A 55730-nucleotide genomic window follows, 5' to 3' on the forward strand; every position below is an offset into this window, starting at 1 on the left:
TTGCAGTAACGGGCGAAGTTGGTGCCGGCTTTGATCGCCGCGCAGGAAAACTGCGGCGTGAGGAAGTTGTCCGGGTCACCGTTGTCGCCGGCCCAGCCCATGAACAGCAGGTCATGCTCGCCGGCCTTGGCGCGGCGAATCAGTTCGCCCCATTCGATCACGCGGATCTCTGCTTGAATGCCGATTTCCGCCAGGTCGGACTGAAGCAATTGCGCACCGAGGCTCGGGTTGGGGTTCAGCAGGCTGCCGGAAGGACGGGTCCAGATGGTGGTCTGAAAACCGTTCTTGAGCCCGGCCTTGGCCATTAATGCCCGGGCTTTCTCGACATCATGCGGGTAGCCCGGCAAGTTTTTGGCATAGCTCCAGGTGTTGGGTGGGTAGGGCCCATTGGCAGGCTCGGCGGTGTCTTCGAATACGGCTTTGAGGTAATTGGCCTTGTCGAACGCCAGGTTGATTGCCTGGCGCACTTCCGGCTTGTCCAGCGGCGGATGTTGGCTGTTGATGCCGACGAATGCGGTCATGAAGGCGTCAGTCTTTTCCACCTTCAGGGTCGGCTCCTGCTTCGCAGCCTGCACGTCCAGCGGTTTCGGCGACAGGGCGATCTGACACTCGTTGCGGCGCAATTTCTGCAAGCGCACGTTGGCGTCCGGGGTGATCGCGAAGATCAACGGGTCCACCGATGGCTTGCCCTGGAAGTAGTCGCGGTTGGCCTTGTAGCGAATCGAGGCATCTTTCTGGAAACGCGTGAAGATGAACGGGCCGCTACCGATCGGCTGGCTGTTGAGCTTCTCCGGAGTGCCGGCCTTCATCAGTTGCTCGGCGTACTCGGCCGAATAGATCGAGGCGAAGCCCATGGTCAGGGTCGGCAGGAACGTCGAGTCCGGGTGATCGAGGGTGAAGCGGATGGTGAGTGGGTCCAGGGCGTCGATCTTTTTGATCAGTGTCGGTAACTGCATCGATTGAGCGTGTGGGAAGCCACTCTGGGCTACTTTGTGCCACGGGTTCGCCGGGTCGAGCATGCGGTCGAAGCTGAACTTGACGTCTTCGGCGGTCAGGTCGCGCGTCGGGCTGAAGTACTCGGTGTGGTGAAATTTCACCTGCGGGTGCAATTTGAAAACGTAAGTCAGGCCGTCCGGCGTGACTTCCCAGCTGTCCGCGAGGCTGGCGACCACTTTGCCGCTGGCCGTGTCGAAGTCCACCAGGCGGTTCATCAGCACGTCGGCCGAGGCGTTGGTGGTGGTCAGCGAGTTGTATTGCACCACGTCGAACCCTTCCGGGCTGGCCTCGGTGCAGACGCTCAGGGCGGCTGCATGGGCCAGGGGGCTCAGTAGAAGCGGTGCGAGCAGCAGCGGTAGGGCAGCGAGGCGCATGGTTGGATTCCTTTACAGATGAAGGCCCATCTGCAAGTGCAGTCTGGAAAAGGCCTACCCTAGTGGGCTCTTTTGCAAATGACTATCCCCTTTTTCATTTTCAGGGGAGTATGGGCGATTGTTTTCGGTGAGTGACGGTTGAGAAAAACCCTGAATTGTCCCGTTGGCCGATTCTCTGCGACGAGCGGTCGCTATCGGGCTTAGCCTTTGCCCAAGGCGCTCGGCGCCCGAAAAAACGGGTTTTTATCAACTCAATTCACACCGGTTGTTGTTGCTCTCTGGTCTTTCTGGTATAAAGCAGCGCTCTTTTCTAGGGGCCCGGTTCCTTCGTTTGTAGGTGTAGCCGGTAAGACCCTTAAAGAAACGCGGCGCCTGGCGCCAAATGACTGAGAGATTAAGCGGCCAACCCATGCCGGGTTGGGCATGTGGTTTTAGAGGGCTGAGGCATGTCGAGAGTCTGTCAAGTTACCGGTAAGGGTCCGGTGACTGGGAATAACATTTCCCACGCAAACAACAAAACCCGTCGTCGTTTCCTGCCGAACCTGCAGCATCACCGCTTCTGGGTTGAGTCCGAGAAACGTTTTGTGCGTCTGCGCGTATCTGCCAAAGGCATGCGTATCATCGACAAGCGTGGCATTGATGTCGTGCTGGCCGAAATCCGTCGCGATGGCAAGATCTAAGGGAGCTAATCATGCGTGAATTGATTCGTTTGATTTCGAGCGCCGGTACTGGTCACTTCTACACTACCGACAAGAACAAGCGCACTACTCCGGACAAAATCGAGATCAAGAAATATGATCCGGTTGTTCGTAAGCACGTGATCTACAAAGAAGGCAAAATCAAGTAATTGATTTTTCCTCCTTACGAAAAAGGCCCGTATCGCGAGATACGGGCCTTTTTTGTTGCCTGTCGGTTCAAGCGGCACAAACCCTCAAGCCTTCTGTTCAAACACCACATAAATCTTGCGGCACGGCTCCAGCACTTCCCAGGTGCCTTTGAAACCGGCCGGAATCACGAAGCGATCGCCCACGCGCAGGGTCTTGGCGCCGCCGTTGTCATCGCGCAGCACTGACACCCCCTGAACGATTTCGCAGTATTCGTGTTCGGTGTAGTTCACCCGCCACTGACCGACTTCGCCTTCCCAGACACCTGCACTCATCTGGCCGCACGGGCTGTTGTAGTGGTTGTACACCGTTTGTTCGGGGTCGCCCTTGAGGACTTTGGCCGGGTCTGGCCGATAGCGATCGGGCTGGGTGGTGGCCTGACTGAAATCGACGATATCCTGAATGCTCATGTTGGTATTCCCACGTGATTGCGGCGCGACTGACTGGAAAGTTGAAAGTCTATGTTTATTAAAATGAACATCGCAAGGCCATTTAACGGTCCTTTGTCAAATATATTGAAACTTCACCCGTCGCTGGTTTAGGGTAACGGTTGCCTTGAGCCGAAAAGCAGGCTGGCCGGGCAGAATTCCTGACAGCACCCGCGAAGAGCGCGGGCGCTCGTATTCAATAAGAGGAGGACACTCGTATGACCACCCTGACTCGTGCCGACTGGGAACAACGGGCTCGCGATCTGAAGATCGAAGGCCGTGCCTACATCAATGGCGAATACACCGATGCAGTCTCCGGTGAAACGTTCGAGTGCATCAGCCCTGTCGATGGCCGTCTGCTGGGCAAGATTGCCAGCTGTGACGCCGCCGACGCCCAGCGCGCCGTGGAAAACGCTCGCGCCACGTTCAATTCCGGCGCCTGGTCGCGCCTGGCGCCGACCAAGCGCAAAGCCACCATGATTCGTTTTGCCGGCCTGCTGAAACAGCACGCCGAAGAGCTGGCCCTGCTCGAAACCCTGGACATGGGCAAGCCGATCAGCGATTCCCTGTACATCGACGTTCCCGGTGCGGCACAAGCCCTGAGCTGGAGTGGTGAGGCCATCGACAAGCTTTACGACGAAGTCGCCGCCACCCCGCACGATCAGCTGGGGCTGGTGACTCGCGAGCCGGTCGGTGTGGTCGGCGCGATCGTGCCGTGGAACTTCCCGTTGATGATGGCCTGCTGGAAACTCGGCCCGGCGCTGTCCACCGGTAACTCAGTGATCCTCAAGCCTTCGGAAAAATCGCCGCTGACGGCTATTCGTATTGCAGCGCTGGCAGTTGAAGCCGGCATCCCGAAAGGTGTGCTGAACGTGCTGCCGGGTTACGGTCATACCGTCGGCAAGGCCCTGGCCTTGCACAATGATGTCGACACCTTGGTGTTCACCGGTTCGACCAAGATCGCCAAGCAACTGCTGATCTACTCCGGCGAATCGAACATGAAGCGTGTCTGGCTCGAAGCCGGTGGCAAGAGCCCGAACATCGTGTTCGCCGATGCGCCGGACCTGCAAGCCGCCGCCGAGTCGGCTGCCAGCGCTATTGCCTTCAACCAGGGCGAAGTCTGCACCGCCGGTTCGCGCTTGCTGGTCGAGCGTTCGATCAAAGACAAATTCCTGCCGCTGGTAATCGAAGCCCTCAAGGCCTGGAAGCCAGGCAATCCGCTGGACCCGGCGACCAACGTCGGTGCGCTGGTGGATACCCAGCAGATGAACACCGTGCTGTCCTACATCGAATCCGGTCACACCGATGGCGCCAAACTGGTGGCTGGTGGCAAGCGTATTCTTCAGGAAACCGGGGGCACCTACGTCGAGCCGACGATTTTCGACGGTGTCAGCAACGCGATGAAAATTGCCCAGGAAGAAATCTTTGGCCCGGTGTTGTCGGTGATCACTTTCGATACCGCCGAAGAAGCCGTTGCGATTGCCAACGACACGCCGTACGGCCTCGCGGCTGCGGTATGGACCACGGACATCTCGAAGGCTCACCTCACCGCCAAGGCTTTGCGCGCCGGCAGTGTGTGGGTCAACCAGTACGACGGCGGCGATATGACTGCGCCGTTCGGTGGCTTCAAACAGTCCGGCAACGGTCGCGACAAGTCGCTGCATGCGTTCGACAAGTACACCGAGCTGAAGGCGACCTGGATCAAGTTGTAAGCCTGTGTGGAGCCCGATCGAACATCGGGCTCCCGAGCGACACAGATCCCCTGTGGGAGCGGGCTTGCTCGCGAAGGCGCCGTAACAGCCAACGATGATGTTGGATGTGATGGCCTCTTCGCGAGCAAGCCCGCTCCCACATTTACTTTGTGCGGCCAGTAAAAATAACAATCCACAGGAGCGTGGAACATGCGTTGGGCGACTTATTTCGCCGTCTTGGCGTCTGTCTTGAGTGTCGGCCTGGCCCTGGGCGTCAGCATGCCGTTAGTGTCGCTGCGCCTGGAAGGCTGGGGTTACGGCTCGTTCGCGATTGGCGTGATGGCGGCGATGCCGGCCATTGGCGTGTTGCTGGGGGCGAAGATCTCCAGCCATCTCGCGGCCCGTCTTGGCACGGCCAATCTGATGCGCCTGTGCCTGTGGGCCGGGGCGGTGTCCATCGGCTTGCTAGCGCTATGGCCGAGCTACCCGATCTGGCTGGTGCTGCGGTTGATGATCGGGGTGATCCTGACACTCGTCTTCATCCTTGGTGAAAGCTGGATCAACCAACTGGTGGTCGAGCAATGGCGCGGCCGATTGGTAGCGCTGTATGGCAGCAGTTATGCGCTGAGTCAGCTGGCCGGGCCGCTACTGTTGGGGGCGTTGGGCACCGAGCACGATTACGGTTTCTGGGTGGGCGTCGGTTTGCTGATGACGTCACCGTTCCTGCTGCTGGGTCGTAGCGGAGCACCCACCAGTGAAGCCTGCAGCGTGACCCTCAACGATTTGCTGAACTTCTGCCGTGGCCTGCCGGCAATTGCCTGGGCGGTGTCGCTGTTTGCTGCGTTCGAAGCGATGATCCTGACCTTGTTGCCGGTCTACTGCCTGCGTCAGGGCTTCACCACGGAAATCGCCCTGGCGATGGTCAGTACGGTGGTGGTGGGGGATGCCTTGCTGCAATTGCCGATTGGTGCGCTGGCTGATCGCTTGTCGCGGCGTACATTGTTTACCGGCTGCGCAATGCTCTTGCTGCTGTCGAGCCTGGCGATTCCATTGCTGATCGATACGTTGCTGATCTGGCCGCTGTGGGTGTTGTTTGGCGCCAGCGCCGGCGGTCTGTTCACCTTGTCGCTGATTCTGATCGGTGAGCGTTACCGCGACGATGCGCTGGTGCGGGCCAATGCCCATATCGCGCAGCTGTGGGGGATCGGTTGCCTGATCGGGCCGTTGGCGGCCGGTGCCGGGAGCCAGTGGGTCAGCGGGCACGCCTTGCCGTTGCTGATGGCGGCGGGCGCGTTGGGGTTGGTGATTCTGGTATCGCGGCAGGGGGCGTTTGGGGTGGTGCAGCCGGCATAGCTCCAGGTAATTCAAGCTACAGCATCCGCTCCAGGCCGACCATGCTACTGAGCCATGAATTGAAATGCTTCCACCAACTTCCCGGTTCTTTGGTCAGTGTGTGCGGCTTGTCGTCATCTTCAGTGGCCCAGACCATCTGGCCCTTTTCCAGTCGGACCTGATAGCTGAGAGGGGGCGCCATACCCTCCAGCGCCAATTCACGCACCCGTCCGGCGAGCTGTGGGTTGTCCACCAGTACTCCGACCTCGGTGTTCCACAGTACCGAGCGCGGGTCGAAATTGAATGAGCCGATGAAGGCTTTTTGTCGGTCGAAGATCATGGCCTTGCTGTGCAGGCTGGAGTCGGAGCTACGGGAGGAACTGCTCCCGCTGTGAAACAGGCTCGGTCCACTGCCGCTGCCTCCGTTGTCGCCGGGCTGGCGGCGTAATTCGAACAGCTGCACGCCATGCTCCAGCAAGGCTTTGCGATAAGGTGCGTAACCACCGTGCGTGGCCGGCACATCGGTGGCTTCCAGTGAATTGGTCAGCAAACTTATCGACACGCCGGCATCGGCGCGACCGGTCAGGTACACCAGGCCCGGTTGGGCGGGTACGATGTAGGGCGAGACCATGATCAACTCCTTGCTGACTCCATTGAGCTCGGGTGCCAACTGGGTGGACAGCTGCAAGTACGGAGCCGGCTCGCCGTCGGCCAGCACCTTGGTTGGTGCGTCCCACAGCGCCTGGTTCCAGGCCCAGATCAGCTCCTGGCGCCAGGTCTCCAGGCGAGGATGAGTGGTATAGGTCATCAACTGTTGGTAGAGCGCGTGATTCTGTTTGCGCGTTTCCTCCAGGGATTCGTCCAGTCGCGTCCGGGTATTTTCCAGGTCCTTGGGTGTCGGCCTGATCGAGAGAAACTGCTCGATCGGCTTGCTCAGAGCACTGTTCCAATACTCGTCGAAGCTATGCCCCAGCTGCTCGGCAACCGGGCCGACGCTGAGCATGTCGATGTCGGTGAAATTACGGTTGGGCTCGGCATCGAAGTACTCGTCCCCCAAGTTGCGCCCGCCAACGATTGCCACGCTATTGTCCGCCACCCACAGTTTGTTGTGCATGCGGCGATGTTGCTGCGACAGGTTGAACAGCCGGCCCATGGTACGCGTCACGACGGTGCTGCGGCCCAGGTGCAGCGGGTTGAAGACGCGGATCTGAATCTTCGGATGGACAGCGAGGGTTGCGATGATCTGGTCCAGGCCATCGCTGGTGGTGTCGTCGAGCAGAATCCGCACCCGCACGCCTCGGTCGGCGGCTTTGAGCAGCTCGCTGATCAGTATCCGTGTGCTGATGCCGTCATGGACGATGTAATACTGCAAATCGAGGCTGCTTTGGGCATTTCGAATCAGCTCGGCGCGGGCGGTGAAGGCCTCGGTGCTATCGGATAGCAAGCGGAAGCCCGACTGACCCTGGTGGGGAGCGGCCTGGGCCTGGATCGAGCGGCCGAAAGCAGAGTCGGTCGCCGGCAGGGCCTGGCTCGGTTCGCGAGGGACGTGGAGCGTCGTGCAGCCACCCAGGAACGAGGCGAGTAACAGCAGAGCAAGCAGGGGCTGTCTGATTCTCACGGCGCATATTCCGGATGGTGGCGGATAGCATATGGACGCCGTATCCCGAAGAAAGGTCAGTCGGTTTCCGCCAGCAGTTTGATTGCTGTCGCACCGACCTTGCGCACAGCTTCTTCAATCTGCGGGGTCGTTTTGGCAGCGTAGTTCATCCGCAGGCAATTACGGTATTTGCCCGAGGCGGAAAAGATACTGCCCACGGCAATCTGTACGCCCTGATCATGCAGTGCGCGATTGAGTTTCAGGGTGTCGAAGCCCTCCGGCAGCTCAACCCACAGCATGAAGCTGCCTTGCGGACGGCTGGCGCGGGTGCCGGCCGGGAAATAACGGGTGACCCAATCGATCATTGCGTCGCGATTGCGCTGGTATTGCATCCGCATCCGCCGCAAATGTGGTTCGAAGTGCCCGGCCTTGAGAAATTCGGCAATCGCAATCTGTGGTTGCGTCGCGGTGGAGCCGGTGCTGATGTACTTCATGTGCAGCACGCGCTCCAGATACCGGCCCGGCGCGACCCAGCCAATGCGCAGGCCCGGTGCCAGGGTCTTGGAAAAGGAACTGCAGAGCAGGACGCGGCCGTCTTCGTCGAAGGATTTGATCGTGCGCGGGCGGGGGTAGGTGTAGGCCAGTTCGCCATACACATCGTCCTCGATAATCGCCACGTCGAAACGCTGTGCGAGGTTCAACAGCGCACGTTTGCGTGACTCCGGCATGATGTAGCCCAGCGGGTTGTTACAGTTGGGGGTCAACTGTATGGCTTTGATCGGCCATTGCTCCAACGCCAGTTCCAACGCTTCGAGGCTGATGCCGGTGAGCGGGTCGGTGGGGATTTCCAGCGCTTTCATGCCCAGGCCCTTGAGGGTCTGCATGGCGCCGTGAAAGCTTGGCGAATCCACTGCGACGATGTCACCCGGTCCGCAGATGGCGCGGATGCTGGTCGACAGCGCTTCGTGGCAACCGGTAGTGATCACCAGATCGTTGGCGCTCAATTGGCAGCCGGAATCGAGCATCAGGCGGGCGATTTGTTCGCGCAGTTCGAGGGTGCCGCAGATGTTGTCGTAATACAGGCCTCGCATGTCCTGCTGGCGGCTGATACGTGCGAGGTTGCGCAGCAGCGGTTTCATGGTCGGCGAGGTGATGTCCGGCATACCGCGGCCCAACTGCACGACATCCTTGCGCGGCACGGCGCGGATCAGTTCCAGCACCTGATCCCACTGTGAAATATCCACCGGTCGTTGGGCTGGGCGGCCGACCACGGGTAGCTCTGGCAGTTCGCGGCTCACCGGTACGAAATAGCCGGATTTGGGTTTGGGCATCGCCAGGCCTACGTCTTCCAGCACTCGATAGGCCTGTTGCACCGTGCTCAGGCTGACCCCGTGCTCGACACTCAGCGCCCGCACCGAGGGTAGCCGGTCACCGGGGCGATAGAAGCCCTGTTCGATACGTGTGCCGAGCAACTCGGCGAGGTTGACGTAAAGGGTCATGGTGCAGTCTCGATGTGGGTGATTCGGTTAACCAATACAGATGGGGCAAAAATAAGCGATTCAGAGGCCGAAACAGAAAAACTGTATGGAATTAATACTGCTCTGTTGAATCTGTAATGCTTTTTGCCGTCCGCGCATCATGAAAGCTCTGGCTACCCAAGTAAACAGGAGCGACGAAAATGAACGGCTTGAGCGATGTGCGGCTGACGTTACACAGTCAGGAACTGGCGGCAGGGCAACAGAACGGCGCGCGCGAGGCAATTATGCGCAATGCACCGTCCTGCCTGGGGCGCTGGGGTCTGTTCTGGCATCGTCTGCACACGCGTAAGGCGTTGTTGGAGCTGACGCCGGAGCAACTCAAGGATGTCGGGTTGAGTCGGGAGCAGGCGCGGGAGGAGGGGCTTAAACCTTTCTGGCATCTGTGAGATGAACCGCGATCCCTTGCAGGTGCAGCCTTTGGCAGCTCCTGCAAGGGTTCAGGCCAGTTCTTTAAGACGATGCCAAAGCATTCCCAACGCCAACAACGGCGAGCGCAAATGTTTGCCGCCTGGAAAGGTAATGTGCGGCACCTTGGCAAACAGATCGAAACCACCACTGTGCTGGCCGCTGATGGCCTCAGCCAACAACTTGCCTGCCAGGTGCGTGGCGTTTACGCCATGACCAGAATAGGCCTGGGCGTAATACACATTCGGTTGCTCCTTGAGCCGGCCGATCTGCGGCAGGCGATTAGCCCCGATGCCGATCATCCCGCCCCACTGATAGTCGATTTTCACCCCGGCCAGTTGCGGGAACACCGCCAGCATCTTCGGACGCATGTATGCGGCGATGTCTTTCGGATCGCGTCCTGAATAATGGCAGGCGCCGCCGAACAGCAGGCGGCGGTCCGCCGAGAGTCGGTAATAATCCAGCGCTACCCGTTGATCGCAGACCGCCATGTTCTGCGGCAGCAGCGCGTGAGCCTGCTCTTCACTCAAGGGTTCGGTGGCGATGATGTAACTGCCGGCGGGCAGCACCTTGCCGCCAAGTTGCGGGTTGAGATCGTTGAGGTAGGCGTTGCAGCCCAGCACCAGGGTCTTGGCGCGGACCGAGCCCCGGGCGGTGTGGACCTTGACCTCGCGGCCATAATCGATGCGGGTTACAGCCGATTGCTCAAACAGTTTGGCGCCCAATTGCCGGGCTGCGGCCGCTTCGCCCAGTGCCAGGTTCAGTGGGTGCAGATGCCCGGAGCCCATGTCGATCAAACCACCGACATAGCGATCGGAACCCACCACGCTGTGCATTTCGTTGGCTTGCAGCAGACGGGTTTCGTAACGGTAACCGAGGCTGCGCAGCTCGCTGGCGTCTTCAGCGAAGCCTTCCAGGTCATGGGCCTTGTTGGCGAGGTCGCAGTAGCCCCAGGTCAGGTCGCAAGGGATCTGAAAGCGCTCGATTCGCTGTCGGACGATTTCCACCGCTTCCAGCCCCATCAGTTTCATCTGACGCACGCCGTCTGCACCGATCACGTTGGCGAACTGATCGAGGCCATGGCCGACGCCGCGAATCAATTGCCCGCCATTACGTCCGCTGGCGCCCCAACCGATCTTGTGCGCTTCAAGGAGCACCACGCGCAAGCCTCGTTCAGCCAGTTCCAGCGCGGTGTTCAGCCCCGAGAACCCGCCGCCCACCACGCACACGTCTGCAACCAGCTCACCTGTGAGCGCCGGAAGGTCGGGTTGCGGCAGGCTGCTGGCGGCGTAATAAGAGGCGACGTGCCGGTGGTTAGGGGCAGGTTGCTGAACGGGGGCGTTCATGGACGTCATCCTGATGCGTGTGTTTGAAAAAGTTGACGGAGCATAAGCCGCCCCTTCGGATACGGGCAACATTGGTCGGTTGGCGCTGTCTGGATTGGGGCTTTTGCGTCAGAATCCCGGTCTATTCCGCATTCGGGTCACCGCTTCGATGAGCTGCAACAGTCAGAAAATTCGCGCGCTGCGCCAGCAGATTCCCACCTTCGAGTGCGTGCCCGGCTGCCATGATTGCTGTGGGCCGGTCACTACCTCGCCCGAAGAAATGTCCCGCCTGCCGCGCAAGACCCGGGCCGAGCAGGACGCGGCGATGGACGAACTCAATTGCGTCCATCTGGGGCCCAACGGCTGCACGGTGTATGACGAGCGACCGCTGATTTGCCGTCTGTTCGGTACCACCAAGACATTGCCTTGCCCCAATGGACGGCGGCCGGTGGAGCTGATTCACCCGCGGGTCGAGAAGCAGATCCACGAATACATGGCCAGTACCCGGCAGGTGTTGGTGTAGGGCTCAATCCGGAATCGGCAGACTCAAACTCTCTTTCACTTCTTCCATCACGATATAGCTCTTGGATTCGCGCACATGCGGCAACTTGAGCAGGATGTCGCCCAGCAATTTGCGGTACGAGGCCATTTCGGAAATCCGCGCTTTCACCAGGTAATCGAAGTCCCCTGACACCAAATGGCATTCAAGTACGTGGGGCAGTTTCAGCACCGCGCGTCGGAACTCTTCGAAAGTATCGCCGGATTTGTAGTCGAGACTGATCTCGACGAACACCAACAGACTACCCTTCAAGTGCTGCGGATTCAGCCGGGCGTTGTAGCCCATGATGATCCCTTCGCGCTCCAGGCGCCGTACCCGTTCAGTGCAGGGGGTGGTGGAGAGGCCGACCTTTTCCCCCAGTTCGGTGAAGGAGATACGCCCGTCCGCTTGCAGGATCCGCAGGATGTTGCGGTCGATCTTGTCCAGCTCACGTTTGGTCTGAGTGTTGGTCCGCATAGGGGATGCGCCTCCGTGAAAAGGGTTTTTGCCGAGAATTGTCGCCAAATATAAGCACTTATATAGTGAAAAGCACTGGCTAATCTTTTTTAAACTGCCCACATCTTCGGTCTGCACAATAAACGTCAGCGGTAAGCCGCGATGAGGGATATGAAAATGCGCGTTCTGGTCTTGGGTAGCGGCGTCATCGGTACCGCCAGTGCCTATTATCTGGCACGAGCCGGCTTTGAAGTGACGGTTGTGGACCGTCAGCCAGCGCCGGCCATGGAAACCAGTTTCGCCAACGCCGGGCAGGTTTCGCCGGGTTATGCCTCACCGTGGGCCGCACCGGGCGTGCCGCTCAAAGCCATCAAGTGGCTGTTGCAGCGTCACGCGCCATTGGCGATCAAGGCCACTGCCAATATCGACCAATACCTGTGGATGGCGCAGATGCTGCGCAACTGCACCGCCAGCCGTTACGCGGTGAACAAGGAGCGCATGGTGCGTCTGTCCGAGTACAGCCGCGACTGCCTCGACGAATTGCGCGCCGAAACCGGCATTGCCTACGAAGGCCGTAGCCTGGGGACTACCCAGCTATTCCGCACCCAGGCGCAGCTCGATGGCGCCGCCAAAGACATCGCCGTGCTGAAAGAGTCCGGTGTGCCGTTCGAACTGCTCGACCGCGCCGGCATTGCCCGGGTCGAACCGGCCCTGGCCAGCGTCACCGACATCCTCGCCGGTGCCTTGCGCCTGCCGAACGACCAGACCGGCGACTGCCAGATATTCACCACCCGCCTGGCCGAAATGGCCGTGAAACTGGGTGTGGAGTTCCGTTTCGGCCAGGACATCCAGCGCCTCGACTTCGCCGGTGATCGCATCAACGGTGTGTGGATCGATGGCAAGCTGGAAACCGCCGACCGTTACGTGCTGGCCCTCGGCAGTTACTCGCCGCAGTTGCTCAAGCCGCTGGGCATCAAGGCCCCGGTGTACCCACTCAAGGGTTACTCGCTGACCGTGCCGATCACTAACCCGGCGATGGCCCCGACGTCGACCATTCTCGATGAGACCTACAAGGTCGCGATCACCCGCTTCGACAACCGCATCCGCGTCGGCGGCATGGCTGAAATCGCCGGTTTTGACCTGTCGTTGAACCCGCGCCGGCGCGAAACCCTGGAGATGATCGTCAACGACCTTTATCCTCAGGGCGGCAATCTGCCCGAAGCGAGTTTCTGGACCGGCCTGCGTCCGACCACTCCGGACGGCACGCCGATTGTCGGTGCCACACCGTTCAAAAACCTGTTCTTGAACACGGGCCACGGTACGCTCGGCTGGACCATGGCTTGTGGGTCCGGTCGTTTGCTGGCTGACCTGATGGCCAAGAGAACGCCGCAGATCAGCGCCGAAGGCCTCGATATTTCCCGTTATGGCAACACACTTAAGGAGCCTGCAAAACATGTCAATCCAGCGCCAGCTCACCAATGAGCGCATGAGCCAGATCGTTGTCCATAACGGTACTGTGTATCTGGCAGGACAGGTCGGCGACGACATGAGTGCCGGGATTGAACAGCAGACCCGTGAAGCCCTCGCCAATATCGAGCGTTTGCTGGATCTGGCCGGGACGGACAAGAACCGTCTGCTGTCGGTGACCATTTACCTGAAAGACATCGACGCGCACTTCGCAGGCATGAATTCGGTGTGGGACCAGTGGCTGCCAAAAGGCGTCGCGCCGGCCCGTGCCACGGTCGAATCGAAGCTGTGCGAACCGCAAATCCTGGTCGAGCTGTCGGTCGTTGCCGCGCTGCCATAAACGCTCTGCCATAAATCAAGTCACAAAGATCCCTCTCCCGGCGCTGTTGGTGGTTCACGCTGTCAGCCAGCGCCGGTTTTTTTCCAATGATCGCCTAGAAGTCTGCCGCCATGCGTCCTGCCCGTGCCCTGATCGACCTCCAAGCCCTGCGCCACAACTACCGGATTGCCCGTGATGTCACGGGTGCCCGTGCCCTCGCGGTGATCAAGGCCGATGCCTATGGTCATGGCGCGGTATGTTGCGCCCAGGCGCTGGAAGCCGAGGCGGACGGCTTTGCCGTGGCGTGTATCGAAGAGGCCCTGGAGCTACGTGCCGCCGGTATTCGTGCGCCGGTGTTGCTGCTGGAAGGTTTTTTCGAAGCCAATGAGTTGGCGCTGATCGTCGAGCATGACTTCTGGTGTGTGGTGCATTCGTTGTGGCAACTCGAAGCCATCGAAAAAGCCACGCTGAGCAAACCGATTACGGTGTGGCTCAAGCTCGACTCCGGCATGCATCGGGTTGGCCTGCATCCAGCGGATTACCAGGCCGCCTATCAACGGCTGCTGGCCAGCGGCAAAGTGGCGAAGATCGTGTTAATGAGTCACTTCGCCCGTGCCGATGAACTGCACTGCCACGCCAGCGTCGATCAGGTCGCGGTATTCGAAGCGGCGCGTAAGGGTTTGGCGGCCGAAATCAGCCTGCGTAACTCGCCGGCGGTGCTTGGTTGGCCGCAGATTCCGAGCGACTGGGTGCGCCCGGGCATCATGCTCTACGGCGCGACGCCGTTCGAAGAGGCCAATGCCGTGGCGTCTCGCCTGCAACCGGTGATGACCCTGGAATCGAAGGTGATTTGCGTGCGTGAACTGCCGGCCGGCGAGCCGATTGGTTACGGCGCGAAATTCGTCACCCCCAAGCCGATGCGTGTGGGTGTGGTGGCGATGGGGTATGCCGATGGTTATCCGCGTCAGGCTCCGAGCGGCACGCCGGTGCTGGTGGCCGGGCAGCGCAGTCAATTGCTTGGGCGGGTATCGATGGACATGCTCTGCGTCGACCTGACCGACGTGCCGCAAGCCGGCCTCGGTTCGCCCGTCGAGCTATGGGGTAAAAATATCCTCGCCAGTGATGTCGCGACAGCCGCCGACACGATTCCTTATCAGATCTTCTGCAACCTGCGTCGGGTTCCGCTGCTCTATTCCGGGGCCTGACAAACAGCGCTCCCGACCGAAAGTCGCTTCGCCAGGCTGGATTCAGGCGCAAGTGTTGTAAATACTGAACGCTGTCGCCATGATAACGCTCAATATTCTTGCAACCTGAATCCCTGGAGGCTCCAGCATTGGACGTCGGTGAACGACTGCAATCGATCCGTAAGCTCAAAGGTCTTTCCCAGCGTGAGCTCGCCAAACGCGCGGGTGTTACCAACAGCACCATATCGATGATCGAGAAGAACAGCGTCAGCCCCTCGATCAGTTCGCTGAGGAAGGTACTGGGCGGGATTCCCATGTCCATGGTCGAGTTCTTTTCCGAAGAAATCCTGCAGGAAAAGCCGACTCAGATCGTCTACAAGGCCCACGAGCTGATCGATATTTCCGATGGCGCAGTGACCATGAAGCTCGTCGGTCGGGCTCACCCGAGCCGGGCTATCGCGTTCCTCAACGAAATCTACCCGCCAGGCGCCGACACCGGCGAGGAGATGCTCACCCACGAGGGCGAGGAAACCGGGATCCTGGTGGAGGGTCGGCTGGAACTGGTGGTAGGGCTCGAAACATTTGTGCTCGAGGCCGGCGACAGCTACTACTTTGAAAGTACCAAGCCGCACCGTTTCCGGAATCCGTTCGATGCCCCGGCGCGACTAATCAGCGCAGCCACTCCAGCGAATTTCTAAGAGGCACGGCGTCGTGCCCGGATTGCACAGACGCCCATGCTGTATTCCCGCCTTGTGATAAGACCCCTTCGACTTTGGGGTTGTTTCAGTGTGGCGGGCTTACCGCTATACTTGCGCCCGCCTGCGAACCGTGGCCGCAGGCGTGACTAGCCACCATTGAGGGTGTACGCGTGAACCTAATTATGAAAATGCTGGCCGCACCAGCAACCGTATTGGCCCTTTGGGCAGTCAGCGCACAAGCTGCGACCAACGACGATATCGCTAAACGTCTTGAACCAGTCGGCCAAGTCTGTGTGCAGGGTAAAGAATGCAAGGGGATGGAAGTCGCTGCTTCGGTTGGCGGCGGTGCGTCGAAAACTCCTGACGAAATTATTGCCAAACACTGCAATGCTTGCCATGGCACCGGCCTGTTGGGCGCACCGAAGATCGGTGATGCCGCAGACTGGAAAAAACGTGCCGATAAAGAAGGCGGCACCGCTGCTGGCTTGGCGAAGGTAGCGTTGAGCGGGCTCAATGCGATGCCACCAAAAGGCACATGCAGTGACTGCGAACTGAAAGACCTTGAAGGCGCCATCCAGAAGATGTCTGGCCTGAAATAAGCCTGTTTTCAACGAAAAGCCGCTTGCGAGCGGCTTTTTTGTGCCTGCGATTTGCCTGAGGCTATTCTTTGCAGCAAAGACCCGGCAAGCTCGGTTCAACCCAATTCATGGGTTGGGCGGGAGGATCAGATGGTGCAGTTGTGTTCTATCGAGCAGGCGGTCGATGACGTTCTGGCACGGTTGCCGGCGCATATCCATATGGGCCTGCCGCTGGGGCTGGGCAAACCCAACCACTTCGTCAACGCGCTGTATCAACGCATTGCGCAACTGCCCGAGCGGCAGCTGACGGTCTACACCGCCCTGTGTCTCGGTCGTCCGCCCTTGGGTGATGGCTTGCAAAAGCGCTTCCTCGAACCCTTCATCGAGCGGGTGTTCGGCGATTACCCGGAACTGGATTTCCTCGCCGACCTGCATCGCGACAGCCTGCCGAACAACATCCACATTCATCAGTTTTTCATGCAACCGGGCAGCCTGCTGAACAGCGCCCCGGCCCAGCAGGATTACGTCAGCAGCAATTACAGCCACGCCGCACGGGACATCAATGCCGCCGGTTTGAATCTGGTGGCGCAACTGGTCGCCAGCCACAGCGAACATCCCGATCGCTTGAGTATGAGCTGCAACCCGGACATCACCCTCGACCTGTTGCCGATGATCGCCAAGCGCCGGGCAGCGGGGGAGACGATCCTGATGGTGGGCCAGGTGCACAACGATTTGCCGTACATGCCCGGTGACGCGGAAGTCGGCATCGACACCTTCGACCTGCTGATCGACGCCAAGGACAACACCACGTTGTTCTCCACACCGAACATGCCGGTAGGTTGCCAGGATCATTTCATCGGGCTGCACGCCAGCACGCTGGTGCGCGATGGGGGCACCTTGCAGGTCGGCATCGGCGCCATGGGCGATGCCCTGACGGCGGCGTTACTGGCGCGGCAGGCGGACAGTGACGGTTACAAGGCGTTGCTGGCGGATCTGAATCTCAGCCAGTGGGCGCAGTTGATCGAGCGCGAAGGTGGCGTCGAACCGTTTGCCAAGGGCCTTTATGGTTGCAGCGAAATGTTCGTCAACGGCTTGCTGGTGCTGGCGGACGCCGGGATCGTGCGACGCAAGGTCTACCCGGATGTGCAGACCCAGCAGCAGGCGAACGCCGGGACGCTGAATGAGTCGGCGCAAACCGATGGCATCTCGGTACATGGCGGGTTTTTCCTCGGGCCGCGCAGTTTCTACGAGCGCTTGCGCGAGTTGCCGCAGAGCAAACGGCTCGAATTCAACATGACCCGCATCAGTTACATCAACGAGCTCTACGGTCAGGAAGAGCTCAAACGCTTGCAGCGCCTTGATGCGCGCTTCATCAACACTGTGTTCACCATGACGTTGCTCGGTGCGGGCGTGGCGGATCAACTTGAAGACGGGCGGGTACTCAGCGGCGTTGGCGGGCAATACAACTTCGTGGCCCAGGGTCATGCACTGGAAGGCGCGCGCTCAATCCTGCTCCTGCGCAGTTGGCGCGAGTCGGGCGGTGAGGTCAGTTCGAACATCGTCTGGGAATACGGCCATTGCACGATCCCACGGCATCTGCGGGACATCGTCATCACCGAGTACGGCATCGCCGATTTGCGGGGCAAGACCGACGCGGCGGTGATCGAGGCGTTGCTGAACATCAGCGACTCACGCTTCCAGCCGGGGCTGATCGAACAGGCGCAGAACGCTGGCAAATTATCGAAGCATTTTCGCCTCGATCCGCGTTTCGCCGACAACAGCCCGCAGCGTTTACAGGCCATTCAGGCCCGGCATTCGAATCTGTTTCCGGAATATCCGTTGGGCTGCGATTTCACGACGCAGGAGCGGGATTTATTGCGGGCGCTGAACTGGTTGAAGAGCAAGTTCAAGCTCACGGAGATTCTGGAATTGGGCAAGGCGGCGCTGGATGCGCCGGAGCCGGCGGAGTTTCCCGAGCATCTGGAGCGGATGCAGCTGACGAAACCCGAAGGATTGAAAGAGGATTTGTTTCAGCGGTTGTTGCTCACTGGCCTCAAAGCCACCGCGCAATAACTGGCAGTCGAAATCAAATGTGGGGGCGAGCCTGCTCGCTCCCACATTGGTTATTCGGTGTAGTGGCTTTATTCGATGAAGGTTACAACGCCATCCTTCAGCGACTGCACCCGAGCCAACGATTCCACTCGATAACCCTGGGCATCCAGTTCCGCACGGCCACCCTGGAACGACTTCTCGATCACGATGCCCAGACCGGCCACGGTCGCGCCGGCCTGTTTGATGATCGAGATCAGCGCTTGCGAAGCCTTACCGTTGGCCAGGAAGTCGTCGATGATCAGCACGCGGTCGCTGCTGGTCAGGTGACGCGGGGAGATCGCCACAGTGCTTTCGGTCTGCTTGGTGAACGAGTAGACCGTCGCCGACAGCAGGTTTTCAGTCAGGGTCAGGGACTGATGCTTGCGCGCGAAAATCACCGGTACGCCGAGGTTCAGGCCGGTCATGATCGCCGGGGCGATACCCGAGGCTTCGATGGTGACGATCTTGGTAATGCCCGAATCCTTGAACAGCGAGGCGAATTCGTCGCCGATCAGCTTCATCAGGGCCGGGTCGATCTGGTGGTTCAGAAAAGCGTCGACTTTCAGGACCTGGTCGGAAAGCACGATGCCTTCTTCGCGAATTTTCTTGTGCAGTGCTTCCATGAAGCTGTCCTCTGTTGGCGTCTTTTGTGCCGAAGGTCTAAATAAAAGTGGCTAATTCTAGCGCTTTAACATCGCGCGTATATCTGCCAGCGCGCTGTTGCCGCGAACGGCTTTGACTTCGGTCGGGGTGTCGTCGTTGCCTTCCCAGGCCAGGTCGTCCGGCGGCAGTTCATCGAGGAAGCGGCTGGGCGCGCAGTCGATGATCTCGCCATATTGCTTACGCTTGGCGGCGAAAGTGAAAGCCAGCGTCTGACGCGCTCGGGTAATCCCGACGTAGGCCAGGCGGCGTTCCTCTTCGATGGTGTCGGCTTCGATGCTGGAGCGGTGCGGGAGGATTTCCTCTTCCATGCCCATGATGAACACGTAAGGGAATTCCAGGCCCTTGGAGGCGTGCAAGGTCATCATCTGCACCCCTTCGGCGCCATCTTCCTCTTCCTGCTGACGCTCCAGCATGTCGCGCAGCACGAGTTTGCCGATGGCGTCTTCGACGGTCATCTCGCCGTCTTCGTCTTTCTCCAGCGTGTTCTTCAGTGCCTCGATCAGGAACCAGACGTTACCCATGCGGTAATCGGCGGCCTTGTCACTGGAGCTGTTGGTGCGCAGCCAGTTCTCGTAGTCGATGTCCATGACCATGCTGCGCAGGGCGGAGATCGGGTCTTCGCCGGCGCACTGCTCGCGGACCTTGTCCATGAAGCGCTTGAAGCGCGACAGGCGATCGGTGAAGCGGCTGTCCAGGTGTTCGCCCAGGCCGATTTCGTCGGTGGCGGCGTACATCGAGATTTTTCGCTCGGTGGCGTAGTTGCCCAGCTTCTCCAGTGTGGTCGAACCGATCTCCCGGCGTGGGACGTTGATCACCCGCAGGAAGGCGTTGTCGTCGTCCGGGTTCACGATCAGGCGGAAGTAGGCCATCAGGTCCTTCACTTCCTGGCGTCCGAAAAAGCTGTTGCCGCCGGACAGTCGGTAAGGCACCTGGTGATGCTGCAGCTTCAGCTCGATCAGCTTGGCCTGGTAGTTGCCGCGATACAGAATCGCGAAATCGCTGTAGGGCCGGTCGGTGCGCAAGTGCAGGCTGAGGATTTCCACGGCCACGCGCTCGGCTTCGGCGTCTTCGTTGCGGCAGCGGATCACGCGGATCTCGTCGCCGTGACCCATTTCACTCCACAGCTGCTTTTCGAATTCGTGCGGGTTGTTCGAAATCAGCACGTTGGCGCAGCGCAGGATGCGGCTGGTGGAGCGGTAGTTCTGCTCCAGCATCACCACTTTCAGGGACGGGTAATCGTCCTTGAGCAGCATCAGGTTTTCCGGGCGGGCGCCGCGCCAGGCGTAGATCGATTGGTCGTCGTCGCCTACCACGGTGAACTGGTTGCGTTTGCCGATCAGCAGTTTCACCAGCAAATACTGACTGGCGTTGGTGTCCTGGTATTCGTCCACCAGCAGGTAGCGGACCTTGTTCTGCCATTTTTCCAGGATGTCGTCGTGTTCCTGGAACAGTTTTACCGGCAGCAGGATCAGGTCGTCGAAGTCCACCGCGTTGAACGCCTTGAGCGTGCGCTGGTAGTGGGTGTAGACGATGGCGGCGGTCTGTTCCTTGGGGTTGCGTGCGTTTTCCAGGGCTTCGGGCGGCAGGATCAGGTCGTTTTTCCAGGCGCCGATCATGTTCTTGATCTCGTCGACGCCGTCGTCGCCCGAGTATTCCTTCTGCATGATGTCGGTCATCAGGGCTTTGACGTCGGTCTCGTCGAAGATCGAGAAGCCCGGTTTATAGCCCAGCCGCACATGTTCCTTGCGGATGATGTTCAGGCCCAGGTTGTGAAAGGTGCACACCGTCAGGCCGCGGCCTTCTCCGCCCTTGAGCAGCGTGCCGACCCGTTCCTTCATCTCCCGCGCGGCCTTGTTGGTAAAGGTCATGGCGACGATGTACTGGGCACGGATGCCGCAGCTCTGGATCAGATGCGCAATTTTGCGGGTGATCACGCTGGTCTTGCCGGAGCCTGCGCCGGCGAGCACCAAAAGAGGGCCGCCGACGTAGCTCACGGCTTCTTGCTGCCGGGGATTGAGTCGGGACATACGAAATCAGGGAGTCGTTAGCGAAATGGGCCGGCATTTTAACAGGCTCAGAGAATTGTGCTGCTCTCTCCGACTTGTGACGCAACACGCGATCTCTATTTGCCGGTTTTGATACTTTCACGCAGGATGCGCAATGAATTCGCGTCTAATGTACGTATTCAAGACTCGAAGTCGTGTTTGATAACCGATGATATTGGGTCATTGGTTACCCGAGCGGCATAATGCGCGCCGCCTACATCTTTGCAGAGTCTAGGGAGCTAGCTTGTCTACGCCTGTCGAACCCTTGCGTTTGCTGCTACTGGCCCAAGAGCCGGCGTGGGCAGCGTTGTTGCGCGAGTGTCTGGCTCCAATGGGGAGTTCGGCAGTGCTGCTCAGCGCGCCGAGCTGGGAGTCGGTCAGCAACCTGTTCGATGACAACCGCAGCGCGGTGTTGTTGACGATTCCTGCTCTGCAGCCAGCACCCGGCCGTTGCAGCCTGCCGACGGTGTTGCTGCTCGAACACGAGCCGCTGGCGCCGCCCGACGGTGTGAGCGACTGGCTGGTGCGCAACCTGCTGGATCCCGGCATGTTGCGCCGCTGTCTGCGTCATGTGCGTGAGCGCGGGGTGCTGGAAAACACCTTGCAGCGCCTGGCCGAGCAGGATCCGCTGACCGGCATCGCCAACCGTCAGGGTTTTCAGACCTTGCTGGCGGCGCGGCTGGCGGAAAACGACGGACGTGGTCTGGCCCTCGGTCACCTCGACCTCGACAATTTTCGACACGCCAATGACGCCCTCGGGCATCAGGCCGGCGACCGGTTGATCCTGCAGGTGGTTTCGCGGCTGAAAAGCCAGCTGGAGGCCGGCGATCAACTGGCGCGGCTGGGTAGCGATGAATTCGCCCTGCTGATCGACACCCGCCGCGCCCCCCAGCGTGCCGAATGGATGGCCGAACGGATTACCGAAGCGCTGTCCGAACCCTATTGGATCGACGGCGAAAGCCTGTTGATCGGTTCCAGTCTCGGCATTGCTCACGCCCGGGCGCAGGCCGGCGCCGACCCGCTGATGTGGCATGCGCACATCGCCATGCAGCAGGCCAAGAGTACTCAAGGCTGCACCTTTCACATCTTCAACGAGCGGATCAATCGCAATGCCCGCAGCATCGCCGACCTTGAAAGCGAGCTGCGCCGGGCCTTGCGTCGCGATGAGCTGGAGTTGCATTACCAGCCACGCCTGAACCTTGCGGACGGCCAGATCGTCGGCCTCGAAGCTTTGGTGCGCTGGCGTCATGGCGAACGCGGTTTGCTGCCCCCCAGCGAGTTCGTGCCGCTGGCCGAGCAAAGCGGCTTGATCGTGCCGCTGGGTTACTGGGTGATTTCCCGAGCCCTGCGGGACATGCAGGCGTTGCGCGAACGGGGGTTGCCGGCGTTGCATATGGCGATCAACCTGTCGTTCCGGCAGTTTCAGGACAGCCAGTTGCTGGCGACCTTGAGCCGGCTGATTGCCGAGCGTGGGGTCGAGGCGCAATGGCTGGAGTTCGAACTGACCGAAACCGCGGTGATGCGTCGCAGTGACCTGGTCAAGCAGACCATGGACGCCCTCGGGCGGCTCGGTGTGCGCTTCTCGCTGGACGATTTCGGCACCGGGTTCTCATCGTTCGTGCACCTGAACAGCCTGCCGATCGCCTTGTTGAAGGTCGACAAGAGCTTTGTCGGCGGCATGGAAGAGCGGGAAGAGAATCGCAAACTGGTGCACGCCATGATCAACCTGGCGCACAACCTCAACCTCGAAGTGGTTGCCGAAGGGGTGGAAACACCGGAGCAGCTGGATTTGTTGCGCGGGTTTGGGTGCGATCAGGTGCAGGGGTATCTGATCAGCAAGCCGTTGCCGTTGGCGGAATTGGTTGAGTATTTGACCTTCGGCAGTAGTCAGCAGCCCTTACTGGAAGTCGTAAGCTAACCACAAACAACGGTGGATGCTTTTGTGGTCAGGGAGCAAGCTCCCTCGCCACACAGCCTCGCTCCTGCAGGGTTTAATCAGGCTGGGTGATTTGGAAGCTCGGCTGCGACGATGGCTCGCGCCGAATCATCCGCGTCATCTTCCACTCAAACGCCAGCGTCAGGCTCACCGCCGCACACGCCAGCCCCAGCGCCAACCCCCACCAGACGCCCGTCGGCCCCCAGTTCAGATGGAAGGCCATCCACCAAGCGGCCGGCGCACCAATCAGCCAATAGCAGCCCAAACCTACCAGGAACGTGGTCTTGGCATCCTTGAGTCCGCGAATGCAGCCCATGGCAATGGTTTGCGTGCCGTCGAACAGCTCGAACCACGCCGCCACCGCCAACAAGCTCACGGCCAGTTCGATGACCGGGCGAAAGGCCGGATCGTTGTGGTCGAGGAACAAGCCGATCAACTGATTCGGCAGCAGCCAGAAGACCATCGCAAACCCCAGCATCGACACCGCCCCGAAGGCGATCCCGACCCGTCCGGCCAGCCGCGCATCCAGCAATTGCCCGGCGCCGTAATGCTGGCCGATGCGCATGGTGATCGCGTAGGAAAGCCCCGCCGGCACCATGAACGCCACTGAGACGATTTGCAGGGCGATCTGGTGCGCCGCCAGTTGCGTACTGCCCATGGTGCCCATGCACAGCGCGGCGAAGGCAAACAGGCCGACTTCCACTGCATAGGTACCGCCAATCGGCAGGCCCAGGCGCCACAACTCCTTCAAGTACTGACGATTGGGCCGCGACAGCCCCTGGCGCAACGGATAAGCGTCATAGGCCGGGTGCCGACGAATGTGCAGCGCGAGCGCCAGCGCCATCAGGTTGGCCACGATCGCTGTGACCAGACCGATGCCCATCAGGCCCATTTTCGGCAGGCCGAACATGCCGGTGATCAACGCATAGTTGAGCAGGAAGTTGGCCACGGTGCCGCCGAGGCTGATGACCATCACCGGCGTCGCCCGGCCGATCGCGCTGGTGAAGCCGCGCAGTGCCATGAAACTCAGGTAGCCGGGCAGGGCGAACGGCAGGATCAACAGAAACTGGCCGGCGGCCTGGACGTTGGTTGCGGTCTGGCCGAACAGCAGCAACACCGGTTTGAGGTTCCACAGCAGCAGACCCGCCACCAGCGCCATCAACCAGGCCAGCCACAAACCGGCCTGGGTCAGCCGCGCTGCGCCGATGATGTCGCCCGCGCCCTGACGGATCGCCACCAGGGTGCCGACCGCCGCGATCACGCCGATGCAGAAGATCGACACGAACGAATACGTCGCCGCGCCCAGACCGCCGCCGGCCAGCGCCTCGGGACTCAGGCGCGCCATCATCAAGGTGTCGGTGAGGACCATCAACATGTGCGCCAACTGCGAGGCAATCAACGGCCCCGCCAGCCGCAGGATGGCCCAGAGTTCAATACGCGCTGGATGCTGCATGATCATCACGCTCGATTGTCAGAGAGAACAGGAAGCGTCGATTCTCGGCGCTCTGCGGGGATTCCACAAAGGGATAAAAAGGATGGGTGGCATGATTAAAACTCATGCTCGGGACTTTCTGATAAGTTGAGGCAACCGCGCTATAGGAGGTTTCCCAATGTCTCGTCGTCTCCCTCCCTTGTATGCCCTTCGAGCATTCGAAGCGGCGGCGCGGCATAGTTCGTTTACCCGCGCCGCCGAAGAGTTGTCGATCACACAAAGTGCGGTCAGCCGGCACATTCGTACGCTCGAAGAGCATTTCGCCTGTCGGCTGTTTCATCGCAGCGGGCGCAACCTGCAACTGACCGAATCGGCGCGGCTGATCCTGCCGGGCATTCGCGAAGGCTTCACCGCCCTTGAGCGGGCCTGCAACACCTTGCGCGCCGAGGACGACATCTTGCGCATGAAAGCCCCGTCGACCCTGACCATGCGTTGGCTGTTGGCGCGGCTCAGTCGCTTTCGCCACCTGCGACCGGGGAACGAGGTGCAATTGACCAGCGCCTGGATGGACGTCGATACGGTGGACTTCAACCACGAACCCTTCGACTGCGCCGTCATCCTCAGCAACGGACATTTTCCACCGGACTGGGAGACGACTTTGCTGTTCCCCGAAGAGTTGATTCCGGTGGGCGCGCCGAATCTGCTGAAGGATCAACCGTGGGACGTTGCGCGCCTGGCCAGCACCGAACTGCTGCACCCGACGCCGGACCGCCGTGACTGGCGCAACTGGCTGGAGCGCATGGGCCTGAGCGATCAGGTCTCGCTCAAGGGCGGGCAGGTGTTCGACACCCTGGAACTGGGCATGATCGCTGCCGCCCGTGGCTACGGCGTGTCCATGGGTGATTTGCTGATGGTGGCGGAGGATGTCGCGCAGGGACGTCTGAGTTTGCCGTGGCCGACGGCCGTCGCCAGTGGTGAGAATTATTACCTGGTCTGGCCGAAAACCCGCCCGGGAGGTGAACGTTTGCGCCGGCTCAGCGATTTCCTGCAAGGCGAAGTCCGGGCCATGGAATTACCGGATGTCGAACGCCTGGGTTGAATCGATGGAGCCGCTGCAATGGCAGCCTTGAGCCATATCCCCGTTAATCACTCAAGTATTCGGCTTTGCCGCCGAAAATCTGCTGATGGAACCTTCGTACCAGGCTCCACGTTTTCCCCTCTATCAGAAATTTAGCCGAGTGCGACGGGATCAGGATGATCCGGCCCACTGGGTCAGGAGCTGTCATGTCTCAACCTCGTGCTCGGATTGCCTCACAGCTGGGTCTTGCGCTTGCCGTGATACTGGCGATTGTCATCAGCGGCAGCACCGTGTTTGCCCTGCGCTCGCTGGACGCCGCCAACCTCGCCACCCGCGAAGAGCACCTGGCCAGCGAGGCGCGGCTGCTGGCCGATCAGCTGAGCACGTTCCACGGCACGTTGCGTGAGAGTACCCAGCGCCTCAGCGGCCTGTTCGAGAAGCGCTTCAGCGCCGGTTTGAGCGTGCATCCGGATGAGCCGGTGACCGTGGCGGGCGTGCAGACCCCGGGCCTGCACCTGGGTGGCGAAGTGTTGAACAACAACTTCAAGGAAGTGGATGAGTTCAAGCAAATGACTGCCGGCGTTGCGACGCTGTTCGTGCGCAGTGGCGAAGACTTCATCCGGGTCAGCACGTCCCTGAGCAAACAGGACGGCACCCGGGCCATCGGCACATTGCTGGATCACGCTCACCCGGCTTATGCGCGCTTGATGGCCGGGCAGAGCTACGTCGGTCGCGCCTTGCTCTTCGAACGGTCCTACATGACTCAGTACACCCCCGTACGCGACGGCGGCGGTAAGGTGATTGCCGTGCTGTTCGTAGGATTCGATTACACCGACGCACAGAACGCCCAGTTCGAAAACCTCAAGCGCTTCCGCATCGGCCAGACCGGCTCCCTGGCGTTGCTCGATGAGCAGAACAAATGGCTGGTGCCGATCGCCGGTGTGCAAGCGTTGGACGTGGCAGCACCGGCCATCGTCGGTCTGGCCAAGACACCGGGCAAGGGCGATTTCTGGAGCGACAAGTCGCAAGACTTCTACAGCATTGCCGTACCGTTCGAAGGCGGCCCATGGTCGGTGGTGGCGAGCATGCCGAAAGCGGAAATCCGCGCGGTGACCTGGAGCGTCGGCATTCGTCTGGCCATCGGCAGCCTGTTGGCAATGTTGCTGGCGGTGGGTTCGGCGGTCTGGTTGTTGCGCAGCAAACTGGCGCCGCTGGGGGATCTGGTGCGTCAGGCCGAAGCCTTGGGTGCCGGTGATTTGAGCGTGCGCCTGAACGTGTCGAGCAACGACGAAATCGGTCAGTTGGCCCGCGCTTTCAACCAGATGAGCCAGGCCTTGTCGACCATGGTCGAGCACATTCGTAGAGCCTCGGAAGAGGTCAACAGCCGCGCCCAGGCGTTGTCCGGTCTGTCTGGCGGTGCCTATGAAGGGATGGAGCAGCAGTCCGGCGAAATCACCAGCATGGCCGGCGCCGTGGAAGAATTCAGCGCCACCTCGCTGAACATCGCCGACAACATGGGCAACACCCAGCGCCTGGCGCAGGAAAACGCACAGCAAACCCAGATCGGTCGTACGTCGATGGACGAAGCGTCCTCATCCCTGGAGCAAATCGCCGGTGCGCTGAACAGCACCGCGACGGTAATCAACACCTTGGGTCAGCGCTCCCAGGAAATCGGCGGCATCGTCGGGGTGATCACCGCGATCGCCGAGCAAACCAATTTGCTGGCGCTCAACGCTGCCATCGAAGCCGCCCGTGCCGGTGAACAAGGTCGTGGGTTTGCGGTGGTGGCCGATGAGGTGCGTAACCTCGCCTCACGTACTCGCCAGGCCACTGACGAAATTTCCGGGATGATCCAGAGTATCCAGCAGGAAACCGGCAACGCGATCAGCACCATGGAGCAGGGTAACGTGCTAATGCAGGAAGGCTTGTCGCGCAACGCCAACGTCGCCTCAGCCCTGGCGCGGATCGATGAGCAAAGCCGCTCGGCCGGTCAGCAATTCGCCGCCATCACCACCGCGACCCAGGAGCAAAGCAGCACCGCGACCTTGCTCAGCAGCAACCTGCAAAGCATTGCCTTGGCGAACAGTGAGCAGCGGGAAGTGGTGTCGAACCTGGCAGTGACTGCCAAAGAGCTGGAGAAGCTCGCGGCGGACTTGCGGCAAGAGGTTGATCGGTTCCGCTGAGGCACCTCCGAAACAGCCATCGCGAGCAGGCTCGCGATGGCATCAACTCGATTCTCCGCGTTATCCACAAGCCCCGTATCGACGATCATTTGGCATTTGCCGTCGTGATCTTGATTTTTATGCTTGCTGAAACGTTTCTTCAAGTTTATAAAAATGGCACAACTCCAAGAAAGGCTGCTGCCATGACCCCGCTCAAACTCTTCGTTGCCCTCAGCGCACTGTCCGCTGCTTCCCACGCCATGGCCTGGGATTACGTCCTGCTCGATACCGACAAAGCCGCCCAGAACTGGCAGATCACCAGCCAGCAACTCGGCGTGAAAACCGACAAGCCCTTCTCCGTGACCCTGCGCACCTTGCATGGCGGTCGGCAGGAGGGCGTCAGCATTGTCGACATCGATAACGGCGCGATGAAACTCTCGGTGGTGCCGACTCGCGGCATGAACGTGCTGCAAGCTTCGGTCGGCAATGTGCGCATGGGCTGGGATTCGCCGGTCAAGGAAGTGGTCAACCCGTCCTTCATCGAACTCAACGGCCGCGGTGGCCTGGGCTGGCTGGAAGGTTTCAATGAACTGGTCACCCGCTGCGGCTACGAATGGGTCGGCCATCCCGGCATGGACAATGGCGAGCTGCTGACCCTGCACGGTCGCGCCGCCAACATCCCGGCCAACAAAGTCACCCTGCACATTGATGAAAAACCGCCATACGCCATCAGCCTGCGCGGTGAACTGAAAGAGCAGGCATTCAAGAAAGTCGACTTCTCCGTCGCGACCGAACTGGTTACCGAGCCCGGCAGCGTAGTGTTCACCCTCAACGACACCCTGACCAACAATGGTGATTATCCGAAGGAATACCAGGCGCTGTATCACAGCAACTTCAGCACTCCGTTCCTGGAACAGGGCGCCCGTTTCGCCGCTCCGGTGAAGCAGGTGTCGCCGTTCAACGACAAAGCCAAGGGCGATTTGCCGGACTGGCAAACCTACCGCGCACCGACCAAGGACTACGACGAAACGGTTTACAACGTGGTGCCGTATGCCGATGCCAAGGGCGATACGTTGACCGTGCTGCATGACAAGGCCGGCAGCCTGGGTGTCTCGGTCGGGTTCAACACTCAAACACTGCCGGTGTTCTCCCTGTGGAAAAACACCGATACCCAGGGCCAGGGCTATGTTACGGGGCTGGAGCCGGGAACGAGCTTTTCCTATAACCGCCGGTATCAGCGGCCACTGAACCTGGTGCCGACAATTGCGCCGAAGGAACAGAAGCAGTTCCGTATCAGCTACAGCTTGTTGGCGGATAAGGCGGCTGTGGATAAGGCGTTGAAACGGGTGAGCGAGATTCAGGGCGGGCGCGAGACTGAAGTGCGGCAGACGCCGTTGGTTGATCTGACCAAGGGGTGACACGGACTAGAGCGTTGTTGGCCGATATTGCAGCGCTTCGGCCAAGTGTTCGCGTCTGATCCCGTCGGCTTGTTCAAGGTCCGCCAGCGTGCGCGCGACCTTGAGCAGTCGATGGGCCGCTCGCAACGACAGCGTTAAACGCTCGCAGGCGGATTCCAGCCAGTTTTCATCGGCTGTGGATAATTTACAGTGCCGGCGTAGGCCTGGCAGGTCGAGGAAGGCATTGGCGCAACCCTGGCGTTTGTGTTGCCGCTCTCTTGCATCAGCAACCAACTCGGCGGCGGTGGCTGTATCGTCGCCGGGTTTCAACGCAGGATTCAACGCCGTGGCCTCACGAGCAACCGTCAGGTGCAGATCGATGCGGTCCAGCAGCGGCCCCGACAGTTTGTTGCGATAGCGCTGCACCATGTCCGGCGTGCAGGAACAACGACCACTTGGCTCGCCAAGATATCCACAGGGGCAGGGGTTCATCGCTGCGACCAGTTGAAAGCGCGCCGGAAAGCGTACGCGGTCCTTGGCGCGGGAAATCACGATGTGGCCGGATTCCAGTGGCTCTCTCAATACCTCCAAGACCTTGCGATCAAATTCCGGGAGTTCATCGAGGAACAGCACGCCATGGTGGGCGAGAGTGATTTCACCGGGTTGCGGTTTCGAACCGCCGCCCACCAGTGCGGGGCCTGAAGCGGAGTGGTGGGGCTGTCGGAAGGGACGCTGTGGCCAATGACTCAACGGCACACAACTGGCGACCGATTGAATCGCCGCGACTTCCAGTGCTTCGCTCTCGGCCAATGGCGGTAACAACCCCGGCAGACGACTCGCCAACAACGTTTTCCCCGTCCCCGGCGGACCGCTGAACAGCAGGTTATGAGCCCCCGCCGCTGCAATCAGCAAGGCTCGCTTGGCCGCCAGTTGTCCCTGAACTTCATTCAAGTCGGGATAGGGTTTGCTGGCGTAGAGCAAACCGTTGGAAGCGTAGGGTTCGATGGGCGTGTGACCATTGAAATGCGCGACCGCTTGAAGCAGATGATCCACCGCAATCACCTTCAACCCCGACGCCAGGCAGGCTTCTTCAGCGTTCGCTCGCGGGACTACCAGCGTGCGCCCGGCCTTGCGTGCCGCCAACGCCGCCGGCAACACCCCACGAACCGCCCGCACTGCTCCCGACAGTGCCAGCTCTCCCAGGCACTCCACGTCATCCAGCGTCAACGTCGGCACTTGCACACTGGCCGACAGAATCCCCAAGGCAATCGCCAGATCGAAACGCCCGCCATCCTTCGGCAAATCGGCGGGAGCGAGATTCAAGGTGATGCGCCGCGCTGGAAATTGCAGCCCCGAATTGATGATCGCGCTACGCACCCGATCCTTGCTTTCCTTCACCGCCGCCTCGGGCAGCCCGACCATGGTCAGCGACGGCAAGCCGTTGGCCAGATGCACTTCTACGGTGACGGCGGGCGCATCCACGCCAATCTGGGCGCGGCTGTGGACGATGGAGAGGGACATGGTCGTTCCTTGAGCTGACGGGGAACCGCTTCCTGCGGCTTTTTTAAAGCGTAGTAGGAGAGGGGCGCTTTAACGTGGCAGAAGAGCCGCCAAACTTTCGCAGGATGTTGCTGGGGCCGGTGAGTTGATTCCAGCCAGTTAAGCCATAACACGATCCGTAGCAGCTGGCGGAGCCGGCGTACGGCTGCGCAGCAGTCGTAAAATCAGATCACGCGGTGGATCAGGCAGACCGTACAACTTGGATTTACGACTGCTGCGCAGTCGAACGCAGCCTTCGGCAGCTGCTACAAAGGTTACGTCGCGGCTGGTATTTGGGCGTAATCAACCGAGGAGCTAGATTTCTTTGTAGGACCGGGCCTGGATAGATGAAGGACTTCGGTGAAAGAGTTCGGACGCTCTTGTCGGATCGGGGGGGATGCTTATGATCACAGCTGATCAAGCCCTAAGGAGGGGAGATGAGCAATTCTGGAATGCGGCCGATTCATCCTGGCGAAATCCTTGAAAAGGAGTTTCTAGAGCCTCTGGGCATTACGGCGACTGGTCTGGCTAGCGTGTTGAATGAAGGCACGGGTGAAGTGAGTGCCCTTTTCATGCAGGAGAGAGGTATTAGTCCTGAGCTCACAAAGAAGCTATCGCGCTACCTGAAAACCACGCCCGGATTCTGGTTAAAACTGCAATCGACCTACGATCAGCGCAGGGCCGAAATCGAGCGTGGTTGAGCTTCGGGTACTTAAAAAGACTGCAGCGTCCGCGAAGCATGCTTGAACGATGGTTCCCACGCTCTGCGTGGGAACCACCCCGTGACGCTCTGCGTCACATCTGGAGCGTCCCTGGCGGCATTCCCACGCAGAGCATGGGAACGACCAGGTTACTCGGTGTCAGCAGGTGGATTGAGCTTCGCTTCCAGCTCCGCCACTTTCGCCTCCAGGCTCTCCAACCGGGCGCGGGTCCGGGCCAGTACGACCATCTGGCTGTCGAATTCTTCACGGCTTACCAGGTCCAGCTTGCTGAAGCCGCTCTGAAGCAGGGCCTTGAACTGGCTTTCGATTTCGCTTTTCGGCAGTGGGGTGTCGCCGCTGAAGAGGCGGGAGGCGGTGCCGCTCAGGGCGTCGAGGAAGTCTTTGGGCGCGAGCATGGGAAATGTCCTGTCAACAATGGCGGGCAGTGTACCACGCAGTGTCTATAGTCAATCTCGAAGGCTGGGATGCACGCTTTTCGCGCATGCGAGTGGACAGCCACGCACTGTTGTTGTGCGTAACCGTGGCGTCAATCGGCTGGAGAGGCCTGCGTTAGCGGCCAAGGGCTTGAAATCAATGGCTTTTGGATAGATGGCAAGCTTTCTGCTTAGTCGCTGGTGACCCATGCACTGATGCAGTCGCTGTGACGAATGCAGTGCGCCAAGCGGAACGGGGGAAGTTTCGTGCGGAGTGGTTAGCTGGCGTCGGACGGGCAGGTAAAGCCGACGATGCGTTACAAAGCCAGGCACTGCGCTTAGACTTGAGTCGGGTTTGTTTTCCTGGGGCAAGTCCACCAATTCGGGAGAGAGTTTTCATGAAGCTAGTCACTGCCATCATCAAGCCGTTCAAACTGGACGACGTGCGCGAGTCGCTGTCCGAGATCGGCGTGCAGGGCATTACCGTTACTGAGGTCAAAGGCTTCGGTCGGCAGAAGGGTCACACCGAGCTGTATCGCGGCGCGGAGTACGTGGTCGATTTTCTGCCTAAGGTGAAGATCGATGTCGCCATTGACGACAAGGATCTGGACCGGGTTATCGAGGCGATAACCAAGGCCGCCAACACCGGCAAGATCGGTGACGGCAAGATCTTCGTGGTCAATCTGGAACAGGCGATTCGCATCCGTACCGGCGAAACCGATACCGACGCAATCTAAGCCGCCACAAACCCAACGCCCCAGGAGAAAACAAAATGACTCTGCGTAAATTCGCAGGGCTAGGAGCCCTGTTGTCCATCGTAATGCCTGGCCTGGCCATGGCGGCAGATCCGGTGGCGCCTCCAGTCCTCAATTCCGGCGATACCGCCTGGATGATGACCTCGACAGCCCTTGTGCTGTTCATGACCATCCCCGGCCTCGCGCTGTTCTACGGCGGCATGGTTCGTTCCAAAAACGTTCTTTCGTTGATGATGCAATGCTTCGCCATTACCGGCCTGGTCACCATCCTGTGGTTCCTTTACGGCTACAGCATGGCGTTTGACACAACGGGTATGGAAGCTAACGTCGTCAACCTCAATTCGTTTGTCGGCAGCTTCGCCAAGGCATTCCTCGCCGGCATCACGCCTGCCAGTATTACCGGCCCCGCGGCGCTGTTTCCCGAGGCGGTGTTTGTCACCTATCAGATGACCTTCGCCATCATCACCCCCGCGCTGATCGTCGGTGCTTTCGCCGAGCGGATGAAGTTCTCCGCAATGCTGGTGTTCATGGGGATCTGGTTCACCCTGGTTTACGCGCCGATTGCGCACATGGTCTGGAGCGGTCCGGGTTCGCTGTTGGGCGACTGGGGCGTGCTCGACTTCGCAGGCGGCACCGTGGTGCACATCAACGCCGGTGTGGCCGGGCTGATCGCCTGTCTGGTACTGGGCAAGCGTAAAGGCTTCCCAACCACCCCGATGGCTCCGCACAACCTCGGCTATACCCTGATGGGTGCCGCGATGCTCTGGGTTGGCTGGTTCGGTTTCAACGCCGGTTCCGCTGCCGCAGCCAACGGCACAGCCGGTATGGCCATGCTGGTGACTCAGATCGCTACCGCCGCCGCAGCCTTGGGCTGGATGTTTGCCGAGTGGCTGACCCACGGTAAACCGAGCGCACTGGGTATCGCTTCGGGCGTGGTGGCCGGTCTGGTTGCGATCACTCCGGCGGCGGGTACCGTTGGCCCGATGGGCTCGATGATCATCGGTCTGGCAGCGGGCGTGGTGTGCTTCTTCTGCGCCACGACTCTGAAACGCAAAATGGGTTACGACGACTCCCTCGACGCTTTTGGCGTGCACGGTATCGGCGGTATCCTCGGCGCGATCCTGACGGGTGTGTTCGCTGCACCGTCCCTGGGTGGTTTCGGCACCGTCACCGACATCGCGGCTCAAGTCTGGATTCAGTGCAAAGGCGTGGGCTTCACGGTGATCTACACCGCGATCGTCACCTTCATCATCCTCAAGGTGCTGGACGCTGTCATGGGTCTGCGCATCACCGAGGAAGAAGAAGCAGTCGGCATCGATCTGGCGCTGCACAACGAACGCGGCTACAACTTGTAAGCACGCCTATAAAAAATGCCCGGCTTGCCGGGTATTTTTTTGTCTTGATTTTGTCAGTGAAGGAAAGGCTGAAAGGTTTTTTCATACACGTTCAGGGGCGTTTACAACGGGTGTTTTTCTGCGGCCAATGGCTTACACGATTGAAGGAATATTAGGGCCTTTGTTTTTTCCCAGAGCGCGCTAGAATGCGCCCCGAACGTGCGGAGAACTGTATGTGGCAACAGACTCTGATTACCCTGCGGGCACGGCCCCGGGGCTTTCATCTGGTAACGGACGAGTTACTCGCCGGCTTGCCTGAACTCAAGGCGTGTCGGGTCGGTCTGTTGCATTTGTGGCTACAGCATACCTCGGCGTCGTTGACCATCAACGAGAACGCCGATCCGGCGGTACGTCGCGACTTCGAACGATTTTTCAATCGTCTGATCCCACAAGGAACGGACGACTATGAGCATAACGACGAAGGCCAGGACGACCTCCCGGCGCACTTCAAGGCCAGCGTACTTGGCTGTCAGCTCAGTTTGCCGATCTCGGCAGGCCGACTGGCGTTGGGAACCTGGCAAGGCGTTTATCTGGGCGAGCACCGTGATCATGGCGGTGCCCGTAAAGTCCTCGCCACCGTGCACGGTGAAGGGGAATAAACCGCTGGTCACCAGCGGTGGTTGAATTTTTTCCGGCGGCCTTCGACAGAAGGCAAAGCTGGGCTATAACTAATCTGCTTTTCGCAAGTCATGAGGTAGAACATGAGCGACGATGATCTGGAAAACGACGACCTCGAAGTAGGCGACGACGACGAAACCGAAGAAGGCCTGGAAGCGGCGGCTGAAGACGTCGCTGAAGACGACGGCGGTGATGTGCCCGTTCCGACTGCCAAAGGCAAAGCCAAGGCAGCGGTATCGGTCGATGAGCTGCCGAGCGTTGAAGCCAAGAACAAGGAACGCGATGCCCTGGCCAAGGCCATGGAAGAGTTTCTGGCACGGGGCGGCAAGGTGCAGGAAGTGGAGGCCAATGTGGTCGCCGATCCTCCCAAGAAGCCTGATAACAAGTACGGCAGCCGGCCTATCTAAGCGCCTGCTTCCTGCTTGCTGAAAAAAGCCCGCCGTCGCTGCGGGCTTTTTCATGGGTGAAAATCAAAAGATCGCAGCACCTCAAATATCGACTGAGTTCCAGCGGGCGAGCAGTGCAGGCAACTCGGTCAAACTGCGAATCTCGGCATCCGGCGCCTTCTCGGCTTCCCACACTTTGCCCGCCGGGTTAAACCAGATCGCTCGCAACCCCGCCTGCTGTGCTCCGGCAATGTCATCGCCAGGATGATCGCCGATATGCACCGCGGTTTCGGCGGTCGCGCCGCCCCGTTGCAACGCTTCATGAAACAGTCGCGCATCCGGTTTGGCGATGCCGATGTCTTCGGCGCACAGGGCAAACCTGAAGTAATCCGCCAGGCCCAGTCGGCGCACATCGGCGTTGCCGTTGGTCACTACACCGAGGGCGTAGTGCTTGGCGAGTGTCTCCAGCGTCGGCTCGACTTCGGGGAAAACTTCCAATTGATGCCGGGCATGCAGAAACACTTCAAAACTTTGATCAGCCAGGTCTGAGGCTTGACCATGGTCGTAACCAGCCTCTTCCAGAGCATGAAAAAGCACCCGCCGACGCAGCGCACTGATTCGGTGCTTGAGGTTCGGCTCGTTGCTCAACACCCGCTCGCGAATCGACCACAAATGCTCCACCGGCACCGCGCCCAGGTTCGGCGCATGCTCGGTCAGCCATTCACGCAATATGGCTTCGGCGCTGGCGATTACCGGGGCGGTGTCCCACAGGGTGTCGTCGAGGTCGAAGGTGATCAGTTGGATGGTCATGAATCATCGCCTTTAATGCGTTTGGCCCGTGGATGGGCGCTGTCGTAGACCGTCGCCAGGTGCTGGAAGTCCAGATGGGTGTAGATTTGGGTGGTCTTGATGTCTGAGTGGCCGAGTAGCTCTTGCACGGCGCGCAAGTCCTGAGAGGACTCCAGCAAATGGCTGGCGAAAGAGTGTCGCAACATGTGCGGGTGCAGGTTCTGCCCCAGCTCGCGCTCGCCGGCGGCCTTGACCCGCACCTGAATCGCCCGAGGACCGAGGCGCCGACCTTGCTGGCTGACAAACACTGCGTCGTCCGCCGGGTTGGTCATGGCCCGCAACGGCAGCCACAGTTCCAGTGCTTCGCGAGCCTTTTTACCCACTGGCAACAGCCGGGTCTTGCTGCCTTTACCGAGGACCTGGACCATGCCGTCAGCCAGGTCCAGCTGATCGAGGTTGAGCCCGGTCAGTTCGGAAAGGCGCAAGCCGGAGGAGTAGAACAACTCCAGAATCGCCTGATCCCGACGGGCCAGAAAATCATCCTCCACCGCGCCTTCCAGCAGTTGCAGCGCACGGTCGGTGTCGAGGGTTTTCGGCAGACGACGCTCGCCTTTGGGCGGTGCCAGGCCGTTGGCCGGATCGTGGTCGCACAGGCCTTCGCGGTTCAGATAATGATAGAGCCCGCGCACCGCCGACAGTAGCCGTGCCAGGCTGCGGGACGATTGGCCTTGTGCATGCAAGCGGGCGATCAGGCTGCGCAGCCGCTGGATATCCAGTGCGGCCCAGCTGCCGATGTTCTGTTTGACGCACCAGCCAAGCACTTTATCGAGGTCGCGGCGGTAGGCGTACAGCGTATGCGGCGACACTTGCCGCTCACTGCGCAGGTGTTCGCAGTAAGCGTCCAGTTGCCGTTCCACGATCATCGTACCGAGCGCAGGGAGTTGTTGACCCGTGGCAGTACGCGACCCATGACTTCGGCGATGTAGCTGAGGAACAATGTGCCCACCGAACTCTTGTAGTGCTGCGGATCGCGGCTGGCGATGGCCAGAACACCGTGGATGCCTTGGTGGCTGATGGCGACGACGGCGGTGGAGCCGATCTGCTTGCGCTGTTCTTCGCCGAACAGGAAGTCCAGTTCATGCTCACGCAGGCTGCCGCAGACGCTCTTGTCTTCCGAGAGCAGGCCGCCGATGGCCGTCTGTGCGTCGGCGTGGGTGACCCAGCGGCCTACCGGCATCGGGTTGTCGCCCAGCAGGATCAGGCTGACGAAGGGCACCTGAAAGTCCTGGCGCAGGCTGTCTTCGACGCCGATCACCACGTCTTCCAGGCTGGTCGCATCCATCAACGTGAGAATCAGACGGCGGGTCTTGTCGAACAGGCGATCGTTGTCGCGGGCCACGTCCATCAAGTGCGAGAGACGATGACGCAACTCGATGTTGCGATCGCGCAGAATTGTCATCTGGCGTTCGACCAGCGAAATGGTGTCGCCGCGCTGGTGCGGAATGCGCAGGGCCGGGAGCAGTTCTTCATGCTCGATGAAGAAATCCGGATGAGCCTCCAGGTACGCGGCAATCGCCGCCGCCTCAAGGCTTTCGGAAGGGGATTCGTCGGGCTGTAGGGCGGGAACCTGGGGCTTGTCGGTCATGGATTTCGCTCACTCAAAGACGCACTTGTCCTTCGTATACGCGTACTGCCGGGCCGGTCATCATGACCGGTTGGCCAGGGCCTGCCCATTCAATGGACAGGCGCCCGCCGGGCAGGTCGATCAATAGCGGCGAATCCATCCACCCCTGGCTGATCGCGGCCACCGCGGCAGCACAAGCGCCGGTTCCGCAGGCCTGGGTTTCCCCGGCCCCGCGTTCCCAGACGCGCAACTGCGCGCGGTTCCGGTCGATGACCTGGAGAAAACCGACATTGACCCGTGCCGGAAAGCGCGGGTGATGTTCGATTTTCGGCCCCAGTTCATGCACCGGTGCTTTGTTGATGTCGTTGACCCGCAACACGGCATGGGGGTTGCCCATGGACACCGCAGCCAGTTCGACCATGGTGCCGTCGACGTCGACCTGATAGCTCAGGGCCTGGCTTGGGGCTTCGAACGGAATCTCGGCCGGCACCAGGCGCGGGGCGCCCATGTTAACGCTGATCTGGCCATCGTTGCGGATGTCCAGTTCGATGATGCCGCTTTTGGTCTCGACGCGAATCTGCCGCTTGGCGGTCAGGCGCTTGTCGAGCACGAAGCGGGCGAAGCATCGAGCGCCGTTACCGCACTGTTCCACTTCGGAGCCGTCGGCGTTGAAGATCCGATAGCGGAAATCCACGTCCGGGTTGCTGGGCGCCTCGACGATCAGCAACTGGTCGAACCCGATGCCGGTGTGCCGATCGCCCCATTGCTTGGCATGCTTGGGCAGAATGTGCGCGTGCTGGCTGACCAGGTCGAGAACCATGAAGTCATTGCCCAGGCCGTGCATCTTGGTAAAACGCAGCAGCATGGGGTTACTCCGGCAGCAGGCTTTCGCCAGCAAACAACTCGGCTACCGTCTCGCGGCGACGCACTTCGATTGCCTGATCACCGTCCACCAACACTTCAGCGGCGCGGCCGCGAGTGTTGTAGTTGGAACTCATGACAAACCCGTAGGCGCCGGCCGAATGCACGGCCAGCAGGTCGCCTTCTTCCAGCGCCAGTTGACGATCCTTGGCCAGGAAGTCGCCGGTTTCGCAGATCGGGCCGACGATGTCGTAGGCACGCGCGGCGGTATCGCGAGGGCGCACGGCGGTAACGTCCATCCAGGCCTGGTACAGCGCCGGGCGGATCAGGTCGTTCATGGCCGCATCGACGATGGCGAAGTCTTTGTGTTCGGTGTGCTTGAGGTACTCGACCTGGGTCAGCAGCACGCCGGCGTTGGCAACGATGAAGCGGCCTGGCTCGAACACCAGCGCCAGGTCACGACCGTCGAGACGTTCGCGCACGGCCTTGATGTAGTCGGCGGCCAATGGCGGCTCTTCATCGCGATAACGCACGCCCAGACCGCCACCCAGATCGATGTGGCGCAGGTAGATGCCGCAATCGCCGAGGCGGTCGACCAGGCCCAGCAGGCGGTCGAGGGCATCGATGAAGGGCGGCAGGGTGGTCAGTTGCGAGCCGATGTGGCAATCGACGCCGACCACTTCCAGGTTAGGCAGTTGCGCGGCGCGGACGTACACGTCTTCGGCGTCGGCGATGGCGATGCCGAACTTGTTTTCTTTGAGGCCGGTGGAAATGTACGGGTGCGTGCCGGCATCGACGTCCGGGTTGACGCGCAGCGAGATCGGCGCGCGAACGCCCAGCTCGGCGGCGACTACTTGCAGACGCTCGAGCTCGTCGGTGGATTCGACGTTGAAGCAGTGCACGCCGACTTCCAGGGCGCGACGCATGTCGTCACGGGTCTTGCCGACACCGGAGAACACGATCTTTTCGGGGCTGCCGCCAGCGGCCAGTACACGCTCCAGCTCGCCACGGGAAACGATGTCGAAACCGGCGCCCAAACGGGCCAGGACATTCAGTACACCCAGGTTGGAGTTGGCCTTGACCGCAAAGCAGACCAGGTGAGACGTGCCGGCCAGCGCATCGGCGTAAGCCAGGTACTGGGCTTCGATGTGGGCACGGGAGTAGACGTAGGTCGGTGTACCAAAGCGTTCGGCGATGGCGGACAGGGCAACACCTTCCGCGAACAGCTCACCGTCACGGTAGTTAAAAGCGTCCATGGCGTTCCCTTATTGGTAGACGTCGTGTTTGTGTGCTTTCGACGGAGACTGTTGCGACGACTTGGCCTGCTCTGCAGGATCCTGGCTGTCATCGGGCAGGTACAGCGGGCCTTTTTGACCACAGGCCGATACCAGGCAGGCAACCGCGACGAGCGCAGCAAGGGAAGAGATCAGGCGCTTCATGGCGAAATCCTTGAAAATGCGTTAATTGCGCCGGAGTATACCGGCCACCCGGCAGCTTGCCTATGTGACGCGGCTCCCGTCCGGCGGGCCTTTGACTGTGGCGCAGTAACTTGTCCTGCGTTGCGCAGGGATATTTCGTACCGCACCTCGTCCTTGGTGGTTATTCTTTGCAATCATCGGGGCTCGCCCGTATCTTGCGGCGCTTGAGCGTGAGTAGACACTTTTTGAGGTTCCCGTAATGAGTTTGACTGAAGCCCGTTTTCACGACCTGGTCGATGCCACCCAGCAGACGCTGGAGGATATTTTCGATGAGAGTGACCTGGATATCGATCTGGAGAGCTCGGCCGGTGTGCTCACCGTCAAGTTCGAAAACGGCAGCCAGTTGATCTTCAGTCGTCAGGAGCCGTTGCGGCAATTGTGGTTGGCGGCGGTGTCGGGTGGCTTCCACTTCGACTACGACGAAGAGAGCAAGCGCTGGATGTGTGACAAGAGCGACGAGCAACTGGGTGAGATGCTCGAGCGCATCGTCAAGCAGCAAGCCGACGTCGAACTCGAATTCGAAGGTCTGTGAGATCGTGACCCAGCCTGCGCCCGTTCGCCCGCCCAAACCGCTCTATAGCAACGTCAGCCCGGCAGTGCCTTCGCCGTGCAGCGGTGTGTGCCGGCTGGATGAGCAGAAGGTTTGCCTGGGGTGTTTTCGGCATGTCGAAGATATCCGCGAATGGCGCTCGGCCGATGATGAGCGGCGGCGGGTGATTTGTGCGCAGGCTGTACAACGCAAGATCTTGGCTTAAGGGCTTTTGTGGCGAGGGGGCTTGCCCCCGTTCGGCTGCGCAGCAGTCGTAAGCTTTTTGGGGCCGCTTCGCGACCCAACGGGGGCAAGCCCCCTCGCTACATCGCTCCCTCGCCACAATGGTCAGCGCTGGGCCGTGGTCGCCCCCGGCTTGTTTATTTATTGAGCTGTGATAGTGTCCAGATACGCCTCAACCCATCGAGGCTCGTGAAAACCCCGCCTTTTTCTGGCGGGGTTTTGCTTTTTTCGTGCAGAAGAAAGGAGTCTGCCCTGATCATGACCGCACCTTCCATCACCCTTACCCGTCTGGACGTGCAACGTCTGGAGCGCCTGATCGACAGCCTGGATGACTCGCTGCCGGGCGTTATCGCGCTGCAAACCGAACTGGATCGCGCCGATACCCTGGTCGGTCACGAAGAGGTGCCGGCCGATGTCGTGACCATGAATTCTAAAGTGCATTGCCGCGAAGAAAGCAGTGGCAAGGACTACCACCTGACCCTGGTCTACCCCAAGGATGCCAACGCCGACGAAGGCAGGATTTCCATTCTGGCGCCGGTGGGCAGTGCGTTGCTCGGCCTGAAGGTTGGCCAGCACATCGACTGGCCGGCACCGGGTGGCAAGACCCTCAAACTGACCCTGCTGGAAGTTGAATCGCAGCCTGCCAATGGCGGCGCGTTCCCGGAATGAACCCCTCAGACCTGCTCGAGCGCCTCGTTCAATGCGCGCTCCAGGTCGGCCTTGTAGCGCAAATACAGATTGCTTGAACTCTGACCATCACCGAGCAGGCCCGACAGGTCCAGGTCGGTGATGTAGCAGCGATAGCGTTCGGTCTCGCGGCGCTGTTCGACGATTTCCCGGGCGACCACGCTGAACAGTTGGTCGCCATGTTCCAGCTCTGAAAATTCCCGCTGATTGCAATACAACGTGACTTGCACCTGTCCCGGTGCGGCTTTGCCGACGATCGCCTGCACGTCATAGAACGGTTTGTTGACCGGGGTTTGCGGCGCCGGTCGGGCTTCGACCCGACGCGCCCGCGCGGTGCCTGAAGGCAATAACTGGTAATACAAAGTCTCCAGGCTCAGCGGCTGGGCGGCGTCCATCGGTAGCAAGGCGTCGCGCCGGTACTGGATCGATTGCAGGAAACGTTGCAGCGGCACCAGCAGGCTTTGTTCGTCGTGATAGGGCAAGCGTTGTTGCCACAAGGCATTGAACTCATCCAGTACGTACAGATCGGCCTGGTGTTCGTTGATCCGGTAGAACACCTGAACGCAGTCGGGTTGCCCCATGGGCAGGATCAGCGCCAGGTCGTGGTCTTCCAGTGCCATCGGGTCCAGATGCAGCGGGCTGTAGCTGGCCAGCTCTTCGCCAAGGTAGTCAAACAGCGCCGGCAGCGTGGCGAGGGCAACGTGATTGACCTGGCCGGGCACCAGCTCCAGCACGTGGTAATGCTGCTGGACCTGAATCAGGTAGCGATGATTGAGTTTGCTCAGCAGCAGGTTTTGCGCGGTATCGAGAACTTCTTCGACTCGTCGGGCTATGAATTGCGCGCGGTTGTGGCAGAAGCAACGTACCCGCAGCTTGGGCTGCTGTGGCCCGTCCGGCAGGTTGTTGAGGTAATCGCGCAGGCAGTCGAGCAGGGCATGGGGACCGTCAAAGCGGCTGACCAGCACCTCGTTCCAGCTGTTTAGCGTGACCTGATCCAGGGTCAGCACCAGATTTTCCCGCACGCCGGCGTAGCTCAGGGAATCGGTGCGCTCGGTGGTCATCAGGATGTTCATGTCGCGATGGTGCTTGAGCGGATCGACGCCGACGTTCACCAGAATCAGTATTTCGCTCGGCACGCTGGCGCGCAGCAAAGGCTCTTCGGCGACGGTGGTCAGGGGCAGGGCGATGCTTTGCTGCAGGCTGCCGAGCAGGTTGAACAGTTCGAACTCGCTCAAGTCGCTGGTGCCGGGGTGCAGGGCCAGGCGGGTGCTGCTGTCGATCACGCCGTTACGGTGACACCAGGTGAGCAGTTCGAGTAACTGGCGGCTGCGCTTGATCGGCGCGAAATGCTCCCACTCATGAGCGGTCAGGCTGCCGTTGTACAAACCCCATTGGGTTTGCCCCGGCTCTCTCTTGTTCGGGGCCTGCACCAGCGTCAGGGTGTCTTCGGCCAGATCGGGGGCGATGCCCGGGTTGATGCATTCGACCTTGTCGGCCTTGCGCTCGAAGGCCGCGTACAACCGCCGGCCCAGCACATTGAGGTCGCGCTTGTTGATCAGGCTGACGGTCTGCTCGTTACGGGCAAACTGTGTCAGGAAGCGGTAGCTGTAATTCAGTTCGCCGACCAAGGCACGGCGCTCGGCGCTGACCTGGCGGACTTTCCACTGGCTGCGGCTGTCGAGCAACGCCAACTGACGCTGATCCCAATGCCATTCGTGGGCCAGACGTTCGAGCAGCGAACGCTGCCAGCTCTGGGTGCGACCGCTGCTGCCGGTGAGCTTGCGATTGACCTTCAGGTACAGCGCACGACGTACCAGTTCGAGCCGCTCCGGTTCGCCCCGAGCCGTGAGGTATTCCTCGATGCGCCGGTAAACCACCATGTACGGGTCCAGTTCATCGAGGTCCAGTCGATTGGCAAACACCGCCTGTTTGAAACGCAGGCTCAGGCAGTGGACTTTCGGGTGTTCACTGGCGTAGACCTCGGTCAGCAGCAGTTTGAGCACTGATTTGTAGGGCGATTCGATGCCTTTGAACAGCTGCCAGAGCCCGGCACCGATGAACTCCCCGGGAGGGATGTACGCCAGATGCCCCAGGTCCAGGGTTTCGTCGGCACGGATGAAACGCTTGGAAAGCAGCGTGTGGGTGTAACGGTCGTACGCAGCCTCTTCGTAGACCGGCACCAGCCACCAGATGGGGGTGCGTCCGGCCAGCCAGATCGCGGTTCGATAGAACTCGTCCAGCAGCAGATAGTGCTGGGTGGTGCCACAGTCTTCCGAGCTCAACTGCGTATCGCGCTCGCCGAGCACGAAGCGGGCCGGGTCGATCAGGAAAAAGTGCGCCTCGGCGCCCTGGCTGGCGGCCCAGACTTCCAGCAACTGGCATTTCTTGCGCAGTTCAGCGAGCTCGCATTCGCTCAGGTCCGGCCCATGACAGACCCACACGTCCATGTCGCTCTGATCGGCCTGGGCCAGAGTGCCGAGGCTGCCCATCAGGAACAGGCCGTGAATGGGGCGCGGCGGATTGCTGCCGTGGCGCGGTTTGTAGGAAAACGAGCGGGTCAGGCGCTGGGCTTCGGCGAGGGTGTTGGTGTCGGGGTCGTAATTCGACAGGCCGGCCGGGGTGCTACCCGAAACGTAACCCGGCAATAGCGGATGATTGACGTGGAAAAACAGCGGCAGCAGGGTCAGCACCGTTTGCTGGCGGGTCGACAACCCTTCCATCGCACGGGCCATGCGACCCTCGTTGAGCTTCAGGAAACGGGCGCGCAGCTGGCTGAGAACCTTGCGATCGATTCCCTCGTCCAGATCGGGGCGGATTTCATGGGTGCGGGTCATGTCAGCTCAATCCGGCTCGCGGGGCTCGGACGCAGGAGGGCTCAGGGTGAGGGGCAGTTTAGCGCCTCGGCCCCGGGACTTTTAAGCTGATTTTGTTTTCCTGGCGTCAGATTTCTATCGTTTGGCGACGGCAGGTCACAGGGCCAGTCATCAAGTGTGCCCGCGGAAATCCCGTGACAGAGCTTTCCGTGGGCTATGCAGTGATGCTCAGGCTGTTTCCCGCACGGACAGAATGGTGAGAACGGTTTGCACGTTTTGTGCGGCGTCACGCCCCAGGCTGGTCAGATAACCGCCATCGGGCTGGGTGATCAATTCTTTGTCGAACAGTCTTTGTGCGGCGGCAATGGCTTTCGGGGCAGCGGTCTGATGAATTTTCAAACCTTCCTGGGAACTGTCCAGGTTGAAGAGTGCGAGGATTTCCAGTTCGGCAACCAACTCAGGGGTAAGCGACATAAGGACTCCAGACTTTCTAGGAATTAGACGATAGCGCCCCTAAGGTGAACCCGTCGGTGAGGCATGTCCAGTGCTGGCAACAGGGTTTTTCTCCCCGAGAGGCATTCCCCGGAGGGTGATAAGGACAGCGGGGGTGGTTTCTGTAGGAGCGAGCGCGCTCCTACAGGGGGAGGGCGGGGTTATTGCTTTTCCGGCGGCAACTCTGGCAGTGCGCGCAGCGCCGTTTCATACCATTCGGTGTCGAATGCACGGTCCTCATCGAGCATAGCGTCGATCTCGTAGGCCAGCACATGGGCCATCAGGTTGAGGATTTCTTCACGCTCGTAACCCACCAGGGTCAGCTTGTTGAAGGTTGCCTTGGCCGCTGGCGGGTTGTCGCTTTCGATCTGGTTTTCGATTGCTTCGATCAGCGTCGTTTCGGCGAATTCTTCTTCGTCGTTGTCGATGTCGTTTGGCTCGCTCATGGCAGGCTCCTCAAGGAAAGGCGGCCAGTTTACCTGCATTCAGCATTGTGATGCTGCTGGCAAGAAGTGCCTGGGCGTTCTATAACTGGCGCTGCCAACCCCCTGCACGGCCTGGAGGCTATGTAATGCTCAAGCTTTATGGATTTTGCGTCAGCAACTACTACAACATGGTCAAGCTGGCGTTGCTGGAGAAGGGACTGCCGTTTGAAGAGGTGCCGTTTTACCCAGGCTCCAGCCCCGAGGCGCTGGCCATCAGCCCGCGCGGCAAGGTTCCGGTACTGGGCGTCGAGCAAGGTTTCGTCAACGAAACCAGCGTGATTCTCGAGTACCTCGAGCAGAGCCAGAAAGGCACACCGCTGCTGCCGAGCGAGCCCTTCGAGCGAGCGCAGGCGCTGGCTTTGGCCAAGGAAATCGAGTTGTACATCGAACTGCCAGCGCGAGCCTGCTACCCCGAAGCGTTTTTCGGCATGTCAGTGCCGGAAGCGATCAAGGACAAGACCAAGGCCGAGTTGCTGCTGGGGTTCGCCTCACTGGGCCGGCACGGCAAGTTCGCCCCTTACGTGGCGGGCGACCGTCTCAGCATTGCGGATTTGTATTTCCTGTACAGCGTGCCGATGGCTTGTGCCGTGGCGCAGAAGCTGTTCGATATTGATCTGCTGGCTGAGATGCCGGCGGCCAGGGCGCTGCTGGAGCGTCTGGGGCAGAATCCGAACGTGCAGCGAATTGCGGCAGAAAAGGGCGCAGCAATGCCCGCGTTTCTGGAGATGATCGCGTCGAAGAAATAGATTGTGTAACGATCTTGAGAATGCCTTCGCGGGCAAGTCTCGCGCCTGAGGGGTACGGTCCCCTGTAGGCGCGAGCGGTGCGGCGATCCGACTTGCCCGCGAAGCTTTTAACGGCTGGCGAGCAATGCCTGACCGCGAGCCACGGCAGCCTTGACCTGTGCCGGCGCGGTTCCGCCGATATGGTCACGGGCATTCACCGAACCTTCCAGGGTCAGCACGGCAAACACGTCCTGCTCGATCTGGTCGCTGAACTTGCGCAGTTCTTCCAGGCTCATTTCCGCCAGGTCCTTGCCGCTGTCTACGCCGTACTTCACCGCGTGGCCAACGATCTCGTGGCAATCACGGAACGGCAAGCCGCGGCGTACCAGGTAGTCGGCCAGGTCGGTGGCGGTCGAGAAACCGCGCAGGGCCGCTTCGCGCATCATCGCGTGCTTGGGCTTGATCGCCGGGATCATGTCTGCGAAGGCTCGCAGCGAGTCGCGCAGGGTGTCGGCGGCGTCGAACAGCGGTTCCTTGTCTTCCTGGTTGTCCTTGTTGTAGGCCAACGGCTGGCCTTTCATCAGGGTCAGCAGGCCCATCAGCGCGCCGAACACCCGGCCAGTCTTGCCGCGAACCAGCTCCGGCACGTCCGGGTTTTTCTTTTGCGGCATGATCGAGCTACCGGTGCAGAAACGGTCCGGCAGATCGATGAACTGGAACTGCGCACTGGTCCACAGCACGAGCTCTTCGGAGAACCGCGACAAGTGCATCATCGCGATGCTCGCGGCCGAGCAGAACTCGATGGCGAAGTCGCGATCGGACACGTTGTCCAGGGAGTTGCCGCCAACAGCGTCAAAGCCCAGCAACTGAGCGGTGTACTCGCGGTCGATCGGGTAAGTGGTACCAGCCAGTGCAGCACTGCCCAGCGGCATGCGGTTGGTACGCTTGCGGCAGTCCACCAGGCGCTCGTAGTCGCGGCTGAGCATTTCGAACCAGGCCAGCATGTGGTGCCCGAAAGTCACCGGCTGCGCGGTTTGCAGGTGGGTGAAGCCTGGCATGATGCTGCCGGCTTCGCGCTCGGCCTGCTCCAGCAAGCCTTTTTGCAGGCGGGTGATCTCAGCCAAGATCAGGTCGATCTCGTCACGCAGCCACAGACGAATGTCGGTGGCGACCTGGTCGTTGCGGCTACGGCCGGTGTGCAGCTTTTTACCGGTCACGCCGATGCGGTCGGTCAGGCGCGCCTCGATGTTCATGTGCACGTCTTCGAGGTCGATGCGCCAGTCGAACTGGCCGGCCTCGATTTCACCCTGGATGGTCTTCAGGCCATCGATGATGCTGTCGCGCTCGGCATCGGTCAGCACGCCGACCTTGGCCAGCATCGTGGCGTGGGCGATCGAGCCCATGATGTCGTGGCGATACAGGCGCTGGTCGAAGGTGACGGAGGCGGTGAAGCGGGCAACGAAGGCGTCGACGGGTTCACTGAAGCGGCCGCCCCAGGACTGATTGGTCTTGTCAGTGCTCATGAATTCGCTCGTATCGGCTTGAAGAAAGATGGCGTGGAACGCTGACGCGGATAATAACAGGGTTGCCAATCCTGTCGCTGACACTGGTCGATACGTTTTTTTCTCATGGGGCGATCCATACTCGAAGCCAGCGATGCGCAAATTGCGCAACGATATTTCTCATTTGAGCAATATCGTCGCGGCAACCGTCTACAGTTGGACAGTAGGATCAGCGCACTTCTCGATGCTGCAGCTGACTATAGAGAGAAGAGGGGTGTTCATATTGTGTATCAGCAAACCTTATGGCGATGCCTCGCCAACGCGGGCCTGGGCCGTCAGTCACCCGGCAGATGAAAATTTAGCCGCCGGTCTTGCGGCACTTTTTGGCCCTCGCGCTAGTCTTAGCGTGGATCGCGGTGACGGACGTCACTTCACCTGTCTACGCTATCTTTGTGCGAGACTCACGCAGGAATCCAGCGCAATATGAATGTCCTGATCGTTGATGACGAACCCCTGGCCCGCGAGCGCCTGAGCCGAATGGTCGGCGAACTCGAGGGATACAACGTCCTGGAGCCCAGCGCCACGAATGGCGAAGAGGCGTTGGCACTGATCGACAGCCACAAGCCGGATATCGTACTACTCGATATTCGCATGCCGGGCCTCGATGGCCTGCAAGTGGCGGCACGATTGTGCGAACGCGAAACCCCGCCCGCCGTGGTGTTTTGCACAGGGCCCGATGAATTTGCCTTGGAAGCCCTACAGGCCAGCGCCGTGGGCTATCTGGTGAAGCCAGTGCGCACAGAACAGTTACATGAAGCATTGAAAAAAGCCGAACGCCCCAATCGCATCCAGCTCGCCGCCTTGACTCGTCCCGCCGCCGAAACCGGCAGCGGCCCACGCAGCCATATCAGCGCCCGCACCCGTAAAGGTATTGAACTGATCCCGTTGGGCCAGGTGGTCTACTTTATTGCCGACCACAAGTACGTGACCTTGCGCCATGAAGGTGGCGAGGTGCTGCTGGATGAGCCACTCAAGGCCCTCGAAGACGAATTTGGCGACCGTTTCGTGCGGATCCACCGCAATGCACTGGTCGCCCGCGAACGCATTGAACGGCTGCAACGCACCCCCCTGGGGCATTTCCAGCTGTTTCTCAAAGGCCTGAACGGCGACGCCCTGATCGTCAGCCGACGCCATGTGGCCGGCGTGCGCAAAATGATGCAGCAGCTTTAATCCGCCATTCAGGGCGGATTTCTACCCTGTTTTAGGGCCTTGAGGGCCAGGGAGGCCATGCAGTTTCTGATACAAGTCAAAGTGGATTTGGCTGAGCTGTTATTATCCGCCGTATCTATTCAGTACGGATTGATCCATGTCCTCTCGCGAAATCCGCATCGCCACCCGCAAAAGTGCTCTCGCCCTGTGGCAGGCCGAATACGTCAAGGCTCGTCTGGAACAGGCCCATCCGGGCCTGCTCGTGACACTGGTGCCCATGGTCAGTCGCGGCGACAAGCTGCTCGATTCGCCCCTGTCGAAAATCGGCGGCAAGGGCCTGTTCGTCAAGGAGCTGGAAACCGCGCTGCTGGAAAACGAAGCCGACATCGCCGTGCACTCCATGAAGGACGTGCCGATGGACTTCCCCGAAGGCCTCGGTCTGTTCTGCATCTGCGAGCGCGAAGACCCGCGCGATGCATTTGTCTCCAATACCTTCGCCAGCCTGGATGAGTTGCCACCAGGCAGCATCGTCGGCACCTCCAGCCTGCGCCGCCAGGCTCAGTTGCTGACCCGTCGCCCGGATCTGGAAATCCGCTTCCTGCGTGGCAACGTCAACACGCGCCTGGCCAAGCTCGATGCCGGCGAATACGACGCCATCATCCTCGCCGCGGCGGGTTTGATTCGTCTGGGCTTCGAACACCGCATCACCTCGGCCATCAGTGTCGATGACAGCCTGCCGGCCGGAGGCCAGGGCGCGGTCGGTATCGAGTGCCGTAGCGCCGACACTGAGATTCATGCACTGCTCGCGCCGCTGCATCATCAGGATACGGCCATCCGCGTGACCGCTGAACGTGCCCTCAACAAACATCTGAATGGCGGCTGCCAGGTGCCGATCGCCTGCTACGCCGTGCTTGAAGGCGAGCAGATCTGGTTGCGTGGCTTGGTGGGCGATCCGAACGGCGGCCTGCTGCTCTGCGCCGAGGCCCGAGCGCCACGCAGCAAGGCCGAGGCCCTGGGCGTGCAAGTGGCCGAAGACCTGCTGAGTCAGGGCGCCGACGCCATTCTCAAAGCAGTCTACGGCGAGGCTGGGCACGAGTGACTGGCTGGCGCCTGCTGCTGACGCGCCCTGCGGATGAATCAGCGGTGCTTGCCCGTGTGTTGGCTGACGCGGGGGTTTTCAGTAGCAGCTTGCCGCTTTTGGACATCGAGCCGATGCCGGCCTCTGCCACAATGCGCGCAGTGATTCAGGACCTGGATCACTATTGCGCGGTGATCGTGGTCAGTAAGCCGGCCGCCAGAATCGCTGTCGAGCTGCTCCACCAGCATTGGCCGCAACCGCCGGTTCTGACGTGGTTCAGCGTCGGCGCGGCAACGGCGCAGATCCTCGAGGCTAACGGGCTGGATGTGAGTTTCCCGGCCGACGGTGATGACAGCGAAGCCTTGCTTGAACTTCCACGATTGCGCGAGGCTATCGCCCGTCCCGATCCTCGGGTGTTGATCGTGCGTGGGGAGGGTGGGCGCGAGTTGCTGGCTGAGCGTTTGCGCGAGCTTGGTGCTAGTGTCGAGTATCTGGAGTTGTACCGACGCGGCTTACCGCAGTACCCACCGGCAGCGTTGCCTGAGCGGATCGAGGCGGAACGCTTGAACGGGCTGGTGGTCAGCAGTGGACAGGGTTTTGAGCACCTGCACCGATTGGCTGGCGATGCCTGGCCGATCATGGCGCGGTTGCCGTTGTTTGTTCCAAGCCCCAGGGTCGCCGAGCTGGCACGCGCCGCCGGGGCCCAAACAGTTGTGGATTGTCGTGGCGCCAGTGCCGCGGCCTTGCTGACGGCGTTACGGGAGCACCCCGTACCCGTTTTCTAATGCAAAGGATGGATACGTGAGCAAAACAGCCTTGCCTAAAGATGACGTCCAGCCGGTGCTCGATGCGCCGGTAGAAGCACCGGTTGTAACCGGGCCACCTGCTACTGAGCCGCGCCGAGGCAATGGGCTGGCAATCGTCGCGCTGCTGTTGGGCGCTGCCGGTGTTGCCGTGGGCGGTTGGGGAGTCTGGCAGGTGCGTCACCTGCAAGCCGATAACCTGCAACAGTTGAGTCAGGTACAGGCGTTGAACGATCAGGCGCAGAGCCTGAAGCTCAACGAGCAGCGTCTGACCGCTCGCCTCGAACAAATGCCTGCCGCCGAAGAGCTCGATGCGCGCAGTCGCTTGGTCACTCAACTTCAGGGCGATCAACAGCGTTTGAATCAACGCCTGGAAACCGTCCTCGGTGCCAGCCGCAAGGATTGGCGTCTGGCCGAGGCTGAGCATTTGCTGCGACTGGCCAGCCTGCGTCTGTCGGCGTTGCAGGACATCAGCAGCGCCCAGGCCCTGGTGCAGGGGGCCGATGAGATACTCCGTGAACAGAATGACCCGGGGGCTTTTGCCGCTCGCGAGCAAGTGGCCAAAACCCTGGTGGCCCTGCGCAGTACCGAACAGCCGGATCGCACCGGGTTGTTCCTGCGACTGGGTGCCTTGCGCGATCAAGTGATCAGCCTCACCGAACTGGCGCCCGAGTACAAGGACCGTGGCGAATCCCTGCTGGGCCTGACGGCCGATGGCGACGGCGCCAGTCGCTGGGCGCAATGGTGGGATCAGATCTCGCGTTACATCCGAATCGATTTCAACGCCGACAAGAATGTCCGTCCATTGCTGGCAGGGCAGAGCCTGAGCCAGGTGCGTCTGGCCTTGAGCCTGGCGCTGGAACAGGCGCAGTGGGCCGCGCTCAACGGTCAGGCTGCGGTCTACACTCAGGCGCTGACCGAGGCGCGGGACGTGCTCAAGGGTAACTTCAACCCGGACAACCCTCAGAGCAAGATCATGCTGGAGCAGGTGGCCGAGTTGAGCAAACAGCCAGTCACGGTGGTCACGCCGGATCTGACAGGCACGTTGAGCGCCGTCCAGGCTTACCTTGAGCGACGCAACGTCAACGCCGAGGACTCAGTGAAACCTCTTGGCAAACCTGCCGCGAGCACTGCGCAGGAGGCCACGCCATGAAGCGTCTCTATGTGATCGTGTTCGTGGTCATCGCTGCCGCCGCCGCTTTGGGGCTGGCGATTGCCGAGCATTCCGGCTACGTGCTGATCGCCTACAAGAGCTTCCGTTACGAATCGAGCCTGTGGGCAACCCTGGCCTTGGTGGCCGTGCTGTGGCTGGTGTTCTGGGGCATCAAGGCGCTGGTCGAACTGGTGACGACTTCCGGTGGGGTGGTCAACCCATGGTCGCGGCGCAATCGCAGTCGACGGGTGCAAGTGGCGATCGAGCACGGCCAGCTGGATTTGGCCGAGGGCCGCTGGGCCAGTGCTCAGCGTCACCTGTATCGCGCGGCAGAAGCCGAGCGTCAGCCACTGCTCTACTACTTGGGTGCTGCCCGCGCCGCGAACGAACAAGGTCTCTACCAGGAAAGCGATAACTTGCTGGAGCGCGCTTTGGAGCGACAGCCCCAGGCCGAGCTGGCGATTGCCTTGAGTCATGCCCAATTGCAGACCGACCGCGGCGACACCGACGGCGCCCTGGTCACCCTGCAGGCCATGCACGAGCGTCATCCTCATAACGTCCAGACCCTGCGCCAGTTGCAACGCCTGCATCAGCAACGGGGCGACTGGTCGGCAGTGATTCGCTTGCTGCCGGAGTTACGCAAGGACAAGGTGCTGCCGCCGGCGGAGCTGGCTGAACTGGAGCAACGCGCCTGGGGTAAGAATCTTTCGTTGGCGGCGCACCGGGAAGAGGACGGAACGGTCGGTTTGCAATCGCTCGCTCGTGCCTGGCAGCAGCTCACCGCCGCTCAGCGGCAGGAACCGCAACTGGTGCTCGCCTATGCCGAGCAACTGCGGCAACTGGGAGCGCAGGTCGAGGCCGAAGAGGTTCTGCGTACGGCTCTCAAGCGCAAATACGACAGTCATCTGGCACGCCTGTACGGTCTGGTTCGCGGTAGCGATCCGGCCAGACAGCTGCACACCGCTGAAGGTTGGCTCAAGGATCATCCGGCCGACCCGAGCCTGTTGCTGACGTTGGGCCGTTTGTGTCTGCAAAGCAGTCTGTGGGGCAAGGCCCGGGATTATCTGGAAAACAGTCTGCGTGTACAGCGTAATCCTGAAGCCTGCGCCGAACTGGCGCGGTTGCTGGCGCAATTGGGTGACACTGAACGCAGTAATCAGTTGTTCCAGGAGGGCTTGGGCCTGCTGGACGAGCGCTTGCTGTCGGCTCCGCTGCCGGTGCCGGCTCATGCTTGATGCCGGCCTGTAGCCGCTGCCGAAGGCTGCGTTCGGCTGCGCAGCAGTCGTAAATCAGGCGCCGCAGTCGGATCAGGTGAGTCGTGTTAAACCGATTACGACTGCTGCGCAGCCGAACGCCGGCTGCGCCAGCTGCTACAGGGGGAGTCGTTCGTCAGGGCAATCCAACCGCTCCGAGTCTGCCACTGTTTTTGAGTTGTGGTCCTGGTCTGGCAAAGTCCTACAGCGGACTACATCTTATCCTCTCGACTCTGTCGGGAATTCCCTACACTTCTGGTGAAGTGTCCGTGCTGGCCTGCCTTGAAAGGCTGCTGCGCTTTCCTCTACCGTAACCGCTTGTCTCTACAGTTACGGAAAAGCCATGTCTTTGGCCTGCTCACGCTCCTTGTTTTTCATGGTTTTCATTGCAGGTGCCCTGGCCTTGGGCGTTTCCTATTACCTGGAATATGCGGTCGGCCTCAAGCCTTGCGGGTTGTGCCTGTTGCAACGGGTTTGCCTGGCGCTGCTCACGGGTGTCTGCCTGATGGCTTCGGTGCAGGGGCCTGGTCGCTTCGGATCATTCCTGTATTGGTTACTGGGTCTGCTATGCAGTGTGGCGGGTACCGTCACGGCGTGGCGGCAGGTTGTGTTGCAGAGTGATCCGGTGCATCAGCTCTCGGCATGCTCGCCCAACCTGACTGATCTGTTTGCCAGTACGCCCTGGTTGTGTGCCTTGCAACGGTTGTTCAAGGGAACCGACGACTGCGCGGAAATTTCCTGGACGCTGTTCGACCTGAGTATCCCGGAATGGAGCCTGTTGTTCTTCGTTGCGATGATGATTCTGGGCGGGTATCAATTGCTGCGCCTTGTCTGGATCGCCTGTCAGCTGACCGCTCAGCGGCGAGTCGTCGCACCGGGTATTGACGGGCGATTAAACACTTGTATGAACTTTATCTCCTGCGTACCTTGAAGCCATAGGCGCGCGGGCATAATCTGGCCCGCACGTATCATTGGAATTATGTTGCTCGTTGCTGTTCTGCCTGACCCAGACCGGATGTGCCGAGTCTTGGTCAGGCGTAGAACGGCATGACCCATTAGGGAAGAGAGATCGCCATGTTAGATAGTTGTCAGAATGCTCAGGAACGCTGGGGTGGGGTTCATAAGCTCATTGACCGCTGGCTACAAGAGCGTGAAGAGTTGATAAAGTCGTTCCACGACTTGCGAAATGCCAAACCGGCTTTCGCCGACAAGTCCTTGAACGGTCGGTTCTGCGAGATTCTTGTCGATTACGTTTCTGCCTGGCACTTCGAAGTGAGTGAGCATCTGGTCAATGAGGCCAAGGCCTTTGGCGACGATGGCGGCCTTGAACTGGCGGAGCAGATCAACCCGCGTATCGACGTGAGCACCGAGATGGCGCTGTCGTTCAATGATCATTGTCACAAGGGTGACTGCAACGACACCGAGCGTTTCGCCGAAGCGCTGGAAAAGCTGGGCAGCCAACTGCGTGAACGCTTCGAACTGGAAGATTGCCTGATCGAAGTGCTGCACACCGCCCACAAGGAAGAGAGTTCGGTTCAGGCCTGAACCCTTCCCGGCTAGACACTGAAAACGGTGCGCAATGCGCACCGTTTTTCGTTTCCGGCATTCAGCTTGTAGCACCACGCAATTCGACTTCGAATACCAGCGGCGTGAACGGCGCGATCAAGTCGCCGGCACCGTCGGCGCCATAGGCTTGCGCCGATGGAATTACCAGGCGCCATTTTGCGCCGACCGGCATATTTTGCAGCGCGCTACGCCAGCCGCTGATCACACTATCAAGACTGAACCACTGCGGCTGACTGTTCTGATCGAACACGGTGCCATCAGGTAGACGACCGATATACAGCACCTGGACTTTGCCGTTCGGTCCTGCCTTCGCGCCGGTTCCGGGAGCCAGCTCGGTCAGCAATACTCCATCTGCCAATTGACGGACGCCAGGTTTGGTTTTTTCCTCATCGAGAAAGCGCCGCTCTTTTTCGAGGGCAACTTCGCTTTGCGCGACGGCGGGTTGCTCGGCGACCTGGGCTTCGTGCTCGGCAAGAATCTGTTCGATCTGCTCGTCTTTCAGCGCTAGCGGCTTACCTTGGTAGGCTTGCTGCAAACCTTCGAGCAGTGCCTGAAGTTGCAGGTCCGGAACCTCCTGGCGCAAGCGTTCGCCAAGGCTCGCACCCAAGCTGTAAGCGAGATCGTGAGCGTCATTTGTGGTGGTTTTTTCGGCGGCCTGGACCACGGAAAAAAACATGCACAGCGATAAAAAAAGGTAGCGCGACATAGGCACTCTCCGACCTGAGATGCGCAGGATTATGCCAGTGTGAATGCTCTCGAAGGTGAACTGGTTTTGCGTAAGCGCAGAACATTTTTACTTCGTTGCAACGCAGCGCTTTCGATACTGTCAACATGCCCTAGCGGCGGTTGCAGCAGAGGTCTAGTATGAGCCGCATTCACGTCAGCCAGGAGGTAAACCATGTCGGCCACCAAGAAGCCAGTAAATACTCCGTTGCACTTACTCCAACAACTCTCGGGCAGCCTGCTCGAGCACTTGGAAAACGCTTGTTCCCAAGCCTTGGCTGATGCTGAAAAACTGCTCGCCAAACTGGAAAAGCAGCGCGGAAAAGCGCAGGAAAAACTGCATAAATCCCGCACCAAATTGCAGGACGCTGCGGCGGCCGGCAAAGCCAAGGCACAAGCCAAGGCCAAAGATGCGGTGAAAGAACTTGAGGACCTGCTTGACGCCCTCAAGGCTCGTCAGTCCGAAACTCGCAGCTACATCCTGCAACTCAAACGCGACGCTCAAGAAAGCCTGAAACTGGCCCAGGGTGTCGGTCGTGTCCAAGAGGCTGTCGGCAAGGCGTTGTCCCTGCGTTCGGCCAAGCCAGCCGCGGCACCTGCGAAGAAAGCCGCTGCCAAACCGGTTGCTGCAAAAGCACCGGCCAAGCCTGCTGCGGCTCCTGTTAAAAAAACCGCCGCCAAAGCACCGGTAAAAGCTGCAGCGAAACCAGCCGCAAAACCTGCGGCGAAAAAACCAGTCGCTGCCAGCGCTGCGAAACCAGCAGCTAAAACGACAGCTGCCAAACCTGCCGCTAAGCCAGTCGCTGCCAAAACAGCTGCCGCTAAACCCGCTGCCAAAACCACGGCTGCCAAACCCGCCGTGGCGAAAACTGCAGCTGCCAAACCGGCCGCTAAACCTGCTGCAAAACCAGCAGCCAAAACTGCCGCCAAACCTGTCGCGGCTAAAACCGCTGCAGCCAAGCCTGCAGCCAAGCCTGCTGCAAAACCGGCGGCGAAACCTGCTGCAAAAACTGCAGCCAAACCCGCCGCTAAACCGGCTGCCAAAACTGCTGCTGCGAAACCTGCCGTCGCTGCCAAGCCAGCCACTGCCGCCAAACCAGCTGTAGCGAAACCAGCAGCCAAACCTGCCGCTGCCAAACCGGCTGCAAAACCTGCCGCCAAGCCAGCAGCAAAACCGGCCGTGAAAAAGCCAGTCGTTGCTGCAAAGCCGACTGCCGCACCTGTTGCCAAGCCAGTAACCCCGGCCCCGGCTGCATCGGCTTCGCCGGCTCCGGTA

Annotated in this window: 54 protein-coding genes and 1 pseudogene (2 of these 55 running past the window's edge); 33 read left to right on the forward strand and 22 right to left on the reverse strand. The window is 60.3% G+C overall.

The genetic code is table 11. The annotated features are described in order from the left end of the window. Positions 1 to 1370, reverse strand: partial view of an ABC transporter substrate-binding protein gene (locus AC1DQM_RS10100; RefSeq protein ID WP_477746121.1) — the 5' portion only. The gene continues 217 nt to the left of window position 1, outside the view; only the first 1370 of its 1587 coding nucleotides appear in the window; the start codon lies at positions 1368 to 1370; its stop codon lies beyond the left edge, outside the window. A gap of 446 nt (positions 1371 to 1816) precedes the next feature. Between AC1DQM_RS10100 and rpmB the strand changes: the two genes are divergently transcribed. Together rpmB and rpmG are read left to right on the forward strand one after the other, a co-directional pair. Further along, a complete protein-coding gene (gene rpmB, locus AC1DQM_RS10105; RefSeq protein ID WP_018927492.1) occupies positions 1817 to 2050 on the forward strand; it encodes a 50S ribosomal protein L28 in 234 nt (77 codons plus the stop codon). Positions 2051 to 2061: 11 nt separating this feature from the next. After that, complete coding sequence (gene rpmG, locus AC1DQM_RS10110) at positions 2062 to 2217, forward strand: 50S ribosomal protein L33 (RefSeq protein WP_003177274.1); 156 nt, start codon at positions 2062 to 2064, stop codon at positions 2215 to 2217. 84 nt (positions 2218 to 2301) lie between these two features. Here the strand turns inward: rpmG and AC1DQM_RS10115 are convergent, their stop codons facing one another. Next, positions 2302 to 2664, reverse strand: a complete 363-nt coding sequence (locus AC1DQM_RS10115; RefSeq protein ID WP_018927493.1) for a cupin domain-containing protein — start codon at positions 2662 to 2664, stop codon at positions 2302 to 2304. Between the two features lie 236 nt (positions 2665 to 2900). On the opposite strand from AC1DQM_RS10115, the gene AC1DQM_RS10120 reads away from it, so the two are divergent. Together AC1DQM_RS10120 and AC1DQM_RS10125 are read left to right on the forward strand one after the other, a co-directional pair. Continuing rightward, positions 2901 to 4394, forward strand: a complete 1494-nt coding sequence (locus AC1DQM_RS10120) for an aldehyde dehydrogenase (protein ID WP_086944351.1) — start codon at positions 2901 to 2903, stop codon at positions 4392 to 4394. A 189-nt stretch (positions 4395 to 4583) separates the two neighbouring features. After that, entirely contained in the window at positions 4584 to 5726 is a 1143-nt protein-coding gene (locus AC1DQM_RS10125; RefSeq protein ID WP_477746122.1) for an MFS transporter, read from the forward strand. A gap of 16 nt (positions 5727 to 5742) precedes the next feature. On the opposite strand, the gene AC1DQM_RS10130 is transcribed toward AC1DQM_RS10125, so the two are convergent. Both AC1DQM_RS10130 and AC1DQM_RS10135 read right to left on the reverse strand, forming a co-directional pair. Continuing rightward, positions 5743 to 7323, reverse strand: coding sequence for a phospholipase D family protein (locus AC1DQM_RS10130; RefSeq protein ID WP_477746123.1), 1581 nt, complete (start codon positions 7321 to 7323; stop codon positions 5743 to 5745). Between the two features lie 56 nt (positions 7324 to 7379). Beyond that, positions 7380 to 8801: an aminotransferase-like domain-containing protein gene (locus AC1DQM_RS10135; RefSeq protein WP_018927497.1), complete on the reverse strand. Its 1422-nt coding sequence runs from the start codon at positions 8799 to 8801 to the stop codon at positions 7380 to 7382. A gap of 179 nt (positions 8802 to 8980) precedes the next feature. On the opposite strand from AC1DQM_RS10135, the gene AC1DQM_RS10140 reads away from it, so the two are divergent. Next, on the forward strand, positions 8981 to 9226 hold the full coding sequence (locus tag AC1DQM_RS10140) for a DUF1127 domain-containing protein (protein ID WP_018927498.1): 246 nt from the start codon (positions 8981 to 8983) through the stop codon (positions 9224 to 9226). A 51-nt stretch (positions 9227 to 9277) separates the two neighbouring features. Here the strand turns inward: AC1DQM_RS10140 and AC1DQM_RS10145 are convergent, their stop codons facing one another. Beyond that, positions 9278 to 10591, reverse strand: coding sequence for an NAD(P)/FAD-dependent oxidoreductase (locus AC1DQM_RS10145; protein ID WP_477746124.1), 1314 nt, complete (start codon positions 10589 to 10591; stop codon positions 9278 to 9280). 148 nt (positions 10592 to 10739) lie between these two features. Between AC1DQM_RS10145 and AC1DQM_RS10150 the strand changes: the two genes are divergently transcribed. Beyond that, positions 10740 to 11093 (forward strand): YkgJ family cysteine cluster protein, encoded by a 354-nt coding sequence (locus tag AC1DQM_RS10150; protein ID WP_064621370.1) that lies wholly within the window; start codon positions 10740 to 10742, stop codon positions 11091 to 11093. Between the two features lie 3 nt (positions 11094 to 11096). Here AC1DQM_RS10150 and AC1DQM_RS10155 read toward each other — a convergent pair whose 3' ends face one another. Continuing rightward, positions 11097 to 11585 carry an Lrp/AsnC ligand binding domain-containing protein gene (locus tag AC1DQM_RS10155; protein WP_003177284.1) on the reverse strand — a complete coding sequence of 163 codons (489 nt, stop codon included), beginning with the start codon at positions 11583 to 11585 and terminating at the stop codon, positions 11097 to 11099. Positions 11586 to 11741: 156 nt separating this feature from the next. Here AC1DQM_RS10155 and dadA point away from each other — a divergent pair, with 156 nt between their 5' ends. From dadA to AC1DQM_RS10185, 6 genes are all read left to right on the forward strand, one after another. After that, on the forward strand, positions 11742 to 13046 hold the full coding sequence (dadA, locus tag AC1DQM_RS10160; RefSeq protein WP_064621369.1) for a D-amino acid dehydrogenase: 1305 nt from the start codon (positions 11742 to 11744) through the stop codon (positions 13044 to 13046). Next, entirely contained in the window at positions 13018 to 13371 is a 354-nt protein-coding gene (locus AC1DQM_RS10165) for a RidA family protein (protein WP_018927502.1), read from the forward strand. The genes dadA and AC1DQM_RS10165 overlap by 29 nt, the downstream gene beginning before the upstream one ends. 110 nt (positions 13372 to 13481) lie before the next feature. Beyond that, positions 13482 to 14555 carry an alanine racemase gene (alr, locus tag AC1DQM_RS10170; RefSeq protein WP_477746125.1) on the forward strand — a complete coding sequence of 358 codons (1074 nt, stop codon included), beginning with the start codon at positions 13482 to 13484 and terminating at the stop codon, positions 14553 to 14555. Positions 14556 to 14683: 128 nt separating this feature from the next. Beyond that, the gene (locus AC1DQM_RS10175) at positions 14684 to 15232 is read left to right on the forward strand and encodes a cupin domain-containing protein (protein WP_018927504.1); all 549 of its coding nucleotides are present in this window, start codon (positions 14684 to 14686) and stop codon (positions 15230 to 15232) included. Positions 15233 to 15402: 170 nt separating this feature from the next. Beyond that, positions 15403 to 15831, forward strand: coding sequence for a c-type cytochrome (locus AC1DQM_RS10180; RefSeq protein WP_081625748.1), 429 nt, complete (start codon positions 15403 to 15405; stop codon positions 15829 to 15831). A gap of 129 nt (positions 15832 to 15960) precedes the next feature. Beyond that, positions 15961 to 17883 carry an acetyl-CoA hydrolase/transferase C-terminal domain-containing protein gene (locus tag AC1DQM_RS10185; protein ID WP_477746126.1) on the forward strand — a complete coding sequence of 641 codons (1923 nt, stop codon included), beginning with the start codon at positions 15961 to 15963 and terminating at the stop codon, positions 17881 to 17883. A gap of 68 nt (positions 17884 to 17951) precedes the next feature. On the opposite strand, the gene AC1DQM_RS10190 is transcribed toward AC1DQM_RS10185, so the two are convergent. Both AC1DQM_RS10190 and rep read right to left on the reverse strand, forming a co-directional pair. Next, positions 17952 to 18524, reverse strand: a complete 573-nt coding sequence (locus tag AC1DQM_RS10190) for a xanthine phosphoribosyltransferase (protein WP_018927509.1) — start codon at positions 18522 to 18524, stop codon at positions 17952 to 17954. A gap of 57 nt (positions 18525 to 18581) precedes the next feature. Beyond that, positions 18582 to 20591: a DNA helicase Rep gene (rep, locus tag AC1DQM_RS10195; RefSeq protein ID WP_018927510.1), complete on the reverse strand. Its 2010-nt coding sequence runs from the start codon at positions 20589 to 20591 to the stop codon at positions 18582 to 18584. A 262-nt stretch (positions 20592 to 20853) separates the two neighbouring features. Between rep and AC1DQM_RS10200 the strand changes: the two genes are divergently transcribed. Beyond that, positions 20854 to 22527, forward strand: coding sequence for a putative bifunctional diguanylate cyclase/phosphodiesterase (locus AC1DQM_RS10200; protein WP_477746127.1), 1674 nt, complete (start codon positions 20854 to 20856; stop codon positions 22525 to 22527). 73 nt (positions 22528 to 22600) lie between these two features. On the opposite strand, the gene AC1DQM_RS10205 is transcribed toward AC1DQM_RS10200, so the two are convergent. Then, on the reverse strand, positions 22601 to 23998 hold the full coding sequence (locus AC1DQM_RS10205; protein ID WP_018927512.1) for a NorM family multidrug efflux MATE transporter: 1398 nt from the start codon (positions 23996 to 23998) through the stop codon (positions 22601 to 22603). Positions 23999 to 24155: 157 nt separating this feature from the next. Here AC1DQM_RS10205 and AC1DQM_RS10210 point away from each other — a divergent pair, with 157 nt between their 5' ends. From AC1DQM_RS10210 to AC1DQM_RS10220, 3 genes are all read left to right on the forward strand, one after another. After that, positions 24156 to 25076, forward strand: coding sequence for a LysR substrate-binding domain-containing protein (locus tag AC1DQM_RS10210; protein ID WP_019580487.1), 921 nt, complete (start codon positions 24156 to 24158; stop codon positions 25074 to 25076). A gap of 185 nt (positions 25077 to 25261) precedes the next feature. Then, entirely contained in the window at positions 25262 to 27238 is a 1977-nt protein-coding gene (locus AC1DQM_RS10215; protein WP_477746128.1) for a methyl-accepting chemotaxis protein, read from the forward strand. Between the two features lie 182 nt (positions 27239 to 27420). Beyond that, positions 27421 to 28635: an aldose 1-epimerase family protein gene (locus AC1DQM_RS10220; protein WP_019650114.1), complete on the forward strand. Its 1215-nt coding sequence runs from the start codon at positions 27421 to 27423 to the stop codon at positions 28633 to 28635. Positions 28636 to 28641: 6 nt separating this feature from the next. Here the strand turns inward: AC1DQM_RS10220 and AC1DQM_RS10225 are convergent, their stop codons facing one another. Continuing rightward, positions 28642 to 30135, reverse strand: a complete 1494-nt coding sequence (locus AC1DQM_RS10225) for a YifB family Mg chelatase-like AAA ATPase (protein ID WP_018927518.1) — start codon at positions 30133 to 30135, stop codon at positions 28642 to 28644. Positions 30136 to 30590: 455 nt separating this feature from the next. Between AC1DQM_RS10225 and AC1DQM_RS10230 the strand changes: the two genes are divergently transcribed. Then, positions 30591 to 30854: a HigA family addiction module antitoxin gene (locus tag AC1DQM_RS10230; protein WP_477746129.1), complete on the forward strand. Its 264-nt coding sequence runs from the start codon at positions 30591 to 30593 to the stop codon at positions 30852 to 30854. Positions 30855 to 31003: 149 nt separating this feature from the next. Here the strand turns inward: AC1DQM_RS10230 and AC1DQM_RS10235 are convergent, their stop codons facing one another. Further along, a complete protein-coding gene (locus AC1DQM_RS10235; protein WP_237885082.1) occupies positions 31004 to 31270 on the reverse strand; it encodes an accessory factor UbiK family protein in 267 nt (88 codons plus the stop codon). Between the two features lie 416 nt (positions 31271 to 31686). Here AC1DQM_RS10235 and glnK point away from each other — a divergent pair, with 416 nt between their 5' ends. From glnK to sutA, 4 genes are all read left to right on the forward strand, one after another. Then, positions 31687 to 32025, forward strand: a complete 339-nt coding sequence (glnK, locus tag AC1DQM_RS10240) for a P-II family nitrogen regulator (protein WP_002555808.1) — start codon at positions 31687 to 31689, stop codon at positions 32023 to 32025. A gap of 35 nt (positions 32026 to 32060) precedes the next feature. Then, a complete protein-coding gene (locus tag AC1DQM_RS10245; protein ID WP_018927528.1) occupies positions 32061 to 33398 on the forward strand; it encodes an ammonium transporter in 1338 nt (445 codons plus the stop codon). 212 nt (positions 33399 to 33610) lie between these two features. Next, a complete protein-coding gene (locus AC1DQM_RS10250; RefSeq protein WP_018927529.1) occupies positions 33611 to 34036 on the forward strand; it encodes a secondary thiamine-phosphate synthase enzyme YjbQ in 426 nt (141 codons plus the stop codon). A gap of 102 nt (positions 34037 to 34138) precedes the next feature. Continuing rightward, positions 34139 to 34462, forward strand: coding sequence for a transcriptional regulator SutA (sutA, locus tag AC1DQM_RS10255; protein ID WP_018927530.1), 324 nt, complete (start codon positions 34139 to 34141; stop codon positions 34460 to 34462). Positions 34463 to 34543: 81 nt separating this feature from the next. On the opposite strand, the gene AC1DQM_RS10260 is transcribed toward sutA, so the two are convergent. Genes AC1DQM_RS10260 through lptM form a run of 6 tightly spaced genes read right to left on the reverse strand, consistent with a single transcriptional unit; the run spans position 34544 to position 39154 of the window. Further along, positions 34544 to 35251 (reverse strand): HAD family hydrolase, encoded by a 708-nt coding sequence (locus AC1DQM_RS10260; protein ID WP_019650117.1) that lies wholly within the window; start codon positions 35249 to 35251, stop codon positions 34544 to 34546. Further along, positions 35248 to 36147, reverse strand: a complete 900-nt coding sequence (xerC, locus tag AC1DQM_RS10265; RefSeq protein ID WP_018927532.1) for a tyrosine recombinase XerC — start codon at positions 36145 to 36147, stop codon at positions 35248 to 35250. Before xerC ends, AC1DQM_RS10260 begins: the two co-directional genes overlap by 4 nt. 2 nt (positions 36148 to 36149) lie before the next feature. Then, positions 36150 to 36875 carry a DUF484 family protein gene (locus AC1DQM_RS10270; protein ID WP_007941280.1) on the reverse strand — a complete coding sequence of 242 codons (726 nt, stop codon included), beginning with the start codon at positions 36873 to 36875 and terminating at the stop codon, positions 36150 to 36152. A gap of 13 nt (positions 36876 to 36888) precedes the next feature. Further along, positions 36889 to 37719, reverse strand: coding sequence for a diaminopimelate epimerase (dapF, locus tag AC1DQM_RS10275; RefSeq protein ID WP_018927533.1), 831 nt, complete (start codon positions 37717 to 37719; stop codon positions 36889 to 36891). 4 nt (positions 37720 to 37723) lie between these two features. Then, the gene (gene lysA / locus AC1DQM_RS10280; protein ID WP_018927534.1) at positions 37724 to 38971 is read right to left on the reverse strand and encodes a diaminopimelate decarboxylase; all 1248 of its coding nucleotides are present in this window, start codon (positions 38969 to 38971) and stop codon (positions 37724 to 37726) included. A 9-nt stretch (positions 38972 to 38980) separates the two neighbouring features. Beyond that, on the reverse strand, positions 38981 to 39154 hold the full coding sequence (gene lptM, locus AC1DQM_RS10285; protein ID WP_007941283.1) for an LPS translocon maturation chaperone LptM: 174 nt from the start codon (positions 39152 to 39154) through the stop codon (positions 38981 to 38983). Positions 39155 to 39392: 238 nt separating this feature from the next. Here lptM and cyaY point away from each other — a divergent pair, with 238 nt between their 5' ends. The 3 genes from cyaY to rnk all read left to right on the forward strand — a co-directional run bounded on the left by cyaY (position 39393) and on the right by rnk (position 40634). Further along, complete coding sequence (cyaY, locus tag AC1DQM_RS10290; RefSeq protein ID WP_019580500.1) at positions 39393 to 39725, forward strand: iron donor protein CyaY; 333 nt, start codon at positions 39393 to 39395, stop codon at positions 39723 to 39725. Positions 39726 to 39729: 4 nt separating this feature from the next. After that, positions 39730 to 39948 (forward strand): DUF1289 domain-containing protein, encoded by a 219-nt coding sequence (locus tag AC1DQM_RS10295; protein WP_081625749.1) that lies wholly within the window; start codon positions 39730 to 39732, stop codon positions 39946 to 39948. Positions 39949 to 40223: 275 nt separating this feature from the next. After that, positions 40224 to 40634, forward strand: coding sequence for a nucleoside diphosphate kinase regulator (gene rnk, locus AC1DQM_RS10300; RefSeq protein ID WP_007941285.1), 411 nt, complete (start codon positions 40224 to 40226; stop codon positions 40632 to 40634). Positions 40635 to 40639: 5 nt separating this feature from the next. Here rnk and AC1DQM_RS10305 read toward each other — a convergent pair whose 3' ends face one another. The 3 genes from AC1DQM_RS10305 to AC1DQM_RS10315 all read right to left on the reverse strand — a co-directional run bounded on the left by AC1DQM_RS10305 (position 40640) and on the right by AC1DQM_RS10315 (position 44403). Then, on the reverse strand, positions 40640 to 43486 hold the full coding sequence (locus tag AC1DQM_RS10305; RefSeq protein ID WP_111453035.1) for a class I adenylate cyclase: 2847 nt from the start codon (positions 43484 to 43486) through the stop codon (positions 40640 to 40642). A gap of 207 nt (positions 43487 to 43693) precedes the next feature. Continuing rightward, on the reverse strand, positions 43694 to 43939 hold the full coding sequence (locus AC1DQM_RS10310) for a TIGR02647 family protein (protein ID WP_007894898.1): 246 nt from the start codon (positions 43937 to 43939) through the stop codon (positions 43694 to 43696). Positions 43940 to 44118: 179 nt separating this feature from the next. Beyond that, positions 44119 to 44403: a hypothetical protein gene (locus tag AC1DQM_RS10315; RefSeq protein WP_018927538.1), complete on the reverse strand. Its 285-nt coding sequence runs from the start codon at positions 44401 to 44403 to the stop codon at positions 44119 to 44121. A gap of 125 nt (positions 44404 to 44528) precedes the next feature. Between AC1DQM_RS10315 and AC1DQM_RS10320 the strand changes: the two genes are divergently transcribed. Further along, on the forward strand, positions 44529 to 45188 hold the full coding sequence (locus AC1DQM_RS10320; protein WP_064621064.1) for a glutathione S-transferase family protein: 660 nt from the start codon (positions 44529 to 44531) through the stop codon (positions 45186 to 45188). 107 nt (positions 45189 to 45295) lie between these two features. On the opposite strand, the gene argH is transcribed toward AC1DQM_RS10320, so the two are convergent. Continuing rightward, positions 45296 to 46690, reverse strand: a complete 1395-nt coding sequence (gene argH / locus AC1DQM_RS10325; protein ID WP_019580504.1) for an argininosuccinate lyase — start codon at positions 46688 to 46690, stop codon at positions 45296 to 45298. Between the two features lie 462 nt (positions 46691 to 47152). On the opposite strand from argH, the gene AC1DQM_RS10330 reads away from it, so the two are divergent. From AC1DQM_RS10330 to AC1DQM_RS10360, 7 genes and pseudogenes are all read left to right on the forward strand, one after another. Continuing rightward, entirely contained in the window at positions 47153 to 47899 is a 747-nt protein-coding gene (locus tag AC1DQM_RS10330) for a LytR/AlgR family response regulator transcription factor (protein ID WP_064621063.1), read from the forward strand. Positions 47900 to 48035: 136 nt separating this feature from the next. Continuing rightward, positions 48036 to 48977: a hydroxymethylbilane synthase gene (hemC, locus tag AC1DQM_RS10335; RefSeq protein WP_111453033.1), complete on the forward strand. Its 942-nt coding sequence runs from the start codon at positions 48036 to 48038 to the stop codon at positions 48975 to 48977. Continuing rightward, the gene (locus tag AC1DQM_RS10340; protein WP_305410490.1) at positions 48974 to 49741 is read left to right on the forward strand and encodes a uroporphyrinogen-III synthase; all 768 of its coding nucleotides are present in this window, start codon (positions 48974 to 48976) and stop codon (positions 49739 to 49741) included. The genes hemC and AC1DQM_RS10340 overlap by 4 nt, the downstream gene beginning before the upstream one ends. 16 nt (positions 49742 to 49757) lie before the next feature. Further along, the gene (locus AC1DQM_RS10345) at positions 49758 to 50912 is read left to right on the forward strand and encodes a uroporphyrinogen-III C-methyltransferase (RefSeq protein ID WP_018927544.1); all 1155 of its coding nucleotides are present in this window, start codon (positions 49758 to 49760) and stop codon (positions 50910 to 50912) included. Further along, positions 50909 to 52147, forward strand: a complete 1239-nt coding sequence (locus AC1DQM_RS10350) for a heme biosynthesis protein HemY (protein ID WP_111453030.1) — start codon at positions 50909 to 50911, stop codon at positions 52145 to 52147. The genes AC1DQM_RS10345 and AC1DQM_RS10350 overlap by 4 nt, the downstream gene beginning before the upstream one ends. Before the next feature lie 361 nt (positions 52148 to 52508). Next, positions 52509 to 53061, forward strand: a pseudogene (locus tag AC1DQM_RS10355) (disulfide bond formation protein B). 178 nt (positions 53062 to 53239) lie between these two features. Next, entirely contained in the window at positions 53240 to 53710 is a 471-nt protein-coding gene (locus AC1DQM_RS10360) for an Rsd/AlgQ family anti-sigma factor (protein WP_064621058.1), read from the forward strand. Between the two features lie 61 nt (positions 53711 to 53771). Here AC1DQM_RS10360 and AC1DQM_RS10365 read toward each other — a convergent pair whose 3' ends face one another. Next, a complete protein-coding gene (locus tag AC1DQM_RS10365; protein ID WP_018927548.1) occupies positions 53772 to 54437 on the reverse strand; it encodes an FKBP-type peptidyl-prolyl cis-trans isomerase in 666 nt (221 codons plus the stop codon). Positions 54438 to 54629: 192 nt separating this feature from the next. Between AC1DQM_RS10365 and AC1DQM_RS10370 the strand changes: the two genes are divergently transcribed. Further along, a protein-coding gene (locus AC1DQM_RS10370) for an AlgP family protein (protein WP_477746130.1) crosses the window boundary here: on the forward strand, positions 54630 to 55730 show its 5' portion. It continues 75 nt past the right edge of the window; 1101 of the gene's 1176 nt are visible here — the first part of the coding sequence; the start codon lies at positions 54630 to 54632; the stop codon falls past the right edge of the window.

The sequence above is a fragment of the Pseudomonas sp. 01L34 genome (assembly GCF_056400265.1).

Excerpts from the sequence above, each read along its gene's own strand:
- rpmB (WP_018927492.1), top strand. The coding sequence starts at position 1,817 with ATGTCGAGAGTCTGTCAAGTTACCGGTAAGGGTCCGGTGACTGGGAAT.
- rpmG (WP_003177274.1), top strand. The coding sequence starts at position 2,062 with ATGCGTGAATTGATTCGTTTGATTTCGAGCGCCGGTACTGGTCACTTC.
- AC1DQM_RS10115 (WP_018927493.1), bottom strand. The coding sequence starts at position 2,664 with ATGAGCATTCAGGATATCGTCGATTTCAGTCAGGCCACCACCCAGCCC.
- AC1DQM_RS10120 (WP_086944351.1), top strand. The coding sequence starts at position 2,901 with ATGACCACCCTGACTCGTGCCGACTGGGAACAACGGGCTCGCGATCTG.
- AC1DQM_RS10125 (WP_477746122.1), top strand. The coding sequence starts at position 4,584 with ATGCGTTGGGCGACTTATTTCGCCGTCTTGGCGTCTGTCTTGAGTGTC.
- AC1DQM_RS10135 (WP_018927497.1), bottom strand. The coding sequence starts at position 8,801 with ATGACCCTTTACGTCAACCTCGCCGAGTTGCTCGGCACACGTATCGAA.
- AC1DQM_RS10140 (WP_018927498.1), top strand. The coding sequence starts at position 8,981 with ATGAACGGCTTGAGCGATGTGCGGCTGACGTTACACAGTCAGGAACTG.
- AC1DQM_RS10145 (WP_477746124.1), bottom strand. The coding sequence starts at position 10,591 with ATGAACGCCCCCGTTCAGCAACCTGCCCCTAACCACCGGCACGTCGCC.
- AC1DQM_RS10150 (WP_064621370.1), top strand. The coding sequence starts at position 10,740 with ATGAGCTGCAACAGTCAGAAAATTCGCGCGCTGCGCCAGCAGATTCCC.
- AC1DQM_RS10155 (WP_003177284.1), bottom strand. The coding sequence starts at position 11,585 with ATGCGGACCAACACTCAGACCAAACGTGAGCTGGACAAGATCGACCGC.
- dadA (WP_064621369.1), top strand. The coding sequence starts at position 11,742 with ATGCGCGTTCTGGTCTTGGGTAGCGGCGTCATCGGTACCGCCAGTGCC.
- AC1DQM_RS10165 (WP_018927502.1), top strand. The coding sequence starts at position 13,018 with ATGTCAATCCAGCGCCAGCTCACCAATGAGCGCATGAGCCAGATCGTT.
- alr (WP_477746125.1), top strand. The coding sequence starts at position 13,482 with ATGCGTCCTGCCCGTGCCCTGATCGACCTCCAAGCCCTGCGCCACAAC.
- AC1DQM_RS10185 (WP_477746126.1), top strand. The coding sequence starts at position 15,961 with ATGGTGCAGTTGTGTTCTATCGAGCAGGCGGTCGATGACGTTCTGGCA.
- AC1DQM_RS10190 (WP_018927509.1), bottom strand. The coding sequence starts at position 18,524 with ATGGAAGCACTGCACAAGAAAATTCGCGAAGAAGGCATCGTGCTTTCC.
- rep (WP_018927510.1), bottom strand. The coding sequence starts at position 20,591 with ATGTCCCGACTCAATCCCCGGCAGCAAGAAGCCGTGAGCTACGTCGGC.
- AC1DQM_RS10205 (WP_018927512.1), bottom strand. The coding sequence starts at position 23,998 with ATGCAGCATCCAGCGCGTATTGAACTCTGGGCCATCCTGCGGCTGGCG.
- AC1DQM_RS10210 (WP_019580487.1), top strand. The coding sequence starts at position 24,156 with ATGTCTCGTCGTCTCCCTCCCTTGTATGCCCTTCGAGCATTCGAAGCG.
- AC1DQM_RS10215 (WP_477746128.1), top strand. The coding sequence starts at position 25,262 with ATGTCTCAACCTCGTGCTCGGATTGCCTCACAGCTGGGTCTTGCGCTT.
- AC1DQM_RS10220 (WP_019650114.1), top strand. The coding sequence starts at position 27,421 with ATGACCCCGCTCAAACTCTTCGTTGCCCTCAGCGCACTGTCCGCTGCT.
- AC1DQM_RS10225 (WP_018927518.1), bottom strand. The coding sequence starts at position 30,135 with ATGTCCCTCTCCATCGTCCACAGCCGCGCCCAGATTGGCGTGGATGCG.
- AC1DQM_RS10230 (WP_477746129.1), top strand. The coding sequence starts at position 30,591 with ATGAGCAATTCTGGAATGCGGCCGATTCATCCTGGCGAAATCCTTGAA.
- AC1DQM_RS10235 (WP_237885082.1), bottom strand. The coding sequence starts at position 31,270 with ATGCTCGCGCCCAAAGACTTCCTCGACGCCCTGAGCGGCACCGCCTCC.
- glnK (WP_002555808.1), top strand. The coding sequence starts at position 31,687 with ATGAAGCTAGTCACTGCCATCATCAAGCCGTTCAAACTGGACGACGTG.
- AC1DQM_RS10245 (WP_018927528.1), top strand. The coding sequence starts at position 32,061 with ATGACTCTGCGTAAATTCGCAGGGCTAGGAGCCCTGTTGTCCATCGTA.
- AC1DQM_RS10250 (WP_018927529.1), top strand. The coding sequence starts at position 33,611 with ATGTGGCAACAGACTCTGATTACCCTGCGGGCACGGCCCCGGGGCTTT.
- sutA (WP_018927530.1), top strand. The coding sequence starts at position 34,139 with ATGAGCGACGATGATCTGGAAAACGACGACCTCGAAGTAGGCGACGAC.
- AC1DQM_RS10260 (WP_019650117.1), bottom strand. The coding sequence starts at position 35,251 with ATGACCATCCAACTGATCACCTTCGACCTCGACGACACCCTGTGGGAC.
- AC1DQM_RS10270 (WP_007941280.1), bottom strand. The coding sequence starts at position 36,875 with ATGACCGACAAGCCCCAGGTTCCCGCCCTACAGCCCGACGAATCCCCT.
- dapF (WP_018927533.1), bottom strand. The coding sequence starts at position 37,719 with ATGCTGCTGCGTTTTACCAAGATGCACGGCCTGGGCAATGACTTCATG.
- lysA (WP_018927534.1), bottom strand. The coding sequence starts at position 38,971 with ATGGACGCTTTTAACTACCGTGACGGTGAGCTGTTCGCGGAAGGTGTT.
- lptM (WP_007941283.1), bottom strand. The coding sequence starts at position 39,154 with ATGAAGCGCCTGATCTCTTCCCTTGCTGCGCTCGTCGCGGTTGCCTGC.
- cyaY (WP_019580500.1), top strand. The coding sequence starts at position 39,393 with ATGAGTTTGACTGAAGCCCGTTTTCACGACCTGGTCGATGCCACCCAG.
- rnk (WP_007941285.1), top strand. The coding sequence starts at position 40,224 with ATGACCGCACCTTCCATCACCCTTACCCGTCTGGACGTGCAACGTCTG.
- AC1DQM_RS10305 (WP_111453035.1), bottom strand. The coding sequence starts at position 43,486 with ATGACCCGCACCCATGAAATCCGCCCCGATCTGGACGAGGGAATCGAT.
- AC1DQM_RS10310 (WP_007894898.1), bottom strand. The coding sequence starts at position 43,939 with ATGTCGCTTACCCCTGAGTTGGTTGCCGAACTGGAAATCCTCGCACTC.
- AC1DQM_RS10315 (WP_018927538.1), bottom strand. The coding sequence starts at position 44,403 with ATGAGCGAGCCAAACGACATCGACAACGACGAAGAAGAATTCGCCGAA.
- AC1DQM_RS10320 (WP_064621064.1), top strand. The coding sequence starts at position 44,529 with ATGCTCAAGCTTTATGGATTTTGCGTCAGCAACTACTACAACATGGTC.
- argH (WP_019580504.1), bottom strand. The coding sequence starts at position 46,690 with ATGAGCACTGACAAGACCAATCAGTCCTGGGGCGGCCGCTTCAGTGAA.
- AC1DQM_RS10330 (WP_064621063.1), top strand. The coding sequence starts at position 47,153 with ATGAATGTCCTGATCGTTGATGACGAACCCCTGGCCCGCGAGCGCCTG.
- hemC (WP_111453033.1), top strand. The coding sequence starts at position 48,036 with ATGTCCTCTCGCGAAATCCGCATCGCCACCCGCAAAAGTGCTCTCGCC.
- AC1DQM_RS10350 (WP_111453030.1), top strand. The coding sequence starts at position 50,909 with ATGAAGCGTCTCTATGTGATCGTGTTCGTGGTCATCGCTGCCGCCGCC.
- AC1DQM_RS10360 (WP_064621058.1), top strand. The coding sequence starts at position 53,240 with ATGTTAGATAGTTGTCAGAATGCTCAGGAACGCTGGGGTGGGGTTCAT.
- AC1DQM_RS10365 (WP_018927548.1), bottom strand. The coding sequence starts at position 54,437 with ATGTCGCGCTACCTTTTTTTATCGCTGTGCATGTTTTTTTCCGTGGTC.